We start from the raw sequence: 57,448 nt of genomic DNA on the forward strand, positions 1-57,448 counted from the left end.
GTTCCCCGTCCCGGGCGCATAGCCCGAAGTCCGGGAAACGGGAGCTGTGTTCCCGTTATACTGGTTGGCCTGGGATGCCCGTTCTGACCCCGTTACAGCACGCCGCACGGAACCGGACCCGACCCTACCGGCCCCGGATGAATTCACAAGCCCTAAGCGCCCCACATCTGTTACACCCACCAACTCACGTAATTACCGATAGTTACGTGTGGTTACCCATCAATTCGTAAGCCTCTCGGAGATCACGGCCGGTATAGGCGTGGGATGCGATTTCGCTCACATGGTGGTCGGCGTTCACGGCGACCGAGACCGGCACCACCGTGAACAGTTCGGCGTCCGAGAGGGAATCCCCGTAGGCCACGCAGTGATCCCTGGTCAAGCCGAACTTCGCACAGAGTTCATCGGCGATCCGGACCTTGGCGGCCGGGGTCAGGATCCCCGCCGGATCCACCGGCTCCCGGAACGGCACGGCGGGCCACGTCGAGCCGTACGTGGCGTCCGCGCCCCACTCCAGCAGCCGCGACACGAAGAAGCCCGGCGAGAGCGAAATCACCGCACAGCGCTCGCCCCGCGCCCGGATGTCCGCCCACACCTCACGGATCCCGGCCAGCCACGGCGCCCCCTCGAACGCCGCCGCCACATGCTCCTCCGTCAGCGCCTCCCACAGCGCACAGGCCCGCTCCGCGAACTGGGCCGTCGTCAGCTCCCCGCCCGCGAACTCCCGCTCCAGCGCGGCGATCTCCCGCTCCAGACCGAGCTGCCGGGAGATCTCGATCGCGGCGGCCGAGCCGTGGATGAGCGTCCCGTCCAGATCGAACAGATGCAGTCTGGTCATACGACCCGAGCGTAGATGCGCCCGCCGACCCCCACCGCCCCGGCCCGGCGCCATCGCGCCGGGCCGGACGCCAACGGCCTGGCCGGACCCGTCGCGCCGGCCCGGCCCCGTCGCGCCCGGCCGCCCGCGCCGCCGGGAGTACGCGCGGATACTCCCGGCGTCAGACGCCCCGGGGGCCGCCGCGCCGCCACGGTGGGGGCATGCGGCAACTCACCCGCCCCGTGCGCCGGGGCCTCCTCGTCGTTCACGTCGTCGTCTCGGTCGGATGGCTCGGGCTGACCCTCGGAGTGCTGACCCTGGGGATCACCGGGGCCATGGCCGGTTCGGCCGAAGAGGCCGGGGCGGCGTACCGGTCCATGAATGTGCTGGGCGACTGGCTGCTGATTCCGATCAGCCTGCTGTCGCTGGTCAGCGGGATCGTGCTGGCGCTGGGTACGCCCTGGGGGCTGGCGCGCCACCGGTGGGTGTATGTGAAGTTCTGGCTGACAATGATCACCACCGCCGCCACGGCGTTCGCCCTGCGCGCCCGGATCGACTCGGCGATGGCCGACGTCGTGGCCGGGCGGGCGGTCGGGGCGACCACGGATCTGATCCTGGCGCCCTCGGTGAGCCTGGGCGTCTATACCTTTCTCACCGCCATCTCGGTGATCAAGCCCTGGGGACTGACCGCCCGGGGGCGGCGGCTGCGGGCGACAAAGCGCCGATAATTGCATACGCGGTCTATTTCATCCCTGGACTATCCTGGAATCCGCTCACCCATCTAGGAGGGGTTCCATGCCGGACGAGCCGCACGGCGCCGTCGCCCCACCCGCAGGACAGGCGCTGGCCCAGGGCTGGTGCGCCCTGTCCTCCCTGCACGGCCGGATAGAGACGCACATCGAGCGTGCCCTCCAGGCCGGGCACGATCTGAGCGTCCGCGAATTCTCCGTGCTCAACGTACTCAGCGGGCAGCACGACGGCGACGGCGGACATCTACAGATGAAGCAGCTCGCCGACTCCGTCGTGCTCAGCCAGAGCGCCACGACCCGGCTGGTCACCCGGCTGGAGGACCGCGGTCTGCTCGCCCGCTACATCTGCCCCGGCGACCGCCGCGGCATCTACACCGATGTCAGCGACGAGGGGCTGAAGCTCCTGGAGGAGGCGCGGCCGACGCATGACACCGCGCTGCGCGAGGCCCTCGCCGAGGCCGCCCGGCGGCCGGAACTGGCGCCCCTCGTCGCCGCTGTGGAGGGCTTGACCGGCACCGCGTGCTGATGCCGGGCCCCGGCGTAGGCTCCACCGCATGAGCGACTTCGAGATACGGCGCGCGACCGCCGATGACATCCCGGCGATCGTGGCCATGCTGGCGGACGACGCGCTCGGCGCCCGCCGGGAGTCCCCGGATGACCTGGCCCCGTACCGCGCCGCCTTCGAGCGGCTGGACTCGGATCCCCAGCAGCGGCTGGTCGTCGCGGTCCGGGAGGGCCGCACCGTCGGCACCCTCCAGCTGACCGTGATCCCCGGGCTGTCGCGCCGCGGCGCCACACGCTCGATCATCGAAGGCGTCCGGATCCACTCCGAGGAGCGCGGCGGCGGGCTCGGCACCCAGCTGATCGAATGGGCCGTGGCGGAGTCGCGCCGCGAGGGGTGTGTACTGGTGCAGCTCACCTCGGACGCGACGCGCATCGACGCCCACCGCTTCTACGAGCGGCTCGGCTTCGAGGCCAGCCACATCGGCTTCAAGCTGCCGCTGGCCTGAACTGCCCCGGTCCCACTTCCCCACCAGCGGCCTCATAGCGTCGCGAGGTCGACGGCCTCGGCCATCCGCCGGTAGCCCGCGTCGTTCGGGTGCTTGAAGTCGCCCGAGTCGTACGCCGGGTTCAGCCGCAGCGGATCGGACGGCGCGGCCATGACCTCCGCGAAGTCGACGACCGCGTCGAAGGCGCCCGAGGTACGGATCCAGTGGTTGATCGCGGCGCGCTTCGCCTCGGAGCGCGGGGTGTGGTACTCGGCGCCCTTGAACGGCAGGATCGTCCCGCCGATGACCTTGATCCCGCGGGCATGGGCGAGAGCGATCAGCTCCCGGTAACCGGCGATCACCTCATCGGCCGACACCTGCGGATTGGGCTTGTAGGTGGGCAGTTCGACCTCGCTGAAACCGATGTCGTTGAGCCCCTCGAGCAGGATCACCGACCGTACGCCCGGCTTGTCCAGGACATCGCGCGTGAAGCGGGCACCCGCCCGGTCGCCGTACCAGGCCGAGTCGTGCAGCAGCAGATTGCCGCCGATCCCGGAGTTGAGGACGGGGCGCGGGGTGCCCACGGCCGCGAGGCGCTCGGCCAGCAGATCCGGCCAGCGGTGGTCGGCGTCGTAGGTCGAGCCGAAGCCATCGGTGATCGAATCGCCGAAGGCCACCACAGTGCCCCGCTGCCGGGGACCGCCGGTGACCTCGACATCGGAGAGGTAGTACCAGGAGTTGGTGGTCTCGGTGAAGGCTCCCCCGGCCCGGTCGGCGCGGTGGTCGCCGTCCGCGCGGAAGCTGCGGGCGTAGGCCTGGGCGTGGAAGGTGGCGGGGCCGGTCGGACGGTCGAAGTACAGCGTGACCGTGACCGGCTGACGGGCCGCCACCCGCAGCGGGGCCGCGTCGCTCACCGTCTCCCCGCCCGCCGGGATCTCCGCCGATCGCCGGTGTCCGAAGGTCAGCGCGCGCAGGCTCGCGTTGTGGACGGAGGCGCCGTGCGCGGTACGGGCGATGGTCGCGCCCGCGATCCGCAGCGGCGCGGTGCCGTAACGGTTCGACAGCCTGATCCGGGCCGCCGTGCCGCTGCCGGTGACCCGGACGACCTGACGCAGGGTCTGGGCGGTGCGCTCGGCGAAGCCGCCCTCGGCCCAGTTCTTCTCGAAGCCGGAGCTGGGGCGCTGGACGGGGGCGGCCCATCCGGCCGACCAGACGGTCCCCGGCCGGTCTCGACCTGCTGACGGGCCTCCGAGCCGGGCCGTGGCCGTGGCCGTCCCGGAGGCGGCCATGGACGCGGCCATGACGGTGCTGAGGGCGAGCAGGGAGGCGCTGAGACGAAGCGTGGACGTGCGCACGGCGGGGCTCCTGGGGGAGGGGAGGATGAGTGGGCCGGATCCGGCCCTTGGACCAACCTGCCGCCCCCCGCACCACCGACCCAGCCCCCAGCCGTGCGTACCACCGGCGGGGTCAGGCTACGGCCGCCGGATCCCCGACTACCCGCCGGAACACGGCAGCCCACTCCGGTCCCGCTGCCTCCCCCTCAGAGCGCGCGCCAGCCCTCCGGGTCGACCCCGCCGGGCACCACATCGCCCGGCGCGTAGGGCTCCCGGGTGAATACGAAGCTGCCCAGGTCCAGATGGGCCGGGGCGTCGCCCTCCCCCTCGACCACCCGCAGCGTCTCCCCCGCGTAATAGCCGTCGAGCCCCGTCCAGGTGCCATCCGGCTCGGCCCTGAAGCGGGAGGCCCGGCCTCCTCCGGTGGCCGGGGACAGCTCCAGGCCGCGGTTCGCGCGCAGCCGCAGGTGGTAGGCGCGGGGGCCCCAGTACCAGGGGCCGGTCAGCGCCAGCAGCGCCGGATCGACCTCGGTCAGCGGCCGCCACGGCTCGGGGATACGGGGCTCGCGCTCCGCCACGATCCGTATGAGGTCGGCGGCGATGGCCCCGATCGCGGGCCCCGAGGTGGTGTTGGCCAGCGCGATCCCGGCCAGCCGGTCCTCGGCGCTCACCCATAGCGAGGCCAGGAAGCCGGGCATGGAGCCGGTGTGGCCGTGGAGGAACCGCCCGCCGTGCCGGACGAGCTGTGTCCCCAGGCCATAGCCGCCGTCCCAGTCCCCCTCCTCTGGCGCGACGGCGGGCTCCCGCATCTCGGCGAGCGACTCCGCGCCGAGCACCCGGTCGTCCCCGTCCAACAGGAAGGCGGCGAAGCGGGCCAGATCCCCGGCGGTCGACCAGAGCTGCCCGGCCGGGCCCATCCGCCCGGTGTCCTCGGCCGGTTCGGGCAGCAGGACATCCGCCCAGGGGTGCACGGCCCATCCCCCGGCGTGCGGCGCCCGCGGCTCGAGCGACGTACGCCCCATCCCCAGCGGCTCCAGCACCTCATGCGCGAGCACCTCGCCCCAGGGCGCTCCGCGCAGCCGCTCGACCAGCGCGCCGAGCAGCGCGAAACCAGGGTTGGAGTAGTGGTGACGGCGGCCCGCGGGGTGGACCAGCGGGCGCTCGCCGAAGATATCGGCGGTCTCGGGCCGCAGCGCCCCGGGCGTACGCTCCCACCACGGGCCGCTGGTCTCGGCGGCGAGACCCGAGGTGTGGGAGAGGAGCTGGGCCACGGTCGCGCCCTCGGCCTCCGGCACGTCCAGATGCTTGGCCAGCGGATCGCCGAGGTCCAGCAGCCCCTCGTCGCGCAGCCGCATCACCAGCACCGCCACAAAGGTCTTGGTCAGGGAGCCGATGCGGTACTGGGTGTCGGTGTCAGGTGCGGTTCCGTCCACAGAGCCGCGCGACCCCCTCCACACCAGACGCCCCTCCCGCACCACGGCCCCGACCAGGGACGGGGCACGGCCCTCGGCCTGGCCGCGGGCGAGGCGCCGCAGCAGGGCACGGCGGGTGGCGGGCAGCGGCTCGGCGAACTCATCCACGTCGGCTGTGGTCATATCGGCACTCTACGGCGAGGGTCCGACAACGGTCAGTCATCGGTTGGCGGCCGGGGACCGCCAGCCCCGCAGCACGCTCTGGCCTTTACGCCGGGGTCAAGGTCTACCGTCAAGTCATGCGGATCGGAGAGCTGGCCGAACGGGCGGGTACGACCACCCGCACCCTGCGCTATTACGAGTCGCTCGGGCTGCTGCCCGCGCGCCGCACCGGCAATGGTTACCGGTCGTACGACGAGGAGGACCTGCGGCTGCTCCAGCAGATCCGCACGCTGCGGGACTTCGGCTTCGAGCTGGAGGAGACGCGTCCGTTCGTCGAGTGCCTGCGCTCCGGCCATCCGGCCGGTGACTCCTGCCCCGCCTCGCTGGAGGTCTACCGGCGCAAGCTCGCCGAGCTGGACGAGTGCATCGCCCGGCTGAGCGCGATCCGGGAGCGGGTCGGGACACAGCTCGTCCAGGCGGAGCGGGCCCGCGCGGAGCTGGATGCCGCGGCGACGGCGCCCGACGGGGCCCCGGAGCCGCGCTGCGAGCTGACACCGCCCGGTCCCTGAGCCCGCTCGGCCCCTGAGCCCGCCGTAACCACAACAGCTCCACCCGTATGACAAGGACGCCAAGGGAGATATGACATGTCACTGACACACACCGGGGGAGTGGCCACGGTCACCGACGCCACCTTCGCCGAGGAGGTCCTGGCGGCCGAGCTGCCGGTGCTGGTGAAGTTCACCGCCTCGTGGTGCCCGCCGTGCCGGATGATCGCCCCGGTGCTGGCGGAGATCGCGCAGGAGGAGGGTCACCGGCTGAAGGTGGTGTCCCTGGACGTCGACGAGAACCCGTCCACCACCAACGCGTACGGGGTGCTCTCGATGCCGACTCTGATGCTGTTCCGGGCGGGCGAGCCGGTGCGGTCGCTGGTCGGGGCCCGCAGCAAGCGGCGGCTGCTGGAGGAGCTCGGCGAAGCGCTCTGAGCCTTACCTGACGCGATCTGACGCGCACCGGAGCCGCGGCCGAACCGCCCCTGCTACGTTGGCCCGACATGACCATCAGCGGGGGCGGCCTCAGCGGCCGTGAGCGGCCAGCGGGCAGTCGGCAGTGGGGGCGGAAAAGGTGAGATCAGCGGTGCGCGTCCTGGTGCAGGGGAAACCCGTCGACTCCTATCCGGCGCTGCCTCCCGAGGCCGAGCGCGGTTCACCGCGCCGGATCACCGAGGTGGGCGAGGAGGTGCTGCGCCGCTCCTGCCGCGAGGTGACCGAGTTCGGCACGCCCGAGCTGAGCGCCCTCATCGACGACATGTTCCTCACCATGTACATCGCCGAGGGCGCCGGGCTGGCAGCCAATCAGGTCGACGTCGATCTGCGGCTGTTCGTCTACGACTGCCCGGACGACCACGGCGTACGGCACATCGGCCACATCATCAACCCGGTTCTGGACCAGCCCGACCCGGCCCACCGGCTGCTCATCGAGGAGGCCGAGGGCTGTCTGTCCGTACCGGGCGCGCGGATGGACGTACCGCGCACCGACCGCACCGTGGTCCGCGGCGTCGACAAGGACGGCAATCCGCTGGTGATCGAGGGCACCGGCTACTTCGCCCGGTGTCTCCAGCACGAGGCCGACCACCTCTCGGGGCACCTCTACATCGACCGGCTCTCCAAGCGCGACCGCAAGGACGCGCTGCGGCAGATGGCGGACCGTCATGAGGAGGTCCTCGCCCGCCGCGTGGAGAAGGCGACGGCCCTGGGCCACCAGCTCCAGCCCTGACCGGCCCCGGCCACCGCCTTGGCCCCGGCTGCCCCGGCCACCGCCTTACCGCAGCCGTCGCGCTCGCAGCACGGTGTCATGGGTGTGGTGGGTGCCGGCGGGGGCGGGAGCGGTGCGTCGCCGGGTCTCGTTGACCACAACCGCCCAGTCGTCGTCGAGCACCCCGGCGACGTCGTCGGGCTGGTAGTAGTCCACGGGGTCGAAACCCTGCTCCGGGTGCGGGGTCAGATCGGCGAGGTCATGCGTGGCGAACAGCAGCGTGCCCCCGGGCGCGACGGCAGCCAGCAGGCCACGCAGCGCCCCGTGGTCCGGCTGCCGCTTGAGCGGAAAGTACTGGACCGACACCAGGTCGAACGCCGCGGCCGGGGGCCGCGTACTGGTCAGATCGGCCCGCCTCCACGCCACCCGGCCCTCGAGGTCCGCGGCCGCCGCGGCGGCGCGCTCCAGGGCGACCCGGGAGATGTCCACCGCGGTCACCCGCCACCCCCGCCGAGCCAGCCAGACCGCGTCGCCGCCCTCCCCACACCCCACATCAAGCGCCTGCCCCGGCGGCATCTCGGCGACCTCGCTGACGAGCACCCCGTTGGGCGCCCCGCTGAAGAGCTGATTACGGCTGCCATACATGTCGTCCCAGAACTGTCTGTCCATGCCCACCAACCTGCCCCCGCCCAGAACGAACTGACAAAGTTCTTTGCGGGAACGGCAAAGCACCGCGGACCAGGCAGCGGCCGTCAGGTCTGGGCCATGTCCACGAAGCGGGAGTAGTGGCCCTGGAAGGCGACCGTGATCGTGGCCGTCGGGCCGTTACGGTGCTTGGCCACGATCAGGTCCGCCTCGCCCGCGCGCGGCGACTCCTTCTCGTAGGCGTCCTCGCGGTGGAGCAGGATGACCATGTCGGCGTCCTGCTCGATGGATCCACTCTCCCGGAGGTCCGAGACCATCGGCTTCTTGTCCGTGCGCTGCTCGGGGCCTCGGTTGAGCTGGGAGAGCGCGATGACCGGTACTTCCAGCTCCTTGGCCAGCAGCTTCAGGTTTCGCGACATGTCCGAGACCTCCTGCTGACGGCTCTCGGGGCGGCGGGCGCCGCCGGACTGCATCAGCTGGAGGTAGTCGATGACGACCAGTTGGAGGTCATTGCGCTGCTTGAGGCGGCGGCACTTGGCCCGGATCTCCATCATCGACAGGTTCGGGGAGTCGTCGATGTAGAGCGGGGCCTGGGAGACGTCCGGCATCCGGCGGGCCAGCCGGGTCCAGTCCTCGTCGGTCATGCTGCCCGAGCGCATGTGGTGGAGCGCCACCCGGGCCTCGGCGGAGAGCAGACGCATCGCGATCTCGTTGCGGCCCATCTCCAGGGAGAAGATGACGCTCGGCATGGCGTGCTTGATGGAGCAGGCGCGCGCGAAGTCGAGGGCCAGGGTGGACTTGCCCATCGCGGGGCGGGCGGCGATGACGATCATCTGGCCCGGGTGCAGCCCGTTCGTCAGGGAGTCCAGGTCGGTGAAGCCGGTGGGCACCCCGGACATCTGTCCGCTGCGCGAGCCGATCGCCTCGATCTCGTCGAGCGCGCCCTCCATGATGTCGCCGAGCGGCAGATAGTCCTCACTGGTGCGCTGCTCGGTGACGGCGTAGATCTCCGCCTGGGCGCTGTTGACGATCTCGTCGACGTCCCCGTCCGCCGCGTATCCCATCTGGGTGATGCGGGTACCGGCCTCGACCAAGCGGCGCAGCACGGCGCGCTCGTGGACGATCTCCGCGTAGTACTCGGCGTTGGCGGCCGTGGGGACCGACTGGACGAGGGTGTGGAGATACGAGGCGCCGCCGACCCGGGCGATCTCGCCGCGCTTGGTCAGCTCCGCGGCGACGGTGATCGGGTCGGCCGGCTCACCCTTGGCGTAGAGGTCCAGGATGGCCTGGTAGACGGTCTCATGGGCGGGCCGGTAGAAGTCATTGCCCTTGAGGACCTCCACCACATCGGCGATGGCGTCCTTGGAGAGCAGCATGCCGCCGAGGACGGACTGCTCGGCGTCGAGGTCCTGGGGCGGAACGCGCTCGAAGCCGGAGCCCTCCCAGGGGGAGCCGCCGCTTCCGTCGCGGTCCTGACCGTCGCGGCCCCGGCCGCCGCCCTCACCGCGGCGGAAGCGGGGGGACGGGAACCGGTCGGACGGGCCGGAGTCCGCCCATGGGTCGTCCATGGGCTCGGGCACGCTCACCCCGTCACCTCCTCCCGTCCGCGAAGCGAACCTCGCCGTGCCCGTCCTTCTTACGGCACGGCTATGACACAACTGAGCGGCCGGCTTTCCGGACACGGCGCATCGGAGGCTGGGGCTTCCAGGGCCGGATCGGGTGGCGGGCGCCGGACCACGTTAGGCCCGTCGGGACCGCCAGCCAACTTGGTTATCCACAGGGCATGTGGATGATGGGATCCATCCTGTGGGTAAGTCGCGCGAACCTGTGCACGGGCCGGGGGACAGTGCTGTGGACAAACACACAATCACCCCGAGAGTCCAAGCCTGACCTGCGGTTTCTCTATCCAGTGGCTGTGCAGAAGAAAAACTTCCGCCCCCAGCGCAAGATCACGACAAAGGGCGCAGAGAAGATCGTCCCGTGCGCCGCCTTGTAAGGACCGGCGGCAGCTTGTGTCTCTTACCTGTGGACGATTACATTGCCCTCATGACACAGGCCCCCACGAGCGCGCGGAGCACCCCACGCCACCACGACCGCGAGATCATCGCACTCGCGCTTCCCGCCTTCGGCGCACTCGTGGCGGAACCCCTCTTCGTCATGGTCGACAGTGCCGTCGTCGGCCATCTGGGCACCGCCCAGCTGGCCGGTCTGGGCGTCGCCGCGGCCCTGCTCGCCACCGCCGTCAACATCTTCGTCTTCCTCGCCTACGCCACCACCGCGGCGGTGGCCCGCCGGGTCGGCGCGGGCGACCTCGCCGGGGCGATACGGCAGGGCATGGACGGCATATGGCTGGCCCTGCTGCTCGGGGTCGCCGTCATCGCCGTCGCGCTTCCCACCGCCCCCGCCCTGGTCGACCTCTTCGGCGCCTCGGACACCGCCGCGCCCTACGCGATCACCTATCTGCGGATCAGCACCCTCGGCATCCCCGCGATGCTGGTGGTGCTCGCCGCCACCGGTGTGCTGCGCGGCCTCCAGGACACCCGGACCCCGCTGTATGTCGCCATCGGCGGCTTCGGGGCCAACGCCGCGCTGAACGCCGTCCTGGTCTACGGGGCCGGGCTGGGCATCGCGGGCTCGGCCTGGGGCACGGTGATCGCCCAGAACGCCATGGCCGCTGTCTACCTCACCGTCGTCATCCGGGGCGCACGGCGCCATGGCACATCGCTGCGACCCGATGCCGCGGGCATCAGGGCCTGTGCCCAGGCCGGGGCACCGCTGCTGATCCGTACGCTCTCGCTGCGCGCCGTGATGCTGATCGCGACGGCCGTGGCGGCTCGCCTCGGCGACACCGATATCGCCGCCCATCAGATCGTGCTCACCCTGTGGAGCCTGCTGGCGTTCGCCCTGGACGCCATCGCCATCGCGGGTCAGGCGATCATCGGGCGCTATCTGGGGGCGGGCGATGAGGAGGGGGCACGGGCCGCCTGCCGCCGCATGGTGCGGTGGGGCATCGCCTCGGGCGTGGCGCTGGGCCTGCTGGTGGCGGCTTCCCGGCCGTTGTTCATCCCCCTGTTCACCACCGATTCCGCGGTACGGGACGCCCTGCTGCCCGCCCTGCTGGTCACGGCCCTCATCCAGCCGGTCTCGGGTGTGGTCTTCGTCCTCGACGGCGTGCTGATGGGCGCGGGGGACGGGGCCTATCTGGCCTGGGCGATGATTGCCACGCTGGCCATCTTCGCCCCGGTGGCGCTGCTGGTGCCCTCGCTCGGCGGGGGCCTGACGGCGCTGTGGTGCACCATGGCGCTGATGATGTCGGTCCGGATGGCCACCCTGTGGCTGCGTACCCGCTCCGGCCGCTGGATCGTCACCGGCGCGGTACGAAGCTGAGCCCACGCCCCGCCGGTCAACCCCCGGCCCGGCGAAGGGCCGAACGGCGGAGGGTCAACGCGGCGGAGGGTCGACGCGGCCACGACGGAGAGCCGACGCGGCCACGGCAGAAGACCGACACGGCGGAGGGCCGCACCCACAACAGGGGTGCGGCCCTCCGGTGCACTGTGCACGGTGCCGACGGCGACCGTCACGGCCGTCGTCAGGCGGCGATGACCTCGACGCCGACCTTGGCGGCAACTTCGGCGTGCAGACGGACCGAGATCTGGTGCGCGCCCAGGGTCTTGATCGGGGCCTGCACCTCGATGCGGCGCTTGTCGACCTCCGGGCCACCCGCGTCCTTGATCGCCGAAGCGATGTCGGCCGGGGTCACGGAGCCGAACAGCCGGCCGGCGTCGCCGGCACGGGTCTTCAGCCGCACCTTGACGCCCTCGAGCTGAGCCTTGACCTCATTGGCCTGCTCGATCGTGGCGATCTCGCGGATGCGACGACCGCGGCGGATCTGCTCGACGTCCTTCTCGCCACCCTTGGTCCAGCGGATCGCCAGACCACGCGGAACCAGGTAGTTACGGGCGTAACCGTCCTTGACGTCCACGACGTCACCGGCGGTGCCGAGGCCGGAGACCTCGTGGGTGAGGATGATCTTCATGTGTCAGTCACCCTTCCCTTATCGCGCGGTGGAGGTGTAGGGCAGCAGCGCCATCTCACGGCTGTTCTTCACGGCCGTGGCGACGTCACGCTGGTGCTGGGTGCAGTTGCCGGTGACCCGGCGGGCACGGATCTTGCCGCGGTCGGAGATGAACTTCCGCAGCAGGTTCGTGTCCTTGTAGTCGACGTAGGAGATCTTCTCCTTGCAGAACACGCAAACCTTCTTCTTAGGCTTGCGAGCAGGCGGCTTCGCCATTGTCTCTCTCCAGTGTGATCAAGAAGTGTGTGCTGGTCGCCCTGACCAGACCGCGCGCTGTTTCACGTGAAACAACGCCTCGGGTCTAGAAGGGCGGCTCGTCCGAGTAGCCCCCGGAGTTGCCGGAGCCACCGCCCCAGCCACCACCACCGCCGCCCTGGCCACCGGCCGGAGCGCCGGTCGCCCACGGGTCGTCGGCCGGAGCGCCGCCGCCCTGCTGCTGGCCGCCGCCGCTGGGGCCACCGCCCCAGCCACCGCCGCCCTGGCCGCCACCGCCACCGCCGCCGTAACCACCCTGACCACCGCGACCGGTGGTCTTGGTGACCTTGGCTGTGGCGTTGCGCAGGCTGGCGCCGACCTCGTCGACATCCAGCTCATAGACCGTGCGCTTGATCCCCTCGCGGTCCTCATAGGACCGCTGCTTCAGACGGCCCTGCACGATGACGCGCATGCCGCGCTGAAGGGACTCAGCCACGTTCTCCGCGGCCTGCCGCCACACCGAGCACGTGAGAAAGAGGCTCTCGCCGTCCTTCCACTCGTTGGTCTGCCGGTCGAAGGTACGGGGAGTGGACGCGACGCGGAACTTCGCGACCGCCGCACCGGACGGGGTGAAACGCAGCTCGGGGTCGTCGACGAGATTGCCGACGACCGTGATGACGGTCTCGCCTGCCATTGGGGGAACCTCTCGGCGGGTACTGCTGGGCTGCTTGCTACTCGTTGCGATTCGGCCCCGATGACCGCTGAACGCTTACGCGGTCAGTGGGTCTCGGGACGGAGGACCTTGGTCCGGAGGACCGACTCGTTCAGGTTCAGCTGGCGGTCGAGCTCCTTGACGACCGCGGGCTCGGCCTGTAGGTCGATGACCGAGTAGATGCCCTCGGGCTTCTTCTTGATCTCGTACGAGAGACGACGACGGCCCCAGGTGTCGACCTTCTCGACCTTGCCATCGCCTTCACGGACGACGGAAAGGAAGTTCTCGATCAGCGGGGAGACAGCGCGCTCCTCGAGATCGGGGTCGAGGATGACCATCACCTCGTAGTGACGCATGTGGAACCCACCTCCTTTGGACTCAGCGGCCACGGTCGTTCCGTGGCAGGAGGGTCGTGATGCGTATCCGCTTCGGCGTCAGTGCAGACACCACCGCGGAGGGTACACAGTACCCGGCTCCGGCCGCCCGCTTGAAATCCGGGCGTCTTGGCCCGCAATCTGTACACATCGGGTGTGAGCGGCGTAACAGTTCGCCGCCTTGCTCTATGTGCCTACCTGGAGGTGCCCCATGGCACAGGCAGCACGATCCCACCACGGCTTGCTCACCTTCCTGGACACCGACGGCAAGTCGCATCCCGTAGAGAACACGGTCGCCGTGGCGACCGTGGTGATCGGCGTGATCGCCTTTGTCACGGCTCATTTCCCCCACCTCCACCTGGTCAGCTCATGGGTCGGACTGATCGGGATGATCAGCGGCGCCTGGGGCCAGCTGAGGTCCGTGACCACCGGTGAGCGGTTCCTGCTGATCATCGGGCTCGGTGCCGCCGGGGTCGGCTTCTATCTCGGCATGGCACACGGCGGGCTCTTCGGCGGCGTGCTGGGCTGAGCCCGCCCGGAGCCCGGTTGTCCCCGGGCCCGAACGGGGCGTGTCCCGGTCGCAGTAGGCTTCGGCGCGAGAGCCGGAGCCCCGACCCTGGGGACAAACCTGCCGAGGAGCGCCCCACATGAGCCTGACCCTGAGGACGATCAGCCGAGAGCAGCATCTGGCGTACATCCAGAGCCTGTCGGCGGCAAGCCACATGCAGGTGCCTGCATGGGCTGACGTCAAGTCGGAGTGGCGCTCGGAGAACCTCGGCTGGTTCGACGCCACGGGTCAGCTCGTCGGCGCCGGTCTCGTCCTCTACCGTCAGCTGCCCAAGATCAAGCGCTATCTCGCCTATCTTCCCGAGGGCCCGGTCATCAACTGGTACGCCCCCAACCTGGAGGACTGGCTGCGTCCGATGCTCGCGCATCTGAAGCAGCAGGGCGCCTTCTCCGTGAAGATGGGCCCGCCGGTCATCATCCGCCGCTGGGATTCCGCCGCGATCAAGTCCGGCATCCAGAACCCCGACGTCAAGCGGCTGCGCGATGTCGAGGCCACCTTCATCGAGCCGCGCGCCTTCGAGGTGGCCGATCGGCTGCGGCGCATGGGCTGGCAGCAGGGCGAGGACGGCGGGGCCGGCTTCGGTGACGTCCAGCCGCGGTACGTCTTCCAGGTGCCGCTGGAGAACCGCTCCCTCGAGGATGTCCACAAGGGCTTCAACCAGCTGTGGCGCCGCAACATCAAGAAGGCCGAGAAGGCCGGTGTCGAGGTCGTCCAGGGCGGCTACGAGCATCTGGGCGAGTGGCAGCGGCTCTATGAGATCACCGCGGAGCGCGACCACTTCCGGCCCCGCCCGCTCAGCTACTTCCAGCGCATGTGGACGGCCCTCAACACCGAGGACCCCAACCGGATGCGGCTGTACTTCGCGATGCACGAGAACGAGGCCGTGGCCGCCGCCACGATGCTGATCGTCGGCGGCCATGTCTGGTACTCCTACGGCGCCTCCGCCAACCACAAGCGCGAGGTCCGGCCCTCGAACGCGATGCAGTGGCGGATGCTCCGCGACGCCTACGCACTGGGCGCGACCGTCTATGACCTGCGCGGCATCAGCGACTCCCTCGATGAGACGGATCATCTCTTCGGCCTGATCCAGTTCAAGGTGGGCACCGGTGGGCAGGCTGCCGAATACCTCGGCGAGTGGGACTTCCCGCTCAACAAGCTCCTGCACAAGGCGCTCGACATCTACATGTCGCGCCGCTGACCACGATTCGCTGTCTCCCATACCTCCAATACACCGCGGCTACGAGAAAGGTTCCGGGACCGGTCAATGGCGCTCACCCTCTACGTCGACACCGCTCGCTGGCGGGCGCATCAGCAAACGGTGATCCAGCAGTTCCCGGGGATAGTCCCGGTCTGCAAAGGCAACGGCTACGGCTTCGGTCATGAGCGGCTGGCCGAGGAAGCCGCCCGCTTCGGCAGCGACATCCTCGCGGTCGGAACCACGTACGAGGCCGCCCGGATGAAGGACTTCTTCAGCGGTGACCTGCTCGTGCTCACCCCCTTCCGCCGCGGTGAGGAGCCGGTGCCGCTGCCGGACCGGGTGATCCGTTCGGTCTCGTCGGTCGACGGCGTCTACGGCCTGGTGAACGCGCGCGTGGTCATCGAGGTCATGAGCAGCATGAAGCGGCACGGCGTCACCGAGGAGGACCTGCCCAAGCTGCACGCCGCGATAGAGAACGTCCGGCTGGAGGGGTTCGCCATCCACCTCCCGCTCGACCGCACCGACGGCCTGGATGCGGTCGAGGAGGTCATCGCCTGGATGGACCGGCTGCGGGCGGCGCGGCTGCCGCTGCACACCATGTTCGTCAGCCACCTCAAGGCCGAGGAACTGGCCCGGTTGCAGCAGCAGTTCCCGCAGACCCGCTTCCGGGCCCGCATCGGCACCCGGCTGTGGCTGGGCGACCACGACTCGACGGAGTACCGGGGCTCGGTGCTCGACGTCACCCGGGTCGCGAAGGGCGACCGCTTCGGCTACCGCCAGCAGAAGGCCGCATCCGACGGCCATCTGGTCGTGGTCGCGGGCGGCACCTCCCACGGTGTCGGCCTGGAGGCGCCCAAGGCGCTGCACGGGGTGATGCCCCGCGCCAAGGGGGTGGCCCGCGCCGGTCTGGCGACCGTCAACCGCAACCTCTCGCCGTTCGTGTGGGCGGGCAAGCAGCGGTGGTTCGCCGAGCCGCCGCACATGCAGGTGTCCATCCTGTTCGTGCCCAGCGATGTCCAGGCGCCCCAGGTGGGGGATGAGCTGGTGGCGCATCTGCGGCACACCACAACGCAGTTCGACCGGCTGCTCGACCGCTGAACCCACGCCACCGGGAGGGGCTCCCGTCCGGGGCTCACTCCCGGTGGACGCCCCAGTCCACCAGCGCCGCGCCCTCATAGCGGGAAGCCCGCCGCGCCTCTCCCAGCACGAACGCGTCCGGGGCCCGGTCCAGCACGCCTCCCCCGGGGTCGTCCGACCCGTCCCGGCGCACCGGGTCCCGCTCGGGCACCAGCGCGTCCCGGATGATCAGGGCGCACAGATAGAGCGTCCCCAGCAGATGTACGGCGATCGCCAGCTGATAGCCCTCCGCCGGCAGCCCCCGGTGCTGGTCGCCGCTGCCCGTGTACGCGAGGTACATCCAGATCCCCAGGAAGTACATGACCTCGCACGCCTGCCAGACCAGGAAGTCCCGCCAGCGCGGCCTGGCCAGTGCGGCCAGCGGGATCAGCCACAGCACGTACTGCGGTGAGTAGACCTTGTTGGTGAGCACGAACGCCGCGACGATCAGGAAGGACAGCTGGGCCAGGCGCGGACGGCGCGGGGCGCACAGGGCCAGCACCGCCACTCCGAGGCAGGCCAGGGCCATCAGCACGGTCCCGTAGGTGTTGACGTCCTCCAGGGAGTTCCCGGTGCGCTGGGAGATGATCAGCCACACGGAGCCGAAGTCCACGGGGCGCTCCTGGCTGAAGGTGTAGAACGTCTTCCAGCCGTCGCGGATGTGCAGTCCGCCCTGCGTGCTGATCATTACGGGCAGGTTCACCACGAGCCAGGCGGCGAGGGCCCCGCCCGCGGCAGTCCAGAAGGCCCGCAGCCGCCCCGCCCGCAGACAGAGCACCAGCAGCGGACCGAGCAGCAGTCCGGGGTAGAGCTTGGCGGCCGTCGCGAGCCCCAGCAGCACACCGGCGGCCAGCGGGCGGCTGCGGGACCACATCAGCAGGGCGGCGGCCGTAAGGGCGACGGCGAACAGGTCCCAGTTGATGGTGGCCGTGAGCGCGAAGGCGGGGGCGAGGGCGACCAGCAGCGCGTCCCAGGGGCGGCGCCGGTGCGTACGGGCCACACAGACCGCGATGACCGCGGTGCAGACCATCAGCATGCCCGCGTTGACCATCCAGTAGATCTGCTCCCGGTCCTGGATGGAGCCGCCGTGCGGGGTCATCCAGGAGGCGACCTCCATGAAGAGGCCGGTGAGGACCGGATACTCCAGGTACTGCATCCCGCCCGAGACGTTGTCCGGTATCCGGTCGAAGTACGGAACGAGGTCGATGGCGAAGCCGCGGCCGTTGTAGAGGTGCGGTATGTCGGAGTAGCAGGCGTGGGTGTACTGGGCGGTGGCCCCGTAGAACCAGCCGCCGTCGTAGCACGGCAGCTTCTGCACCATGCCCAGGGCGAACATGCCGATGGCGACGATCGCCACGATCCGCACGGGGGTCCACCAGCTCGTGCCCAGCAGGGCCCGGCGCCCGGTCGGCCCACCGATCAGCTCGCTGCCGGCCGCGGCCACCGGATCCTCGGAGGTCGGCCTGACGGGCTGGGCCTGTGGGTCCTCGCGCACGCTCATGGCCCCCATCCTGCCGTACGAGCTCCTCCGGAGGAGTCAGGACCGCCCCAGCGGCCGCTGAGCGCGCCGCGGACGCCGGGCGGGGCCTCGGTCGGGGAGAGGCGGACCAGAGGCGCAGAGAGCCGTCCAGGGCCCGTAACGGCGTCGGCCGCGCCGGAGCGGGTTCGCTCCGGCGCGGCCGGCGAGAGGTGAACGGTTCGTACGGGACCGCGGGCTATTCCTCCCTGCGGGTCCCGGACGGGCCGCCGAATATGCCACCGGGGCCGCCCGGGTCCTCCGTGGTCGGCGACGTGGACGGACCTCCCGGACCGCCGTTCCCGCCGCCGTTCTGGTTGCCGCCGTTGCCGTTACCGCCGTTGTCCTGGCAGTCCAGGTCGAGCGGGTCACAGGTGTCCGTCGGGGTCGGGCTGCCGGACGGCGACTCCGAGGGGGACTCCGACGGAGATTCCGAAGGCGACTCCGACGGGGACTCGGACGGCTTGTCCGTCGTCGGGGTCGGGCTCGGGCTGGCGTCCTCGCCGAAGACCTTCTGGCCGATCGGAGTGGCCGCGGGGAAGTCCTTGACCGGCACGCCCTTCAGGGCACCGCGCATGTAGTCGGCCCAGATCTCCGCCGGGAACGACGCACCGTGGATCGTCTTCTGGCCGCCCACACCGCGCATGGACAGGAACTTCTGGCTCTTGGCCTGGTCGTCCACCCGCCACATGCCGATCGCCGTGGACAGCTGCGGGGTGTAGCCGGAGAACCAGGCCGACTTGTTCTCGTCGGTGGTTCCGGTCTTGCCCGCGACCGGACGGCCGATCTTGGCGGAGGTGCCGGTGCCGCGCTGGACCACGTTCTCCAGGACATCGGTGACGTTGTTCGCCACGTTCGAGTCGAACGCCCGCTTGACCTCGGCGTCCTGCTTGTGGTCGTAGACGGTGCCGTTCTTGTCCTCGACCCGCTCCACCGAGTACGGCTCGGCCTGCTGACCGCTGGCCGCGAAGGTGGCGTACGCCCCGGCGAGCCGGATGGCGCTGGGCGCGGAGGTGCCGAGCGAGAACGTCGGGGTGATCGAGGACAGTTGCTCCTTGTTGAGGCCCGCGGCCAGGGCCGCGTCCCGCACCTTGTCGGTGCCGACGTCCATGCCCAGCTGGATGAACGGGGTGTTCACCGAGTACTGCATCGCGGTGCGCAGGCTGATCGGGCCCTTGTCCTCGTCACCGTCGTTCCGCTGGTGCCACTCCTTGCCGTCCTTGTCGTGCCAGACGGTTCCGTCGTAGTCCCGCAGGGTCACCTTGTTGTCGCCGTTGTAGACACTGCTCGGCGAGACCAGGGTGCGCTCGGAATCGGGTTGCTCCCGTGGGCCCTTCGGATCGCGGGCGCCATTGGTCATCGCGGCGGCCATCACGAAGGGCTTGAAGGTCGAGCCCACCTGGACACCGGTGTAGTCGGCGTTGTTGCGGTAGTGCTCCAGCGCGTTCTTGCCGCCGTAGATGGCCAGGATCTTGCCCGTCTTGGGCTCCACCGAGGCGCCGCCGAACTGGACGTGCTTGTCCTCGACGCGCTCTTTCGGCTTGAGGTTCTCCTTGGAGACCTTCTCGACCGCCCGGGTCAGCTCACTGATCTTCTTCCGGTCGAAGGTGGTGTGGATCTGATAGCCACCCTTGTCCAGTTGTGACTTGCTGATGCCGGTGTTGGCGATGATGTAGTTGTCGGCGAGGTCGGTGAGATAGCCGATCTGGCCCTGCTTGTTCGTGGCCACCTTCGGGTTCTGCGGCATCGGGAAGCCCTTGTCGATCCACTTCTGGGCCTCGGTCCTGGGCATCCTGTGCACGGCGACCTCACGCCGCAGGGTCCACTCCCAGCGCTGCTTGGCGCGCTTGGTATTGGCCTCCTTGGTGGCGGCGGCGCCATAGCCCCCGTTGGGGTCGTAGAGGTTGGGGCCGTTGAGCGTCGCGGCCAGGAAGGCGCTCTGGCTGGGCGTCAGCTTCGAGCAGTCCCGGTCGAAGTAGGCGCGGGCGGCAGCCTGGCAGCCGTAGGCACCGCGTCCGTAGTACGCGGTGTTCAGATAGCTCCCGAGGATGTAGTCCTTGTCCTTGGTCGCGCCCACCTTTATGGAGATGAACAGCTCCTTGACCTTACGCGTGATCGTCTGCGACTGGTCGAGGTAGGTGTTCTTCACGAACTGCTGGGTGATGGTCGAACCACTCTGGGTCGCTCCACCCTTCGCCATGTTGACGACCGCGCGGGCGATACCCATCGGGTCGACGCCGCTGTCGTCGTAGAAGCTGGCGTTCTCCGCGGAGATCACCGCGTTCTGCATGGACTTGGGGATCTTGCTGAGGGGGACGATCTGACGGTTGAGGTCACCACCGCCGGAGACCACCATCTGCTTGCCGTCCGCCCAGTAGTAGACGTTCTTCTGGGTCTGGGACGCGGCCTGGGCGGTCGGCACCTCAACCAGCCACAGCCCTATGCCGACGGCGCCGAGCAGCACCGCGAAGAAGAAGATGAAGGTTCCCGTCACCAGCCTCCAGGACGGAACCCAGCGCCGGAAACCCGACCGCCCGCCGCGCGGGTAGTCGATGAAGCGCTTCTTGCCGGGGGGTCCATCGCCCCCGGGGCCGCGTCCGCGGCCGCCGCCGGTCCCCCGCCGACCGCCTCCGCGACCGCCGGGGCCCGCGCCGGACGCGCTCGCGTCGGATCCTCGTCTACGGCCACCGCTGCGCTGGGCGGCCCGGCGGGCCGCCGCGCGGCCACCGTAAGGGCGCTCTTCCCCCTGCGGGGTGGCGCCCGACCCGGCTGCGGCGTTGTGCGTCGGTGCTGCGCGGCGGCCGGACGACTGCTGTCCGGCTCGCCGGGCCGCTGCTCGTCCGCCGCCTTGGGGTTGCGGCGGCTTGCGACGGTGCTCGCTCATGGAACGACTTCTCCTCGGGCAGGCGCTATCGCCTGAAAGCGGCAGATGGCTTCCGGTCCCCCCAATGTGCGGTCCGGTCGCACCAGGCAACCGGACGCACTGCATCCGGGACGAGGACGCATCGCGGCGTCACTTGGTTCCCATAGGTCTGCATGGCGAACAGAGTACGCACGGTCAAAACCCGCCCAGCCGCCACCTTCACTCCATAACCGTCAGATTGAGTGTCTCGAATTGGTGATGTGACGGCGTTCACCGTGGTCCCTCTTGTCCCTTCCCGCACACAGTTCTATCGTCTTGATGTATCGAGTCGATACATCAGCTCGACATAGCAGGCCCGTAGGAGAAGGAGAGGCGGGGAATGAGCAGACGCTCTGGCGTCCTGGAGTTCGCCGTTCTCGGCCTGCTGCGCGAGTCACCGATGCACGGATACGAGCTGCGTAAGCGGCTCAACACCTCACTCGGGGTGTTCCGCGCGTTCAGCTACGGCAGCCTCTATCCCTGCCTCAAGACGCTGGTCGGCAACGGCTGGTTGATCGAGGAATCCGGCAGCGCCTCCCCGGACGCTCTCGCGGCGCCCCTCTCCGGCCGCCGGGCGAAGATCGTCTACCGGCTCACAGCGGCGGGGAAGGAGCGGTTCGAGGAACTGCTCTCCCACACCGGGCCGGATGCCTGGGAGGACGAGCACTTCGGCGTCCGGTTCGCCTTCTTCGGCCAGACGTCACGAGACGTTCGGATGCGGGTGCTGGAGGGGCGGCGCAGCCGCCTGGAGGAGCGCCTGGACAAGATGCGCGCCGCCATGGCCCGTACCCGCGAGCGTCTGGACGACTACACCCTCGAGCTACAGCGGCACGGGATGGAGTCGGTGGAGCGCGAGGTGCGCTGGCTCAACGAGCTGATCGAGAGCGAGCGGGCCGGGCGCGATCGGCGCGACGGCACCGTCGGGCAGGTCCGGACGACCGAGCGGGACGAGGACCGGCCGCCACAGCAGGACCAGTCAGAAGATGCGGACGGCCCGCCCCGGCACCGGGGTGGTTCCCGGCCGGATCCGTCCGATGACACCACCAAGTGAGGCCCGGCACCCGCAGGGCCTCGTCCAGTACACACAGGGAGCAACCGGAATGGGTTCGGTTCGTGTAGCCATCGTCGGTGTGGGCAACTGCGCCGCCTCGCTGGTGCAGGGCGTCGAGTACTACAAGGACGCCGACCCGGACACCCGCGTGCCGGGTCTGATGCACGTGCAGTTCGGCGACTACCACGTGAAGGACGTGGAGTTCGTGGCCGCCTTCGACGTGGACGCGAAGAAGGTCGGCCTGGACCTCGCGGACGCCATCGGCGCCAGCGAGAACAACACCATCAAGATCTGCGACGTGCCGACGGCGGGTGTCACGGTCCAGCGCGGCCACACGCTCGACGGACTCGGCAAGTACTACCGCGAGACCATCGACGAGTCCGACGAGGCACCGGTCGACGTCGTCCAGGTGCTCAAGGACAAGCAGGTCGACGTTCTGGTCTGCTACCTCCCGGTCGGCTCCGAGGACGCCGCCAAGTACTACGCCCAGTGCGCCATCGACGCGAAGGTCGCCTTCGTCAACGCGCTCCCGGTCTTCATCGCCGGCACCAAGGAGTGGGCGGACAAGTTCACCGAGGCCGGGGTGCCGATCGTCGGTGACGACATCAAGTCGCAGGTCGGCGCGACCATCACGCACCGCGTGATGGCCAAGCTGTTCGAGGACCGGGGCGTCATCCTGGACCGCACCATGCAGCTGAACGTCGGCGGCAACATGGACTTCAAGAACATGCTCGAGCGGGAGCGCCTGGAGTCCAAGAAGATCTCCAAGACCCAGGCCGTCACCTCCCAGATCCCCGACCGCGACCTGGGTGCCGACAACGTCCACATCGGCCCCTCGGACTTCGTGGCCTGGCTGGACGACCGCAAGTGGGCCTATGTCCGCCTGGAGGGCCGCGCGTTCGGCGATGTCCCGCTGAACCTGGAGTACAAGCTCGAGGTCTGGGACTCCCCGAACTCCGCGGGTGTCATCATCGACGCGCTGCGCGCCGCGAAGATCGCCAAGGACCGCGGCATCGGCGGCCCGATCCTCTCCGCCTCCTCGTACTTCATGAAGTCGCCTCCGGTGCAGTACTTCGACAACGAGGCGCGGGAGAACGTGGAGAAGTTCATCAAGGGCGAGGTCGAGCGCTGAAGCGCCATGCGCTGATTCCCGCCGCGTGATCACGGGCCTCCGGGTAATACACCCGGAGGCCCGTGTGGTGTGTGAGGCTGACGCCATGCCTGTTGTGCGTGATCTCCGCGTACTGCTGCAACTGCGGGACTTCCGCCGCCTCCTGGCCATCCGGCTGCTGTCCCAATCGGCCGATGGCGTCTACCAGGTGGCCCTCGCCACCTATGTGGTCTTCTCCCCGGAGAAGGAGACCTCCGCCGCGGCCATCGCCTCCGCCATGGCCGTCCTGCTGCTCCCCTATTCCCTGCTCGGCCCCTTCGCCGGGGTACTGCTGGACCGCTGGCGCCGGCGACAGGTGCTGCTCTACGGAAATCTGCTGCGCTCGGGGCTGGCCGCCGGAACCGCCGTACTGGTGCTGGGCCAGGTGCCGGAGTGGCTCTTCTATGTCTCGGCCCTTTCGGTGACGGCCGTCAACCGCTTTGTGCTGGCCGGTCTTTCGGCGGCCCTGCCCCGGGTCGTGGACAGCCAGGAGCGCCTGGTCATGGCCAACTCCCTCTCGCCCACGGCCGGAACGCTCGCCGCCACGGCCGGGGGCAGCCTCGCCTTCATCGTCCGGCTGTCGGGCCCAGGAGGCACCTCCTCGGACGCGCTGGTCGTCCTGGTGGGCGCCGCGCTCTATCTCTGCGCCGGGCTCACGGCCCTTCTGATGGCACCGGGTCTGCTGGGGCCGGATCCCGCGGCCCTTCAGCCCCGTCTCTCCGCGGCCCTGATGAGCACCGCGCGGGGTCTGGTCGCGGGCGTACGCCATCTGCTGGAGCGCCGCGATCCCACCGTGGCGCTGACCGCGATGACGCTGATGCGCTTCTGCTACGGCGCGCTCACGGTGACGGTGCTGATGCTCTGCCGCTACGCATGGGCCGAAACCGAGTCCCAGGGGCTCGCGCTTCTGGGGCTGGCCGTCGGCGTTTCGGGCGCGGGCTTCTTCGCGGCGGCGGTGATCACGCCATGGGCGGTGGCCCGGCTCGCCGCCCGTACGCCCTCCTCCCAGCCGGACGGCCGACTCTCCTGGGTAATGGTGTGCGCCGGGAGCGCGGCCCTCCTGGAACCGGGACTCGGACTGCCCTTCGAACCCGCTCCGATGCTGATCGCCGCGTTCGTTCTCGGGCTGATCACCCAGGGGGCGAAGATCGCCACCGACACCGTGGTGCAGTCCGCCATCGCCGATGACTTCCGCGGGCGGATCTTCTCCCTCTATGACGTGCTGTTCAATGTCGCCTTCGTGGGAGCCGCGGCGGTCGCGGCGGTGATACTGCCGCCGGACGGCAGATCGGCGGCACTGCTGATCTGTGTGGCGCTGCTCTACGCGGCCACCGCGATCATGGTGAGGTTTCACGTGAAACATGACCGGCAGAGCGCCAAGCGGGTCGATGTTTCACGTGAAACGTGAGGGACTCAGCCCTCCGGCTGACCTTCCCACCACTCATGGAGCGCGGCGATCGCGGCGTCCCGCTCCATGGGGCCGTGCTCCAGCCGCAGCTCCAGCAGATGCTTGTACGCCTTGCCGACCTGTGGCCCCGGGGGGATGCCGAGGATCTTCATGATCTCGTTGCCATCCAGATCCGGGCGGATCGCATCCAGCTCTTCCTGCTCCTCCAGCCGGGCGATGCGCTCCTCGAGGCCGTCGTACGCACGCGAGAGCGCCGTCGCCTTCCGTCGATTGCGCGTGGTGCAGTCCGAGCGGGTCAGCTTGTGCAGCCGGTCCAGCAGCGGCCCGGCGTCACGGACATAGCGGCGGACCGCGGAGTCGGTCCATTCCCCCGTGCCATAGCCGTGGAAGCGCAGATGCAGCTCGACCAGGCGGGAGACATCCTTGATCAGCTCATTAGAGTACTTGAGCCTCGTCATCCGGTACTTGGTCATCTTGGCCCCCACCACCTCGTGGTGGTGGAAGGAGACCCGGCCGTCCTTCTCGAAGCGGCGCGTCTTGGGCTTGCCGATGTCATGCAGCAGCGCGGCCAGCCGCAGCGTCAGATCGGGGCCCTCGGTCTCCAGCTCGATGGCCTGGTCCAGCACCGTCAGCGAGTGCTCGTAGACATCCTTGTGGCGGTGGTGCTCATCGCGCTCCAGGCGCAGCGCCGGAAGCTCCGGCAGGACGCGGTCGGCGAGCCCGGTCTCCACCAGCAGCCGCAGCCCCTTGCGGGGGTGATCGGCCAGGACGAGCTTGTTGAGCTCATCACGCACCCGCTCCGCCGAGACGATGTCGATGCGCTCGGCCATCGCCGTCATCGCGGCGACGACCTCGGGGGCCACCTCGAAGTCCAGCTGCGCGGCGAAGCGCGCGGCACGCATCATCCGCAGCGGATCGTCGGAGAAGGACTCCTCGGGCGTCCCCGGAGTGCGCAGCACCCGGGCGGCGAGATCCTCCAGACCGTGGTGCGGGTCGATGAACTCCTTCTGCGGAAGGGCCACCGCCATCGCGTTGACCGTGAAATCCCGACGGACCAGGTCCTCCTCGATGGAGTCGCCGTAGGACACCTCGGGCTTCCGAGATGTCCGGTCATAGGCTTCTGACCGATAAGTCGTGATTTCAATCTGGAAGCTCTGGTCCGACCCGCTTCCTGGCGCCATGCCCTTTCGGCAGCCGACCGTACCGAAGGCGATGCCGACGTCCCAGACCGCGTCCGCCCAGGGCCGTACGATCTTCAGTACCTCATCCGGCCGCGCGTCCGTCGTGAAATCCAGATCGTTACCGAGCCGGCCGAGCAGCGCGTCCCGTACCGAGCCGCCGACCAGGGCCAGGTGGAAACCTGCCTGCTGGAATCGACGGGCAAGATCGTCGGCAACGGGAGAGACCCGCAGGAGCTCACCCACGGCGCGGCGCTGCACCTGGCTGAGCTCGTTGGTCGACTGCGGGGATCGGCTGTCATTGTTGGCGTTCGGCACAACAGAACAGGGTACGTGGCCGTGCGCCCCCGAGACTCCACCCCCGACGGGGCCACCACTGCGTAACGATCTTGTGGAGCCGTCCACAGCACTTCGTCACAGCGGGCATCGTTACCATTCCGTGGACGCACATTGCGACGACCACTGACGACCTACTGACGACAAGGGACGGGCGAGCGCGTGGCCGATGCGGCAGACCTCCGGGGGACAACTTCCGCTCGTGCCCGGCGATGGTTGCGGCGCACGGCGGCCCTGCTGGCCGCGGCGCCGATGCTCGCGGGCCTGGCACAGATTCCGGCGGCACCCGCCGCCCACGCCGAGAGCAAGGCCACGGGCTCGCGATCGGTGGACGTCTCCATCACCTCACTGACCCCCACCGCGCCGAAGAAGAGCGACACCCTCACCGTCAGCGGCACCGTCACCAACGACACCAAGGGCACGGTCTCGGACGCCCGGGTGGGCCTCCGCGTCGGCCCGACCATGAACGGCCGCAGCGCGATCGACACCGCGGCCCACCGCACCGGCTATACGGAGGGGCTCGACGGCACCGAGATCGACGGCAAATACGCCAAGAAGATCGGCAAGCTGGCGGCCGGCACCAGCCGTGACTTCTCCCTCTCCATACCGGTGGATCAGTTGCACCTGGGGGAGAACGGCGTCTATCAGCTCGGTGTCTCGCTCACCGGTGACACCTCCCATCAGCCCTGGCCTCAGGTGCTGGGCATCGAGCGGACCTTCCTGCCCTGGCAGTCGGACCCGTCCCAGAAGAAATCCCAGCTCACCTATCTGTGGCCGCTGATCTCCGCCACCCATGTGACCGCCCGCACGGACAACGACGAGGACCGCACCCCGATCTTCCGGGACGACCGCCTGGCCAAGGAGCTGGCCCCGGGCGGCCGGCTCCAGCAGATGGTCGCCCTGGGGAAGAACCTCCCCATCACCTGGGTGGTCGACCCCGACCTGCTCGCCACGGTCGACGCGATGACCAAGAAGTACGAGGTCCAGAACCCCTCGGGCAACGGGACCAGGGCGGGCCACGGCCAGACCGTCGCCAAGCAGTGGCTGGACGCCCTCCAGAAGGCCGTGGATGGCAAGCAGGTGGTCGCGCTGCCGTTCGCCGACCCCGACCTCGCCTCGCTCGCCCACCGCGGTAAGAACGTCACCGGCGCCCTCAGCCACCTCCAGGGCGCCACCGAGCTCGCCTCGACGACCGTGGAGACCATCCTCGGAGCGCGGCCGCGCACGGACTTCGCTTGGCCCGTCGAGGGTGCGGTCGACTCCTCGATCGTGGACGTCGCCACCTCCGCGGGCGCCCACAACGTGATCGCCCGCAGCGACAGCCTGCGCGAGACCGGCGGGCTCTCCTACACCCCCACCGCGGCCCGCCAGATCGGCGGCGGCAATACGGCGGTGGTCGCCGACGCGCGGCTGTCGACGGCCTTCACCGGCGACATGTCCAAGGCGGAGAACTCCACCCTCGCCATCCAGCGGTTCCTGGCCCAGAGCCAGATGATCAATCTCCAGGCGCCGGACAGGCAGCGCAGCATCGTGGTCGCCCCCCAGCGGACGCCCACCACCAGCCAGGCGCAGGCGATGGCGGCGGCCATGGAGGGCCTCTCCGGGCAGTGGACGCAGCCGCTGAGCCTGGGGCAGGCCGCGAAGGCCAAGCCCGACCCGAGCGCCACCCAGCGGGTGCCGAGCACCCGCTCCTACCCCCGGTCGCTGCGCGCGCGGGAGCTGCCCACCGAGGCATTCGACCGGATCCAGGAGACCCAGAAGACCCTGGACAATTTCGAGCCGATCCTGACCGCCAAATACCGGGTGGTCACCCCCTTCGGGAACGCGATCAGGCGCGAGATGTCGACCTCGTGGCGCAGCGAGGCGCAGAACGCGACCGGCTTCCGGCACGATGTGCAGACCTATCTCTCCGGGCTCACCAAGAAGGTGCGCCTGGTCCCCAAGACGGACATGACCCTCTCCGGGCGCAGCGCCACCGTCCCGGTGACCGTCCAGAACAACCTGGTCCAGAGCGTCGAGCTGCGGCTCGTCCTGCGCTCCCAGCAGGGCAACCGGCTGGCGGTCAGCGACCCCCAGCTGGTCAATGTGGAGGGCGGCCACAGCCAGTCCGTGAAGTTCGGGACCACGGCCAACGCGAACGGCCCGGTGTGGGTCTCGGCACAGCTCTACACCCCGGACGGCCAGCCGTACGGCGACGAGATGCTGTTCGAGGTGAATGTCACCGAAATCACGTCGACCGTGATTCTCGTGATCGCCGGCGGTGTGCTGCTGCTGGTCCTCGCCGGTGTCCGGATCTATGTGCAGCGCAAGCGCGCGGCCGCCAGGAGTGGTGAGGACGGCGGGGACGGGGAAGACGCCGAGGAGGCGCACGGGCAGGATGAGGACGACAGCGAGGCCCCGGAGACCGACCGGTGTGACCCCGCACACGCCCTCGTGCCCGAGCAGCCGAGTGACCCGGCGTCGGACACCGGATCGCAAAGCGCTGGCCCGTCCGGCTCGGGTGAGAAAGTGGACCATTGAGCAATGCCGGGGCCGGTGGGCCGCAGTGGACGATGAGGTGGGGTAGCGATGAACGCGCCGTATGACGGTGATGGCCGAGTGCCACCGCCGCCACAGCCGTCCCCTCACGGCCCCCACGACCCTTACGGACAGGAACCGCACCAGCGGGATCCGTATCTGGGCGACGCCCACCAGGCGCCCCCGGCCGATCCGCGCCAGTCGTACGGCCAGCAGTACTACGCACCGGACCCGTACCTGGACGACTCGTACGCGACGGGCAGCTTCACGCCCTATCCGTATCCGACGCAGGATCGGTACGCCCACGATCCGCTGACGGACCCCCGGTACGACCGGCACTCCTCCCACGCACCGCGGCAGGACGGCTACCAGCAGCAGTACTACCAGCAGCCCCCCACGCCGCAGGGCCCCGACCCGCGCGCCTGGTCCCCCGAGGCCGCCACCGGCCACCAGGGCGCCGTACAGCAGCCGTACACCGCCGATCAGGCGGGCCAGGGCTATCCGGGGGCGGACGGCGGCTACGGCGCGGGGGAGCAGCCGCAGCGGGACGCCTTCGCGCACCTCTACCGCGATCAGCAGCCCTATGAGCCCCGGGCCGGCCAGGGCCAGGGCTACCCCCAGGGCGCGGAGAGCTACCCCCAGGGCCAGGCGCCCGCTCAGGGGCAGGCGCCGTTCCCCGGACCGCCCAGATCCGAGCCCGCCGGCGCGGCGGCCGCCGCCCCCACGGTGGCCGCCCCGGTGGTGACCGCCCCCGCGACCGAGCCCGAGCCGAAGGCCTCAGGGGGCCGGGCGGCGGGTCTGCTGCAATCAAGCGCGCTGATGGCCGCGGGCACCTTGGTCTCCCGCCTGACCGGCTTCCTCCGGCAGATGGTGATCGTCGCGGGACTCGGCGCCGCCAGCCTCGGCCAGGCTTACCAGGTCGCCTATCAGCTACCCGCGATGATCTACTTCCTCACGGTCGGCGGCGGTCTGAACTCGGTCTTCGTCCCGCAGCTCGTGCGCGCGATGAAGGAGGACAAGGACGGCGGAGTCGCCTACGCCAACCGTCTGCTCACGCTGACGATGGTCGCGCTCGGCAGCCTCGTCGCGGTTTCGGTGTTCGCGGCCCCGACGCTGATCCGGATGCTCTCCGCGGACATCGCCAGCGATCCCCCCTCCAACGAGGTGGCGGTCACCTTCGCCCGCTACTGCCTGCCCACCATCTTCTTCATGGGCGTGCACGTCGTGGTCGGTCAGATCCTCAACGCCCGGGGCAAGTTCGGCGCGATGATGTGGACCCCAGTTCTCAACAACATTGTCGTCATCGCTACTTTCGGCCTCTTCATCTGGGTGTTCGGCACCTCCAGCAACTCCAACATGGGTGTCACGACCATCACCCCGGAGGGCATCCGGCTGCTCGGCATCGGCACGCTCCTCGGCCTCGCCGTCCAGGCCCTGTCGATGTTCCCCTACCTCCGGGCAGCTGGTTTCCGCTTCCGGCCGCGCTTCGACTGGCGCGGCCACGGCCTCGGCAAGGCCGCCAAACTGGCCAAGTGGACCGTGCTGTTCGTGCTCGCCAATCAGGCGGGCAACATCGTGGTGACCCAGCTCGCCACTGCGGCCGGTACGGAGGCCGACAACGGGGGCCACCCAGGGGCGAGCTACGTCGGTTACACGAGCGCTCAGCTCATCTGGAACATGCCCCAGGCCATCATCACCGTCTCGGTGATGGCGGCTCTGCTGCCCAGGCTCTCCCGCGCGGCCCACGACGGCGACCCCGGTGCGGTCCGCGACGACATCTCGCAGGGCCTGCGCACCTCCGCCGTAGCCATCGTCCCCCTCGCCTTCGGCTTCATCGCGCTCGGTATCCCCCTCTGCACGCTGCTGTTCGGGACCTCGGGCACCGCGACGGCCCAAGCCATGGGCTACATCCTCATGGCGTTCGGCCTCGGGCTCATTCCGTTCTCCGTGCAGTACGTCGTCCTCCGTGGCTTCTACGCCTACGAGGACACCCGCACCCCCTTCTACAACACCGTCATCGTCGCGGCGGTCAACGCCGCCGGATCCGGGCTCGCGTATCTCCTGCTCCCCGCCCGCTGGGCCGTCGCCGGTATGGCGGCCGCCTACGGCCTGGCCTACGCCATCGGCGTGGGCGTGGCCTGGAAGCGGCTGCGCAACCGGCTGGGCGGCGATCTGGACGGCCCCCGCGTCGTGCGCACCTACACCCGCCTCGTCGGCGCCAGCATCCCCGCCGCCCTCCTGGGCGGTGGCTCGGCCTACACCATCATGCAGACCCTCGGAATGGGCGTCGTCGGTTCCGTAGCGGCTTTGCTGGGCGGCGGTCTCGTTCTTATCGCGGTCTTCTACATTGCTGCGAAACGGATGCGCGTTGATGAGCTGACGGCCATGGTCGGTATGGTGCGCGGACGACTCGGACGCTGATCATTGAGCACAACCATCGTCCGCCACCGTGTGTCGTGCATAGCGGCGGACTGTGGGCACAATTGTCTTGGCTCGGAGTAGGCGCAACGGATGGGGAGGCAGGAACGACGGTGGCGGAACGGAGCACGGCTGCCGTCGACGTGGCCGACAGCGGTGGAGAGGAGCCGCTGACCGCCGAGGCGGGTAAGGCCACGGCCGACGGGGCGGGGACGAAACAGAAGGTCGGCAAGGGGACAGAGGCCGCGGGCACCGACGATACGGGCGCCGCGGCCGAAGCGAACCCGCTCGAACTGCACAGCGGTCACAAGCTGGCCAGACGCTACCGTCTGGAGGAGTGCGTCACCCGTCTGGACGGATTCAGCAGTTGGCGTGCCGTGGACGAGAAACTGCGGCGTGCCGTCGGGGTGCATGTCGTGCCCGCGGACCATCCGCGCGCCAGGTCGGTGCTCGCCGCCGCCCGTTCGGCGGCCCTGCTGGGCGATCCCCGCTTCGTCCAGGTCCTCGACGCCGTCGAGGAGAACGATCTCGTCTATGTCGTCCATGAGTGGCTTCCCGACGCCACCGAGCTCACCGCCGTGCTGGCCGCCGGGCCGCTCGAGCCGCACGACGCGTACCAGCTGGTCAGCCAGGTCTCCCAGGCCATGGCCGCCGCCCACCGCGAGGGCCTGGCCCATCTGCGGCTGAACCCCGGCTCCGTGCTGCGCACCGAGTCCGGCCAGTACCGGATCCGCGGACTGGCCGTCATGGCCGCCCTGCGTGGTATCAGCGTCGACCACCCCCAGCGCACCGACACCGAGGCGATCGGCGCGCTGCTGTACGCGGCGCTCACTCAGCGCTGGCCGTACGAGGCCGACGCCTACGGCCTCTCCGGGCTGCCCAAGGGCGTGGGCCTGATCGCCCCCGACCAGGTCCGCGCCGGAGTGCACCGCGGTCTGTCCGAGCTCGCGATGCGCGCGCTGGTCAACGACGGGGCCACCGCCTCCCGTCAGGACCAGCCCTGCACCACCCCCGAGGAGCTGGCCAAGGCCGTCGCGGCGATGCCGCGCATCCGGCCGCCGGAGCCCGCCTTCACCCCCTCCCCGGCGTACCAGCGCACGACGTACCAACAGGGCGTGTACGGCCAGCAGCCGAACCGCGGCGGCACCGCGCACACGGCCCGCACGGCCGCTCCCGTGCCGCCTCCGCCGCCGTTGCAGAGCCGCACGGGCAAGGCCCTCAAGTGGACCGTCTCCGCCCTTCTGATCGCCGCTCTCGGCCTCGGCAGCTGGCAGCTCGCGGACACCCTCCTCAAGGAGGAGAACAAGTCCAGCCCGGGCAAGTCCACCAGTGAGAAGGACGACGGCAAGGGCGCAAAGGTTGGCAGCAAACCGATGAAGATCCAGGGCGCCGCGGAGTACTACCCCGACGGGAATCCCCAGCACACCAATCAGGTGCCCTTGACCTACGACGACGACCCAGACACGGTGTGGCGCAGCAAGAGCTACGACGAAGGCCCCGATCTCAACCCGGCCTTCAAGAAGGGTGTGGGCTTGGTGTACGACCTTGGTGCGGGGCACAAGCCCAAGACGGCCACCCTCGGGCTGAAGTATGGGGGCGATCACACCACGGTGTCGCTGTACGCGGCGGACTCGCTTTCCTCATCCGCACCGTTGAGTTCCATGAGGAAGCTCGCAACAACCACGACCTCGGGCACCACGGCCAAGCTCACCGTGAACCGCCCGGAATCGGCCCGGTATGTCGTCCTGTGGATGACCGCGATGCCCCAAGCGCCCGGTGACACGTACAGCGACCCCGGCTACAAGCAGGCCATCACCGAAGTGAAGTTCACCGGCTGAGCCGGCTGATCGGGCAGGGGGCTCAACGTTGGACGACGCCACCATCGGCGGAGCGAGCGACGGCGAGCTCCTCGCCCGGCACGTCGACGGCGACCCGGACGCCTTCAGCGAAATAGTGCGGCGCCACCGCGACAGACTCTGGGCGGTGGCGCTGCGCACCCTCGGCGACCGTGAGGAAGCGGCCGACGCGGTCCAGGACGCGCTCGTCTCCGCCTATCGCGCCGCCCACACCTTCCGGGGCCAGTCCGCCGTGACCACCTGGCTGCACCGCATCACGGTCAACGCCTGTCTGGACCGGGCCCGCAAGGCCGCCTCCCGTCGTACCTCCCCCGTCGACGACACCGAGCGGCTGGAGCAACTTCTGGAACCCCATGAGTCGGCCGCGGCCCCCGCCGAGCGCGGTGATCTCCACCGCGAACTGCTCCAGGCGCTGCGCACCCTCCCTCCCGAGCAGCGCGCGGCCCTGGTGCTGGTCGATATGCAGGGCTACCCCGTCGCGGAGGCGGCGAAGGTACTGGACGTTCCCACCGGCACCGTCAAGAGCCGCTGCGCCCGGGGCCGCGCACGACTGCTGCCCCTCCTCTCACATCTCCACCCCAGTGGGAGGGGTAGCTCACCCTCGAGCATGGGAAGGAACCGGACGCAGGGGACGTCCGTCCCACCGACGGCAGGACCGAACGACACAGATGCCGTGAAGGGCGGAGGTGGGCGAGCGTGACATCCTCGACGGACACGGAAGAGCACCCTGAAGTCGCGGAGATCTCCGCACTCACCGAGGGTCTGCTCTCTCCGTCCCGCGCCGTCGATGTGCGCACTCACCTCACGAGCTGCGTGCTGTGTGCGGACGTATGGGAGTCTCTGGACGAGATCCGCTCCCTGCTCGGAACGCTCCCGGGACCGGTGCGGATGCCCGCCGATATCGCGGGCCGCATCGACGCGGCGCTGGCGGCCGAAGCACTTCTCGACGCGACCGCCCCCGAGCGCGTGGCCGATGTTTCACGTGAAACTCCGGATCCGGACGCCACGCACACGCCTGTTTCACGTGAAACGGCCGATGGCGCCTCCAGCGACCCCGGCTCCGGGACTGTGGAGCCCACGGCCAAGCCGTCCATCGCGGCGGACCGGCCCGCCGGGCGCCCGCGTGGGGCCACCGGCCCTGGACGGGGAACCGCCGGACCCGGCACCCGCCCCGGCCGCGCCCGCCGCTGGCGCAAGGCCGTCCTCGGCGGCGCATGCGCCGCCGCGGTGATCGGCATCGGGTCCTTCTTCCTCCAGAGCGGCTCCTCCGGCGATCACAGCGACAGCGGCACCCAGACGCACGCCAGCCAGAGCTCCACCGCGAACTCCACCCTCTCCTCGGGCACGCTCAAGGACCGGGTGCACGAGCTGCTCGCCAACCGGAAGTCCACCGCGTCGAACGGCGTCACCGGGCAGGGCAACTCGCCCGATGTCCCGCTGCGAGCCGATGACGACCCTGAGGTGCCCTCCTGCGTACAGAGCGGCACCGGTCGCAAGGAGCCGGCCCTCGCGGCGCAGCAGGACACCTACGACGGCCAGAGCGCCTATATCGTCGTCTTCCCGCACCCCTCCGACAGCTCGCGCGTCGATGCCTTTGTGATCGACGCGTCCTGCGTCTCGGCGTCCCCGACGACTCCCGGGGAGCTCCTGGTGACCCGGACCTACCCGCGCCGCTGAGGCACACCGCACACCGGGGCCCTGCCTGACAGCGCTCGGGAATGCCTGACCCGTAGGATCCGTTGGGTGGGGTGGCAGCGGAATTCCGGGGGACCCGGAGCCGCCCGCCCAGTCAGCAGTCCGGCAGTCGGCAGAGACAAGGAAGACATCCGTGAGCGACGTCCGCAACGTGATCATCATCGGTTCCGGGCCCGCGGGCTATACGGCCGCGCTCTACACCGCCCGCGCTTCCTTGAAGCCGCTGGTCTTCGAAGGTTCCGTGACCGCGGGTGGCGCCCTGATGAACACCACCGATGTGGAGAACTTCCCGGGCTTCCGGGACGGGATCATGGGCCCCGACCTGATGGACAACATGCGGGCCCAGGCCGAGCGCTTCGGCGCCGAGCTCGTTCCGGACGACGTGGCCGCGGTCGACCTCAGCGAGCAGATCAAGACCGTCACCGACTCCGCCGGTACGGTCCACCGTGCCAAGACCGTCATCGTGGCCACCGGCTCTCAGCACCGCAAGCTGGGGCTGCCGCGCGAGGACGAGCTCTCCGGCCGCGGTGTCTCCTGGTGTGCCACCTGTGACGGGTTCTTCTTCAAGGACCAGGACATCGCCGTCATCGGCGGCGGTGACACGGCCCTGGAGGAGGCGACCTTCCTGTCGCGGTTCGCGAAGTCGGTCACGGTGGTCCACCGCCGGGACACTCTGCGCGCCAGCAAGGCGATGCAGGAGCGGGCCTTCGCCGACCCGAAGATCTCGTTCATCTGGGACAGCGTGGTCGAGGAGATCCACGGAGACGGCAAGCTCTCCGGTCTCACGATCCGCGACGTCAAGAAGGACGAGACCTCCGAGCTGCCGGTCACCGGGCTGTTCATCGCGATCGGCCACGACCCGCGCACCGAGCTGTTCAAGGGCCAGCTGGGCCTGGACGACGAGGGGTACCTGAAGGTGGAAGCGCCCACCACCCGGACCAACCTGCCCGGTGTCTTCGCCGCCGGCGATGTCGTGGACCACACCTACCGTCAGGCGATCACCGCGGCCGGCACCGGTTGCTCGGCGGCACTGGACGCCGAGCGGTACCTCGCCTCACTGGGGCAGGGCGACGCCACCGTCTGACTCCGCTTCCCACCTCTGCACCAACTCACTAAGGAGATTGCCATGGCCGGTGCCACGGTCACCGTGACGGACGCCGACTTCGAGGAGAAGGTCCTCAAGAGCGACAAGCCGGTACTCGTCGACTTCTGGGCCGCCTGGTGCGGTCCGTGCCGCCAGATCGCCCCCTCCCTGGAGGCCATCGCGGCCGAGCACCCCGACAAGATCGTCATCGCCAAGCTCAACATCGACGAGAACCCGGCGACGGCCGCCAAGTACGGCGTGATGTCCATCCCGACGCTCAATGTCTACCAGGGCGGCGAGGTCGCCAAGACCATCGTCGGCGCCAAGCCCAAGGCCGCCATCGAGCGCGACCTGGCCGACTTCATCGGCTGAGCACACCACGCGTCGCCCTCATACACGAAGGGGCTGCCCATCGGGGCAGCCCCTTCGTGTTTCACGTGGAACCCAAGCTCCGCCTGTTTCACGTGGAACCCGCTACAGCGGCCGAAGCGCCGGCTCCTTCTGGACGGCGCCGAGCAGCCGGTCCAGCGCCAGCTCGACATCCTCCTTCCAGGAGATCGTCGTCCTCAGCTCCAGCCTCAACCGGGGGTAGCGCGGATGCGGCCGTACGGTCTTGAAGCCCACGGCCAGCAGATGATCGGCGGGCAGCACACACGCCGGTTCCTTCCACGTGGCGTCCCCGAACGCCTCCACCGCTTTGAAGCCCCTGCGGATCAGATCCTTGGCGACGGTCTGCACCATCACCCGGCCCAGCCCCTGCCCCTGGTATCCGGGCATCAGCCATGCCGTCATCAGCTGGACGGCATCCGCCGCGACCGGACTGGTCGGGAAGGCCGTGGAGCGCGGTACATACGCCGGAGGCGCGTACAGCACAAAGCCCACCGGGACCTCATCGACATAGACCACCCGGCCACAGGATCCCCACTCCAGCAGCACGGCGGAGATCCATGCCTCTTTCTCCAGCTCCGGCCGGCCGGCCCTTACGGCTGCTTCGCCGCTGACCGGATCGAGTTCCCAGAAGACACAGGCGCGGCAGCGCTTGGGGATGTCCGGGAGGTTGTCCAGCGTGAGCGGTACGAGCCGACGCCCCATGAAGCCAGTCCTTCACTTCCGTGGCCAGCCGCGCCACGGGCGGCTGACAGCGCACTACGCTCCCTGAGCAGACTGCCGACGAAACCGCCGACAGCTCCCAGGCCCAATCCTGTGGCCAACAGTCCGGTGCGGCTCACCGATCGCATGGCCCTGTCCTCCACATGCGGCGCCTCCACATGGATCCGCCCTATCTGACCGCATCGTATCCGTGCCGAGATTGCACCGATACCGCCCTTGGGCAAACAGCGGGTCGCGTTCCGACCATGTCGGAACGCGACCCGCCCCGCGCCGCCCTTCCGTACGGCATGAACCGCACGGGCAGCGCCTCACTCGTCCTCGTCCGCCGCTCCGTCCTCGGAGGAGAGCGGCTGCTCCAGCACCGGCCCCTCACCGGGGGCCAGCGTGCCGAGGATCCGCTCGAGATCCTCTATTGAGGCGAACTCGACGACGATCTTTCCCTTCTTCTGACCGAGGTCGACCTTCACCCGCGTCTCGAACCGATCGGAGAGACGTGAGGCCAGATCCGTGAGCGCGGGGGACACCCGCGCACCCGCCCTCGGGCTCTTGGGCTTGGTCGTGCCCCCCGAGCGCGAGCCCATCAGGGTGACGATCTCCTCCACCGCACGCACCGAGAGCCCCTCGGCGACGATGCGATGGGCCAGCCGGTCCTGCTCCTCCGGGTCGTCCACGGAGAGCAGTGCCCGGGCATGACCCGCGGAGAGAACCCCGGCGGCCACCCTGCGCTGGACGGACGGGGAGAGCTTCAGCAGCCGCAGCGTATTGGAGACCTGCGGACGCGAGCGCCCGATACGGTCGGCCAGCTCGTCATGCGTGCAGTTGAAGTCCTTCAGCAGCTGGTCGTACGCCGCCGCCTCTTCCAGCGGATTCAGCTGGGCCCGGTGGAGGTTCTCCAGCAGCGCGTCCAGGAGGAGCTTCTCGTCATCGGTGGCCCGGACGATCGCGGGGATCTTCTCCAGACCGGCCTCACGACAGGCCCGCCAGCGGCGCTCGCCCATGATGAGCTCATAGCGCTCCGGCGCCAACTGCCGTACGACGACGGGCTGGAGGAGACCGACCTCCTGGATCGAGGTGACCAGTTCGGCCAGCGCGTCCTCGTCGAAGACCTCACGAGGCTGCCGCGGGTTGGGGGTGATGAAGTCCAGCGGCAGCTCGGCGAAGTGAGCCCCGGCCACCTCCTCCGGCATCGCCTCCGGAACGACGGCCTCGGGCTCCTGCTCCCTCGGCGCGGGCTCGGTTTCCTGTGGAACGGTGTGCGTGGCCAGTCCGGCCACCTTGGCCGCCGCCACTCCGCGCTCCTGGGTGAGCACCGGGACCGCGGTCGGTGAGGTGGTGGCCCCGGTCGTCGTGACCGTCCCCGCCCCCGCCGAGGACGCGGCATTGTCCGCCCCCTTCGGCGCGGGAGGGATCAGGGCACCGAGCCCACGGCCCAGTCCTCTGCGTCGCTCACTCACTGAATCCCCTCCTGCATGCTGCTGTGCTGGTCGTGCTGGCTGAGCTCGGGCAAGGCATGGGCGTGCTGGGCTTCGTAGTGCACGCCAACACCTCTGAGGGCGATCTCGCGGGCCGCCTCCAGATAGGAGAGCGCCCCACTCGACCCCGGGTCATAGGTGAGGACGGTCTGCCCATAACTGGGGGCCTCGGAGATGCGCACCGATCGCGGAATGCTCGTCCGGAGCACCTCACCGCCGAAGTGGCTCCGCACCTCGTCGGCGACCTGGGAGGCCAGCCGGGTGCGACCGTCGTACATGGTGAGAAGGATCGTCGAGACATGGAGCTTGGGGTTGAGATGGCCCCGCACCAGATCCACATTCCGCAGCAGCTGCCCCAGCCCCTCCAGGGCGTAGTACTCGCACTGGATCGGGATCAGCACTTCCGCGCCGGCCACCAGCGCATTGACCGTCAGCAGACCCAGCGAGGGCGGACAGTCGATCAGGATGTAGTCCAGCGGCTGCTCGTACGCCTCGATGGCCCGCTCAAGCCGGCTCTCCCTGGCCACCAGGGAGACCAACTCGATCTCGGCACCGGCGAGATCGATCGTGGCCGGAGCGCAGAAGAGGCCCTCCACATCCGGGACCGGCTGCACCACATCGGACAAGGGCTTGCTGTCGACCAGCACGTCATAGATCGATGGAACCTCGGCATGGTGGTCGATCCCCAGCGCCGTTGACGCATTGCCCTGTGGGTCGAGATCGATCACCAGCACACGGCCACCGTGCAGGGCGAGTGAGGCGGCCAGGTTGACCGTGGTCGTGGTCTTCCCGACCCCGCCCTTCTGGTTGGCGACCACCATCACCCGGGTCTGCTCCGGCCTGGGCAACCCCTCACCGGCGCGGCCCAGGGCTTCGACGGCCAGCTGAGCGGCACGGCCAATAGGGGTGTCGTCCATCGGAGGCGGCGTTTCACGTGAAACATCCTCCCCCGGCGATTCGGTACGGGGGCCGGGGACCGGATCGGTCATCGGCCCCGCGATGTTGGCGTCGGACCGCAAGGATTCACTCTCCTCGACATCAGGCTCGCAATAAGCAGAGCCTGCCATGCTTTTGGGGTCGTGAACCAGCGAGGCCTGTTCTCCTGTGGATGAATCCACGTTCATACGGGGTCGGCGGTCGCGGGGCAAAGCCGCCGCACGACCGCGACTGATGATTCCATGCAGCAGGGAGCGACGTTTCACGTGAAACACGATGCACGGGAGGACTCGTCGATGGGTCGCGACACTCCGGTATGTGTAGTTTTGCCAGCTTGTATGGAGCAATGCCGCTGATTCAGGGCCGACGGCGCGGCGACCGGCGAGCCGCCTTGGCCCGCTTCGCCGCGAAGCGCACACCCCCGGGGCTCTCTCCGACCTCGACCCGCACCACCGTGGACGGCGGGTCCACCACTCCCTCACCGACATGCAACACCGAGGTCCCCACCACGCCCAGCTTGCCCAGCGCGGCCCGGGCCTGCTTCAGCTCCTCCTCGGCGGTATCGCCCTTCAGCAGCAGCATCTCGCCGTACGGGCGCAGCAGCGGAACCCCCCAGCCGGCCAGCCGGTCCAGCGGGGCCACTGCCCGAGCCGTCACCACATGCATCGGGGTCAGCTTCCCGAGGACCTCCTCGGCGCGGCCGCGCACCACCGTCACATGCTCCAGCCCCAGCAGTTCCACCACTTCCCGCAGAAAGTTCGTCCGGCGCAGCAGGGGCTCCAGCAGCGTGATCCGGAGATCGGGGCGGGTCAGGGCGAGCGGGATACCGGGGAGCCCGGCCCCCGAGCCCACATCGCAGACGGTGACGCCCTCGGGCACCACTTCGGAGAGCACGGCGCAGTTCAGCAGATGCCGTTCCCACAGCCGCGGCACCTCCCGCGGGCCGATCAGCCCGCGGGTCACTCCCACATCCGCCAGTAGCTCGCCGTAGCGGACGGCCTCCGGAAAACGGTCACCGAATACGTCCCTTGCCTCGGGGGGCGCCGGGGGGAGCTCCGCTGCTTCCGTCACGGGGACCGTCCTTCCGTACCGAACACTCTGCTGAACGATGATGTAAGGCTGACAAGATTCGGCCCCGTCTGCGTGCAGACGGGGCCGTGTGGATCACGAGGCGGAACCGCTTCAGACCGGAAGCACGACCACGCAGCGCTGGGGCTCCTCACCCTCGGACTCGCTGCGCAGCCCGGCGGCGGCCACGGCGTCGTGCACCACCTTCCGCTCGAAGGGCGTCATCGCCTTGAGCTTCACCGGCTGTCCGGTGCCCTTCGCCTCCTCGGCCGCCTTGGTGCCCAGCTCGGTCAGTTCGGCACGCTTACGGGCCCGGTATCCGGCGATGTCGAGCATCAGCCGGCTGCGGTCCCCGGTCTCCCGGTGCACCGCGAGGCGGGTCAGCTCCTGAAGGGCCTCCAGCACCTCGCCATCGCGGCCGACCAGCTTCTGTAGATCACGGCTGGTCGAGTCGCTGATGATCGACACCGCTGCGCGATCGGCCTCGACGTCCATGTCGATGTCGCCGTCGAGGTCCGCGATATCCAGCAGCCCCTCGAGGTAGTCGGCCGCGATCTCCCCTTCCTGCTCAAGGCGGGTCAGGGTGTCGACACCCTCGGCTGCCGGGGTGGTGCCTTCCGTCACGGATGGACTCCTTCGTTACTTCTTGGACGGGTGCTTGGGGCGCTGCTGGCCCTTGCGCTGGCCGGACTTCGAGCCGCGGGAGGAGCCGGAAGCCGAGCCGCCGCCGGCCGGCTTGCCGCCCTGCGCGCCCTTCTTCTGCCCCGGCCCCGGCTTCGCGGCGGGCTTGTCCTCGGTGGACTTCTCCGTGGAGGCCGAGGAAGCCGGCTGCGAGCTGGCCTTGCTGTGGCCGGTCGTGGAGCGCTGTGCCTTGGTCTGGCGCTTGGGCTGCTGACGGTTGGCGCGCGCCACCTCGGCCGCCTCCTTCGCGGCGACCTCGGCCGGCTCCTCCTTCAGCTTGCCACTGGCCCGCAGCCGCTCCTGGCGGGCCTTGAAGGCCACGCTGCCCGGCGTCGGGTTCCGGCGGATGACGAACATCTGCTGGCCCATGGTCCAGACGTTGGTGGTCAGCCAGTAGACGAGGACACCGACGGGGAAGTTGATGCCGAAGACGGCGAACATGATCGGGAAGACGTACATCAGCATCTTCTGCTGCTGCATGAACGGCGTCTTCACCGTGAGGTCGACGTTCTTGGTCATCAGCTGGCGCTGGGTGAAGAACTGCGAGGCCGACATGAGGACGATCATGGTGATCGTCACGATGCGAACGTCGGTCAGCGAGGCGCCGAGGGATTCGACCTTCGAGGCCGAGTCCATGAACTTCACCGACAGCGGAGCGCCGAAGATGTGAGCGTTACGGGCGCTGTCCAGCAGCGACTGGTCGATGACACCGACCGTCCTGTTGTTCGCGATGTGGTTGAGCACCTGGTACAGCGAGATGAAGAACGGCGACTGCGCGAGAATCGGCAGACAGCTCGAGAGCGGGTTGGTACCCGTCTCCTTGTAGAGCTTCATCATCTCTTCGGACTGGCGCTGCTTGTCGCTCTTGTAGCGCTCCTGGATCGCCTTCATCCTGGGCTGGAGCGCCTGCATGTTCCGCGTCGACTTGATCTGCTTCACGAAGAGCGGGATCAGGCAGATCCGGATCAGCACCACCAGCGAAACGATGGACAGACCCCACGCCCAGCCACTGTCCCGATCGAAGATCAAGCTGTAGAACGAGTGGAACTGGACGATGATCCAGGAAACTACGTCATAAAGAGGACCGAGGATCGTGTCCACGAATCAGGCTCCTTGGGCTTAGGGCTGGGTCTCGGGCTGTGCGGCAGGCTCCACAGCCGGATGCCCGCCGAGGCGGTTCCGCAGCCGCTGGTGCCACACCGGACGCTTCCGGGGCGGGACATGGTCGACGCCACCGAGTGACCATGGGTTGCAGCGCAGGATGCGCCAGGCCGTCAGCGCCGTTCCTTTTACCGCGCCGTGCCGGTTGATGGCCGTATAGCCATAGTGCGAGCACGACGGGTAGTACTTGCAGACCGGTCCCAGCATCGGGCTGATGGTCCACTGGTACAGCTTGATCAACCACAGCAGCGGGTACTTCATCGCGGCACCCCTCCCAGTAGCCGCTGCACTGCCGTGTCGAGATCGCGGGCCAGCTGGTCGTGACCCGCCTCACCCGCGCCGGGCAGCGCCCGTACGACCACAAGGCTACCTGCGGGAAATCGGTCGATGCGGTCCCGCATCAGGTGGCGCAGTCTCCGCTTCACCAGATTGCGGACGACGGCACCGCCGATCGCCTTGCTTACGACGAAACCCGCACGCGCCGGAGGAGCACTCTCCCCGGATGCGTGCGGGTCCGTATCACCGCTGGTGAGGCCGGTACGAAGATGCACGACAAGGAGCGGGCGCCCGGCCCTGCGTCCTCGGCGTACCGCGGCCGCGAAGTCCTCGCGCCGCCTCAGCCGATGTTCGGTAGGCAGCACGGCATGGACCTTGAGTCAGGCTGCTCAGGCCGACAGGCGGGCGCGACCCTTGCTACGGCGGGACGCGAGGATCGCGCGGCCGGCACGGGTGCGCATCCGCAGCCGGAAGCCGTGGGTCTTCGCGCGACGACGGTTGTTCGGCTGGAAGGTGCGCTTGCTCACTCGGGGGCTCCAGAAATGAATCGGATGGTGGCGGTCTATCGCTTGGCTGTCACCGTGCGCCCACGAGTAGCTCGCAATACGCCCGAGTGCACCGCTTCACGACCACGGATCATCAGCCCGTGAATCCTTGCCCATCGGAGGCAGGCGGCAGCAGCCATCGACAACTCGACCTGGTTACGGTACGCGCGGTTACGCCATCCGGTCAAACCGGTGGCCGACACCCTGACAGCGCGCTATCCCCCCACAGCCTAGGGGCAGGGGAACGCCCGGCGACATCGCATGGCACATTTGTACACACCCTGTGGACAACGACTTGAACCCTGTACCCCGGCCTGACTACCGTGGCTGGGCTCCGATTCCTTCACGCCCGTCCCGAGAACCACGCATTCGTGGGACCTGTCGGCGTCCCCCACCCAGCGAGTGAGAGAGCGTGCCCTGTGGCTGACGTACCCGCCGATCTTGCCGCAGTGTGGCCACGTGTGCTGGAGCGGCTGCTGGGAGAGGGCTCCGGGCAGGGCGGACAAGGCGTCGAGGCCAAGGACGAGCACTGGATCAAGCGGTGCCAGCCCCTCGCGCTGGTCGCCGACACCGCGCTGCTCGCGGTCCCCAATGAATTCGCCAAGGGCGTACTGGAGGGCCGGCTGGCCCCCGTCGTCAGCGAAACGCTGAGCCGGGAGTGCGGCCGCCCGATCCGCATCGCGATCACCGTGGACGAGTCCGCCGGCGAACCGATCGTCCCCCCGCAGCCCCAGCGCGAGCAGCGCGAGTCCTACGAGAGCCGCGAGTCCTACGAGAGCTACGACGGCCGGGACGGCTATGGCCGCCAGGCGCCGGACGACCTTCCGTCCGCCCGCCCCGCGTACCCCGGGTATCAGCAGTCGCGCCCCGAGCCGGGCGCCTGGCCACGGGACCGTGACGACTACGGCTGGCAGCAGCCCCGGCTCGGCGGCTTCCCGGAGAGTGATCCGTACGCCTCCCAGCGCGCCTCGTCCGGCTATGACCAGCAGCCCGGCTATGACCAGCAGCCGTACGAGCAGCCGCGCGGCAACTACCGCGGTCCGGGCGCCGAGCGCCCCGGGCCGGGCCACGGCCCCGGCGGCGGTCCAAGCGGCGGCCCCGGCGGCATCCCCGGCCCCGGGGCGAGCCCCGAGCGCCCGCCGTACGAGCAGCGCCACGATCTGCCCGACCCGCTCGAGCGCGCCCGCGGCGGACCGCCCGTGCTGCCCTCGCAGACCGGCGCCCCCGGTCCGCTCGCCGCTCAGCCCGCGCCCGCGTCCGGCCCCGGTGAGCCGACCGCGCGGCTGAACCCCAAGTACCTCTTCGACACCTTCGTCATCGGCGCGTCCAACCGCTTCGCGCACGCCGCGGCGGTCGCCGTCGCCGAGGCGCCGGCCAAGGCCTACAACCCGCTGTTCATCTACGGCGAGTCCGGGCTCGGCAAGACCCATCTGCTGCATGCCATCGGGCACTACGCGCGCAGCCTCTACCCCGGCACCCGGGTGCGCTATGTGAGCTCGGAGGAGTTCACCAACGAGTTCATCAACTCCATCCGCGACGGCAAGGCGGACGCGTTCCGCAAGCGCTACCGCGACATGGACATCCTGCTGGTCGACGACATCCAGTTCCTGGCGAGCAAGGAGTCGACGCAGGAGGAGTTCTTCCACACCTTCAATACGCTCCACAACGCCAACAAACAGATCGTGCTCTCCTCCGACCGGCCGCCCAAGCAGCTGGTCACCCTGGAGGACCGGCTCCGCAACCGCTTCGAGTGGGGGCTGATCACCGATGTGCAGCCGCCGGAGCTGGAGACGCGCATCGCGATCCTCCGTAAGAAGGCGGTGCAGGAGCAGCTGAACGCGCCGCCGGAGGTGCTGGAGTTCATCGCCTCGCGGATCTCCCGCAACATCCGTGAGCTGGAGGGCGCGCTGATCAGAGTGACCGCCTTCGCGAGCCTGAACCGGCAGCCGGTGGACCTCGGGCTCACCGAGATCGTGCTGAAGGATCTGATCCCCGGCGGCGAGGACGCGGCCCCGGAGATCACCGCCACCGCGATCATGGCCGCGACCGCCGACTACTTCGGGCACACGGTCGACGATCTGTGCGGCGCCTCCCGCAGCAGGGTGCTGGTCACCGCGCGGCAGATCGCGATGTACCTCTGCCGGGAGCTGACCGATCTCTCGCTGCCCAAGATCGGCGCGCAGTTCGGCGGCCGCGACCATACGACGGTCATGCACGCCGATCGCAAGATCAGGGCGCTGATGGCCGAGCGGCGCTCCATCTACAACCAGGTGACCGAGCTGACCAACCGCATCAAGAACGGCTGAGAGGGGCCCGCGGGGCCGAGAGGGGCCCACGGGGCCACCGCGAACCGCTGAAGGGCGCTCCGGGACGGACATCTCCCGGGGCGCCCTTCGTCGTCCTGCCTCGTTACACCGCCGTCCCTCGTCGTTCACCGCTACGAGACTGTTCGATTCCCCGCCCGGCCGGCCCGGTTCTCCACAGATCCACAGCTCATCCACCGTCCACACCCTGGGGACATGGGAGTTGTCCCGATCGCGTCCACAGGCCGTCCGGTGGAAAGGGGATCACCCGAGGTCAGCCGGTTGTGGAATTGTGGCTAACGGGAGTCCACAGACTGTGGACGATCGAGCTGCCCACAGGCCGCGCGTCAGCTTGTCCACCGGCAACCCACAGCCGGAGGCCCGTTGCCCACAGCTTCTCCACACCGCTGTCCACTGTTCGGCAACGAAACGGCCACGGTCACCGGGCCGAGTGAAAGGCGTCACACTGAAGAGGCGGGTTGGGCTGTGGGGAAGGTGGGTAAAACTGGGGACGACGCTGGGGAGAACCGGGCCATGTCTGTGCATCGCATGTGCAGAACTCTTCGGCGTCCACAGAAAGCCCTGGTTGTCCACCGCCTCCACCCACAGGCCCGGTGGACAAAAAATCGCCTCTGACCAGGGCAGATCGAGTTTTCCACGGTTTCCACAGGGCCTACTACTACGACCACATAGAGATAGCGAGGAAATCGCTTCGAAGTGGGGCCTGTGCACAACCTCGGGCCGAGCCGCCCGACACCCCGCGCACCGACTTGACCCCGAGCCGCACCGACTGTCGGCGGCGTGCGTCAGACTGGTCTCCGGCGACACAGCCGACGACGAAGGCCAGCAGGGCGAGCCAGCAACAGCAGGAGGCGGCTTACGGTGAAGATCCGGGTGGAGCGCGATGTACTCGCGGAGGCAGTGGCCTGGACGGCCCGCAGCCTCCCGGCCCGACCGCCGGTGCCCGTCCTCGCGGGGATCCTGATGAAGGCGGAGGAAGGGGCGCTCAGCCTCTCCGGCTTCGACTACGAGGTCTCGGCCCGTGTCTCGGTGGAGGCCGACATCGAGGACGACGGCACGGTCCTCGTCTCCGGCCGCCTTCTCGCCGACATCTGCCGAGCCCTTCCCAACCGCCCTGTGGAGATCTCCAGCGACGGTGTGCGGGTGACGGTGGTCTGCGGCTCCTCGCGATTCACACTCCACACCCTGCCTGTGGAGGAGTACCCGGCGCTGCCGCAGATGCCGATCGCGACCGGCACCGTCCCCGGTGAGGTCTTCGCCGCCGCCGCGGCCCAGGTCGCCATCGCCGCCGGCCGTGACGACACCCTGCCGGTGCTCACGGGTGTGCGGATCGAGATCGAGGGCGACACCGTCACGCTGGCCTCCACCGACCGCTACCGCTTCGCGGTCCGCGAGTTCCTGTGGAAGCCCGAGACCCCCGACATCTCCGCCGTCGCGCTGGTGCCCGCCAAGACGCTCCTCGACACCGCCAAGTCGCTGACCAGCGGTGACACCGTCGCGCTCGCGCTCTCCGGCTCGGGTGCGGGCGAGGGCCTGATCGGCTTCGAGGGCGCCGGGCGCCGTACGACCACCCGGCTGCTCGAGGGCGACCTGCCGAAGTACCGCACGCTCTTCCCCACCGAGTTCAACTCGGTCGCGGTGATCGAGACCGCCCCGTTCGTCGAGGCCGTCAAGCGTGTGGCCCTGGTCGCCGAGCGCAACACCCCGGTGCGGCTCACCTTCGAGCAGGGCGTGCTGATCCTGGAGGCCGGTTCCAGCGATGACGCACAGGCTGTGGAAAGGGTGGACGCCCAGCTCGACGGCGACGACATCTCGATCGCCTTCAACCCGACGTTCCTGCTGGACGGCCTCAGCGCGATCGACTCGCCGGTCGCCCAGCTGTCCTTCACCACCTCGACCAAGCCCGCCCTGCTGAGTGGCAAGCCCGCCATGGACGCCGAGGCGGACGAGGCGTACAAGTACCTGATCATGCCGGTCCGACTGAGTGGCTGAAAGCCGAGCGAATGAGCGGGTGTAGCCCACATCTGTGCGGCTACCCGCGGGCGTAGGCTCGGATTCACCGCGAAACGCAACGGACTACGGCACAAAGGATCACTGATGGAGCTCGGTCTCATCGGCCTCGGCAAGATGGGTGGCAACATGCGCGAGCGCATCCGCCGCGCAGGCCACACCGTCATCGGATACGACCGCAACCCGGACGTCGCCGATGTTCACAGCATCGATGAGCTCGTCAACAAGCTCAAGGCCCCGCGAGTGGTGTGGGTCATGGTCCCGGCGGGCGTCCCCACTCAGATCACCATCGATGAGCTGGCCGAGCTGCTGTCGCCCGGCGACGTCGTCGTGGACGGCGGGAACTCCCGCTGGACCGATGACGAGAAGCACGCCGAGCAGCTCAACGCCAAGGGCATAGGTTTCGTCGACTGCGGTGTCTCCGGCGGTGTCTGGGGTCTGGAGAACGGCTACGCGCTGATGTACGGCGGCGCCGCCGACCATGTGGCCCAGGTCCAGCCGATCTTCGACGCGCTCAAGCCCGAGGGCGAGGTCGGCGCCGTCCACGCCGGCAAGGTCGGCGCGGGCCACTTCGCCAAGATGGTCCACAACGGCATCGAGTACGCGATGATGCAGGCGTACGCCGAGGGCTGGGAGCTGTTGGAGAAAGTGGACTCGGTCACCGACGTCCGCGAGGTCTTCCGCTCCTGGCAGGAGGGCACCGTCATCCGCTCCTGGCTGCTGGACCTGGCCGTCCGCGCCCTGGACGAGGACGAGCACCTGGGCAAGTTGCGGGGCTACGCGGAGGACTCCGGTGAGGGCCGCTGGACGGTGGAGGCCGCGATTGACAACGCCGTGCCGCTGCCCGCGATCACCGCGTCGCTCTTCGCCAGGTTCGCCTCCCGCCAGGAGGACTCGCCGCAGATGAAGATGGTCGCCGCGCTGCGCAATCAGTTCGGTGGCCACGCGGTCGAGAGCAACGAGAAGTAACCACCCCTCGGGGTCGGAAGCAAGCAGTACTGCCGGGGGAGGTCGGCGCAGCCCACTATGCACGTCACGCATCTCTCGCTCGCCGACTTCCGCTCGTACGCCCGGGCCGAGGTGGCGCTCGACCCGGGCGTCACAGCCTTCGTCGGGCCCAACGGCCAGGGCAAGACCAATCTCGTCGAGGCCGTCGGCTATCTCGCCACCCTCGGCAGCCACCGGGTCTCCTCCGACACCCCGCTGGTGCGCATGGGCGCGGAGCGGGCCGTGGTCCGGGCCGCGGTCGTCCAGGGGGACCGGCAGCAGCTGATCGAGCTCGAGCTCAACCCGGGCAAGGCCAATCGCGCCCGCATCAATCGATCGTCGCAGGTCAGACCGCGTGACGTGCTGGGGATCCTGCGGTCGGTGCTGTTCGCGCCCGAGGATCTGGCCCTGGTCAAGGGCGATCCGGGCGAGCGCCGTCGGTTCCTGGACGAGCTGATCACCGCGCGGGCGCCCCGGATGGCGGGGGTCCGCTCCGACTACGACCGCGTGCTGAAGCAGCGCAACACCCTGCTGAAGACCGCCGCCCTGGCCCGGCGCCACGGTTCACGCGGCGGGGGCGGCGACACGACCCTGTCCACCCTCGACGTCTGGGACCAGCATCTGGCCCGGGCCGGTGCCGAGTTGCTCGCCCAGCGGCTCGATCTGATCTCCGTGCTCCAGCCGCTCGCCGACAAGGCGTACGAGCAACTCGCCCCGGGCGGGGGCCCCGTGCTGCTGGAGTACCGCGGCTCGGCCGGTGAGGGGCTGGCCGGCGCGGGCAGCCGCGAGGAGCTGTACGAGCTGCTGATGGCCGCCCTGACCGAGGCCCGAAAGCAGGAGATCGAGCGCGGGGTCACACTGGTCGGCCCGCACCGCGACGACCTGGTGCTCAAGCTGGGCAGGCTCCCGGCGAAGGGCTACGCCAGCCATGGCGAGTCCTGGTCGTACGCCCTCGCCCTGCGGCTGGCCTCCTACGATCTGCTGCGCACCGAGGCGGGCGAGCCGGTGCTGGTGCTCGACGACGTCTTCGCGGAGCTGGACGAGCGGCGCCGGGAGCGGCTGGCCGAGCTGGTCGCCCCCGGGGAGCAGGTGCTGGTGACCGCGGCGGTGGAGGACGACGTGCCGCATGTGCTGACCGGTACGCGCTATGCGGTGTCCGAGGGCGAGGTGCGGCGCGTATGACGGACGGGATGGACCAGCCCGCGCGGCCCTCGGCGGCGCCCGGTCCCTCGCCGGTGCCGGAGCCCTCGGGCGTCGATCTCGCGCGGGTGGCGCTGCGCGCCGCCAAGGAGCAGGCGCGCGCCCGGGGGGCCGCGGCCCAGCAGAAGAAGCAGGCGCGCAGAGGGGGCTTGCGCTCCGGCGCGCGCGCCGATGGCCGCGATCCGCTTCCGCTCGGTGCGGCGATCAATCGGCTGATCACCGAGCGTGGCTGGGAGACCCCGGCCGCGGTCGGCGGGGTGATGGGCCGCTGGCCCCAGATGGTGGGCCCCGAGGTGGCCCAGCACTGCGAGCCCCAGCGCTATGACGAGGACGCCCGGGTGCTCACGGTGCGCTGTGACTCCACGGCGTGGGCGACCCAGCTGCGGCTGCTAGCGCCCCAGCTCGTGGCCCGGCTCAACGCGGATCTGGGCCAGGGCACGGTGAAGCTGATCAAGGTTCTGGGTCCGGGCGGCCCGCCCCCGCGCTACGGTCCGCTGCGCTCCCCGGGCTCCACGGGCCCGGGGGACACCTACGGCTGACCGTGGTTCGAGCCCTGTGTTAACCGGGGGTAACAGGGTGACTGCTGAGACCCCGGTCACGGTAGCCGGTGGTTGACAGCCCGAAGCGCTGAGTGGCGGCGTGAGCCTCTTGGAGCCCGTCCCCGCATATGGGGAGTCGGCGGCGGCCGGTTCAGGGCGGCACATGCGGACTCAGGCGGCAGCAAGCCCCCATTCTTGTCGGCGCTACCGGTAGACTGGGGCCGTACACCGTCGCCGCTGGCGCACCGAGCGCTTGCGGACACATGTTGAACGACGCAGCCGCTCCCGCCTGCCCGGAGACGGCTTGTGCTGTGCCAGAAAGGGCGCTTCGTGGCCGATTCCGGCAACCCCATCGAAAACATCCCGTCCATGCCCGACGGCGAGGCACTGGCTCCGCCGTCGTACGACGCCAGTGCGATCACCGTCCTGGAGGGGCTGGAGGCGGTCCGCAAGCGACCCGGTATGTACATCGGTTCCACCGGTGAGCGCGGCCTGCACCACCTCGTCCAGGAGGTCGTCGACAACTCCGTCGACGAGGCCATGGCCGGCCACGCGGACACCATCGAGGTCACGATCCTCGCCGACGGCGGCGTCCGCGTCGTGGACAACGGCCGTGGTATCCCCGTGGGCATCGTCCCCTCGGAGGGGAAGCCGGCCGTGGAGGTCGTGCTGACCGTGCTGCACGCGGGCGGCAAGTTCGGCGGCGGTGGCTACGCCGTCTCCGGCGGTCTGCACGGCGTCGGCGTCTCCGTCGTCAACGCCCTGTCGTCGAAGGTGTCGGTCGAGGTCAGGACGGACGGTTACCGCTGGACCCAGGACTACAAGACGGGAGTGCCGACCGCGCCCCTGGCCCGGAACGAGGCCACGGAGGAGACCGGCACCACGGTCACCTTCTGGGCGGACCCGGAAGTCTTCGAGACCACCGAGTACTCCTTCGAGACGCTGGCCCGGCGCTTCCAGGAGATGGCGTTCCTCAACAAGGGCCTGTCGATCTCGCTGACGGACGAGCGCGCGGCCCATGTGGACGAGGAGGGCAAGCCGCTCTCCGTGAAGTACCACTACGAGGGCGGCATCGTCGACTTCGTCACCTACCTCAACTCCCGCAAGGGCGAGCTGGTCCACCCCACGGTGATCGGCTTCGAGGCCGAGGACAAGGAGCGGATGCTCTCCCTCGAGATCGCGATGCAGTGGAACGCGCAGTACACCGAGGGTGTCTACAGCTTCGCGAACACCATCCACACCCATGAGGGCGGCACCCACGAGGAGGGCTTCCGCGCCGCGCTGACGTACCTGATCAACAAGTACGCGCGCGACAAGAAGCTGCTCCGGGAGCGCGATGACAACCTCACCGGTGAGGACATCCGCGAGGGCCTGACCGCGATCATCTCGGTCAAGCTCGGAGAGCCCCAGTTCGAGGGCCAGACCAAGACCAAGCTGGGCAACACGGAGGCCAAGACCTTCGTCCAGAAGATCGTCAACGAGCATCTCGCCGACTGGCTGGACCGCAACCCCAACGAGGCGGCGGACATCGTCCGCAAGGGGATCCAGGCGGCCACCGCCCGGGTCGCGGCCCGTAAGGCGCGCGATCTGACCCGCCGCAAGGGGCTGCTGGAGACCGCTTCGCTGCCGGGCAAGCTGAGCGACTGCCAGTCCAACGACCCGTCGAAGTGCGAGATCTTCATCGTCGAGGGTGACTCCGCCGGCGGCTCGGCCAAGTCCGGCCGCAATCCGCAGTACCAGGCGATCCTCCCGATCCGAGGCAAGATCCTCAACGTCGAGAAGGCCCGGGTCGACAAGATTTTGCAGAACAACGAGGTCCAGGCGCTGATCTCCGCCTTCGGCACCGGGGTGCACGAGGACTTCGACATCGCCAAGCTCCGCTATCACAAGATCATTCTGATGGCGGACGCCGATGTCGACGGCCAGCACATCAACACCCTGCTGCTGACCTTCCTCTTCCGTTTCATGCGCCCGCTGGTCGAGGCGGGGCATGTCTTCCTGTCCCGTCCGCCCCTCTACAAGATCAAGTGGGGCCGGGACGAGGTCGAGTACGCGTACTCGGACCGGGAGCGGGACGCGCTGATCCAGGCCGGCCGGGAGCAGGGCAAGCGCATCAAGGACGACTCCGTCCAGCGCTTCAAGGGTCTGGGCGAGATGAACGCCGAAGAGCTGCGGGTGACCACGATGGACCAGGACCACCGCGTCCTGGGCCAGGTCACGCTGGACGACGCGGCCCAGGCCGACGACCTGTTCTCGGTCCTCATGGGTGAGGACGTCGAGGCACGGCGCTCGTTCATCCAGCGCAACGCCAAGGATGTCCGCTTCCTCGACATCTGAGTCGGCCCCCAGCCGCAGACGACAGAAGGACTTTGACCAGCAATGGCCGACGAGAACACCCCGAACACGCCCGAAGACCTGACCCCCGACGAGCTCGCCGAGGGCGCCGCCCTCCGCGTCGAGCCGGTCGGCCTCGAGACGGAGATGCAGCGCTCGTACCTCGATTACGCGATGAGCGTGATCGTCAGCCGTGCGCTGCCCGACGTCCGGGACGGCCTCAAGCCGGTGCACCGCCGGGTGCTGTACGCGATGTACGACGGCGGGTACCGCCCCGAGAAGGGCTTCTACAAGTGCGCCCGCGTCGTCGGCGACGTCATGGGCACCTACCACCCGCACGGCGACTCGTCGATCTACGACGCGCTGGTGCGGCTGGCCCAGCCGTGGTCCATGCGGATGCCGCTGGTCGACTCCAACGGCAACTTCGGCTCCCCGGGCAACGACCCCGCGGCGGCCATGCGGTACACCGAGTGCAAGATGGCGCCGCTGTCGATGGAGATGCTCCGGGACATCGACGAGGAGACCGTCGACTTCCAGGACAACTACGACGGCCGTAACCAGGAGCCGACGGTCCTGCCGGCCCGCTTCCCCAACCTGCTGATCAATGGCTCGGCGGGGATCGCGGTCGGCATGGCCACCAACATCCCGCCGCACAATCTGCGCGAGGTGGCCGAGGGCGCCCAGTGGGCCCTGGCCAACCCCGAGGCCACTCAGGAAGAGCTGCTCGACGCCCTGATCGACCGGATCAAGGGCCCGGACTTCCCGACCGGGGCGCTGGTCGTCGGCCGTAAGGGCATCGAGGAGGCGTACCGCACCGGGCGCGGCTCGATCACCATGCGCGCGGTGGTGGAGGTCGAGGAGATCCAGGGCCGGCAGTGCCTGGTGGTCACCGAGCTGCCGTACCAGGTGAACCCGGACAACCTCGCGCAGAAGATCGCCGACCTGGTGAAGGACGGCAGGGTCGGCGGCATCGCCGACGTCCGTGACGAGACCTCCTCGCGCACCGGCCAGCGCCTGGTCATCGTGCTCAAGCGGGACGCGGTCGCCAAGGTCGTCATCAACAACCTCTACAAGCACACCGATCTCCAGACCAACTTCGGCGCCAACATGCTGGCCCTGGTCGACGGTGTGCCGCGCACCCTCTCGCTGGACGCGTTCATCCGCAACTGGGTCACCCACCAGGTCGAGGTCATCGTCCGCCGGACCCGCTTCCGGCTGCGCAAGGCCGAGGAGCGGGCGCACATCCTGCGCGGTCTGCTCAAGGCCCTGGACGCGATCGACGAGGTCATCGCGCTGATCCGGCGCAGCGACACGGTGGAGACCGCGCGCGAGGGCCTGATGGGCCTGCTGGAGATCGACGAGATCCAGGCGAACGCGATCCTCGAGATGCAGCTGCGGCGGCTGGCCGCCCTGGAGCGTCAGAAGATCGTCCAGGAGCATGACGAGCTTCAGGCCAAGATCAACGAGTACAACGCGATCCTGGCCTCGCCCGAGCGGCAGCGGCAGATCATCAGCGAGGAGCTGACCGCGATCGTCGAGAAGTTCGGCGACGACCGGCGCACCAAGCTGGTCCCCTTCGACGGCGACATGTCCATCGAGGACCTGATCGCCGAGGAGGACATCGTCGTCACGATCACGCGTGGCGGCTATGTGAAGCGCACCAAGACCGAGGACTACCGCTCGCAGAAGCGCGGCGGCAAGGGCGTGCGCGGGACGAAGCTGAAGCAGGACGACATCGTCTCCCACTTCTTCGTCTCGACCACCCACCACTGGCTGCTGTTCTTCACCAACAAGGGCCGGGTCTACCGGGCGAAGGCGTACGAACTGCCGGACGCGGGACGGGACGCGCGCGGCCAGCACGTGGCGAATCTGCTGGCCTTCCAGCCCGATGAGAAGATCGCGCGGATTCTCGCCATCCGGGACTACGAGGCGGTGCCGTATCTGGTGCTGGCCACCAAGTCCGGCCTGGTGAAGAAGACCCCGCTGAAGGACTACGACTCGCCCCGCTCCGGCGGTGTGATCGCGATCAACCTCCGGGAGATGGAGGACGGCCGCGAGGACGAGCTGATCGGCGCCGAGCTGGTCTCCTCCGCGGACGATCTGCTGCTGATCAGCAGGAAGGCCCAGTCGATCCGGTTCACGGCGACCGACGACTCGCTCCGGCCGATGGGGCGCGCGACCTCCGGTGTGAAGGGCATGAGCTTCCGCGAGGGTGACGAACTCCTGTCGATGAATGTCGTCCGGCCCGGTACGTTCGTGTTCACCGCCACCGACGGCGGGTACGCGAAGCGGACCAATGTCGATGAGTACCGCGTCCAGGGGCGCGGTGGTCTCGGGATCAAGGCGGCGAAGATCGTCGAGGACCGCGGTTCCCTGGTCGGGGCGCTGGTGGTCGAGGAGACCGATGAGATCCTCGCCATCACGCTCAGCGGTGGCGTGATCCGCACCCGGGTCAATGAGGTCAGGGAGACGGGCCGTGACACCATGGGCGTCCAACTGATCAACCTGGGCAAGCGCGATGCCGTCGTCGGCATCGCCCGGAACGCCGAGGCCGGTCGTGAGGCTGAAGAGGTCGAGGAAGAAACCGCGACCGTGAACGCGCCAGCCGAGGAGGCCGAGTCCGAGGCGGCCGAGGGCACAGCGCCCCCGGCCGACGAGACCGAGGAGTAAGTCGTGAGTGGAGCCACGGGTGCCGCGGGCGGCGGTGCGGACGCCGGAGGGCGTCCGGGATCAGGAGCCCCGACGGGCGGTCACACCGCTGGGGACGGCGCCCGTGGCCCGGCCGGGGACTCCGCCGCGGCGGTGACGGAGACCCGGAAGCTGCGGCCGCAGCGCGATCCGAACCCCAAGCCCCAGTACTCCAGCCCGCTCCCCAACGAGCGTCCGGCCCCCGCCCAGCCCGCGCAGCCGTACCACCCGCCGCAGGCATACGCCCCGCCGCCCGGCGGCGGGGCCGGACGGGGCGGCTCCGCGGTGCCCGGGCAGTCGGCCCAGGCCGCCCAGACGGGGCACCAGCAGGCCGCCACGGCCGTCCGCCGCCCCCGTACGTCCGCGGGGGCCCGTCCGGCGCCGCGGACCCGCAAGGCGCGGCTGCGGGTCGCCAGGGTCGATCCGTGGTCGGTCATGAAGGTCAGCTTCCTGCTGGCGATCGCGCTGGGGATCTGCACCGTGATCGCGGTGGCGGTGCTGTGGATGGTCATGGACGCCATGGGTGTCTTCAGCGCCGTGGGCGGCACCATAAGCGACGCCACGGAGTCGCAGAAGGGCAGCGGGTTCGACCTGGAGTCCTTCCTGTCGCTTCCGCGTGTCCTGGGGTTCACCGGGATCATCGCCGTGATCAATGTGGTGCTGGCGACCGCGCTGGCCACGCTCGGGGCCTTCATCTACAACCTGTCGGCCGGCTTCGTGGGCGGCGTCGAGCTGACCCTGGCCGAGGACGAGTAGCGGGCCGCCCGTTACCGATTTTGGGACAGGGCAGGTGGTGCGCTAATCTTTCGGTGCAGCGCGGGGCTATAGCTCAGACGGTTAGAGCGCTTCCCTGATAAGGAAGAGGCCACAGGTTCAAGTCCTGTTAGCCCCACCGTCGCGGTCAGCCTGGATGGAGATCTTCTTCGTCCAGGCTGATGTCGTATGGGGGCAGGGAGTTGATCCCCGCTTCCTTCCCGGTTTCTCGTCGGCCAATGCCGGTCATAGGTCACCGATCGGTATCGGTCGGTGTGTATCATCGGGCGCCAGAGGTCCCCTACGTCAAGAAAGAGACGAGGTAGCGCGGTGAAGAAGCTGCTCCTGGTCGCACTGGCCGCCATCGGCGGGCTCCTCGTGTACCGCCAGATCCAGGCGGATCGCGCCGAGCAGGATCTGTGGACGGAGGCGACCGACTCCGTACCCGCAGGTTCGGGTGTGTGAGCTCCGACAACAGTCCCGGTACGGGGCCCCGACCGCTGGAGCGGTCGGGGCCCCGTCGGCTTTACTGGCGCCATGGCGGGGAAGCGGCGGGGCCTTCGGGGGATGGCATGACGGGGGTGTCGGGGGGATGGGATGACGGGGGCCTTCGTGTTTCACTCTCGCAAACGAATAGCTTGCACGGGCAAAGTTGAGCGGGCCGGCCGGGTCGGGGCGAACGAGCCCGAACAGGCCGGGGTTGAGCGGGCCGACCGGCCGGTACGACGAGGAGTGACGCGCGATGAAGGACCGCCGCAAGGTCAGGGCCGGTCTCGCCGCGGCGGCGGCGCTGTGCGCGGTGGCCGCGGCACCGGGCACGTCCCTCGCCGACGGCGCCGCCGGGGCCCGGGCGTACGAGACCCGCGGCACCCGGATATCCGGCTCCGGCGGTGAGACGGGCGCCCCTTCCCTGACGGCCGGCCGCACCTATGTCGACAGCGTCGGACCGGGCGAGAAGCGGTACTACGGCGTGACGCTCGACTCGAAGTCAGCCGCCTATGTCTCGGCGGTCGCGGCACCCCGGCCGGGCGCGGAGGTGACCTCGTACCGCGATGGCGTGAAGGTGACCCTGGAGAGCCCGGACGGGGGCATCTGCGGCACCGCCTCCCCGAAGATCGAGACGAGCGGCGTGGCCTATCCCCTGGCCGACTACGCCTCCCGCCAGATCGACTCCGGCCCGGCCTCCTGCCACCAGGCGGGGCGCTATGTGGTGACCGTGGAGCGCCAGGACGGGTCGCCGGACCAGGAACGCTGGCCCGTGGAGCTCCGGTTGATGGTGGAGCCACCGGTGAAGGGCGGGGCCACGGGGGCGGCCCCGGAGGGGAGTTCGAGCTCGCCGTCGCCCGAGCCGCTGGACGGCGCTCCCTTGCCGAGGCGCGGCGGGCGCGGCTTCACCGACGCGCCGACGCTGGGGACCGGGGTGTGGAGGGACGAGATCACGCCGGGGGAGACGCACTTCTACCGGGTGCCCGTGGACTGGGGGCAGCGACTCTCGGCGGTCGCCGAACTGTCCGCCGACGGCAAGGACCAGAGCACCCGTCTGCTCGACCGCGCCGTGGCGCTGCACGCCTACAACCCGGCGCGCGGGCTCGCGAAGCGCGGCACCCCCGCCGCGCAGGACGGCGAGCCGCCCCGCACCCAGGTGGCCACCGCGCCTGTGGCCTACGGAAACCGGTATGCGAACACCGGCTCCACGGTCCGCGCGATGAGCTTCAGCGGTGGGTACTTCCTGGCGGTCACCCTCAACCCGCCGCAGGTGGCACCGCATCTGAACAGCTCGGTGCCGGTCGTGCTGCGGGTACGGGTCGCGGGCGACGCACGCGGCGGACCCACCTACGACAAGGACCCGGTCGAGGCGGGGTTCGGCCTCACGGCGGCCGACCGGCGGGCGGCCAAGCGCCATCCGCTCGCGGCGGACGGCGATCCGATGGCGAATTCCGGCTCCGGCGTCGCCGACTCGAAGGACGCGCTGCGGGTGGTGGGGTACGCGGGGATCGGCACCGGTACGGTGCTGGTGCTCGGGCTCGGGGTGTGGACGCTCACCGCCCGGCGGCGGGCCTCGGCGCGGCAGGGGTACGGGCCGCCGCCTGCTTGGTAGTTGAGGTCTGGGGCCTGCTCGGAGGCGGGTCCGGGGCCTGCTTCGTGGTTGTCGGCCTGG

The 57,448-nt window shown here is 69.4% G+C and carries 51 protein-coding genes and 1 tRNA gene; 31 read left to right on the top strand and 21 right to left on the bottom strand.

The features are described from left to right. Window positions 1–202: 202 nt before the first annotated feature. Window positions 203–835: an HAD family hydrolase gene (locus tag ACJX2R_RS26425; protein ID WP_413102166.1), complete on the bottom strand. Its 633-nt coding sequence runs from the start codon at window positions 833–835 to the stop codon at window positions 203–205. 200 nt (window positions 836–1,035) lie between these two features. On the opposite strand from ACJX2R_RS26425, the gene ACJX2R_RS26430 reads away from it, so the two are divergent. From ACJX2R_RS26430 to ACJX2R_RS26440, 3 genes are all read left to right on the top strand, one after another. Then, a complete protein-coding gene (locus tag ACJX2R_RS26430) occupies window positions 1,036–1,542 on the top strand; it encodes a DUF2269 domain-containing protein (protein WP_262704820.1) in 507 nt (168 codons plus the stop codon). Between the two features lie 67 nt (window positions 1,543–1,609). Continuing rightward, window positions 1,610–2,089 (top strand): MarR family winged helix-turn-helix transcriptional regulator, encoded by a 480-nt coding sequence (locus ACJX2R_RS26435; protein ID WP_413102167.1) that lies wholly within the window; start codon window positions 1,610–1,612, stop codon window positions 2,087–2,089. 28 nt (window positions 2,090–2,117) lie between these two features. Next, entirely contained in the window at window positions 2,118–2,573 is a 456-nt protein-coding gene (locus tag ACJX2R_RS26440) for an N-acetyltransferase family protein (protein ID WP_413102168.1), read from the top strand. A 32-nt stretch (window positions 2,574–2,605) separates the two neighbouring features. On the opposite strand, the gene ACJX2R_RS26445 is transcribed toward ACJX2R_RS26440, so the two are convergent. Then, window positions 2,606–3,907 (bottom strand): SGNH/GDSL hydrolase family protein, encoded by a 1,302-nt coding sequence (locus tag ACJX2R_RS26445; protein ID WP_413102169.1) that lies wholly within the window; start codon window positions 3,905–3,907, stop codon window positions 2,606–2,608. Between the two features lie 185 nt (window positions 3,908–4,092). After that, entirely contained in the window at window positions 4,093–5,481 is a 1,389-nt protein-coding gene (locus ACJX2R_RS26450) for a serine hydrolase domain-containing protein (protein ID WP_413102170.1), read from the bottom strand. 116 nt (window positions 5,482–5,597) lie between these two features. Between ACJX2R_RS26450 and ACJX2R_RS26455 the strand changes: the two genes are divergently transcribed. From ACJX2R_RS26455 to def, 3 genes are all read left to right on the top strand, one after another. Further along, window positions 5,598–6,029, top strand: a complete 432-nt coding sequence (locus ACJX2R_RS26455; protein WP_413102171.1) for a MerR family transcriptional regulator — start codon at window positions 5,598–5,600, stop codon at window positions 6,027–6,029. 75 nt (window positions 6,030–6,104) lie between these two features. Then, window positions 6,105–6,443, top strand: a complete 339-nt coding sequence (trxA, locus tag ACJX2R_RS26460) for a thioredoxin (protein WP_044572667.1) — start codon at window positions 6,105–6,107, stop codon at window positions 6,441–6,443. Between the two features lie 151 nt (window positions 6,444–6,594). Beyond that, window positions 6,595–7,233 (top strand): peptide deformylase, encoded by a 639-nt coding sequence (gene def / locus ACJX2R_RS26465; protein ID WP_413102172.1) that lies wholly within the window; start codon window positions 6,595–6,597, stop codon window positions 7,231–7,233. A gap of 45 nt (window positions 7,234–7,278) precedes the next feature. On the opposite strand, the gene ACJX2R_RS26470 is transcribed toward def, so the two are convergent. Next, entirely contained in the window at window positions 7,279–7,881 is a 603-nt protein-coding gene (locus tag ACJX2R_RS26470; RefSeq protein WP_413102173.1) for a class I SAM-dependent methyltransferase, read from the bottom strand. A gap of 83 nt (window positions 7,882–7,964) precedes the next feature. Then, entirely contained in the window at window positions 7,965–9,443 is a 1,479-nt protein-coding gene (dnaB, locus tag ACJX2R_RS26475; protein ID WP_413102174.1) for a replicative DNA helicase, read from the bottom strand. Window positions 9,444–9,903: 460 nt separating this feature from the next. On the opposite strand from dnaB, the gene ACJX2R_RS26480 reads away from it, so the two are divergent. After that, window positions 9,904–11,244 (top strand): MATE family efflux transporter, encoded by a 1,341-nt coding sequence (locus ACJX2R_RS26480; protein ID WP_413102175.1) that lies wholly within the window; start codon window positions 9,904–9,906, stop codon window positions 11,242–11,244. A 202-nt stretch (window positions 11,245–11,446) separates the two neighbouring features. Here the strand turns inward: ACJX2R_RS26480 and rplI are convergent, their stop codons facing one another. The 4 genes from rplI to rpsF form a co-directional block, all read right to left on the bottom strand. Continuing rightward, window positions 11,447–11,893, bottom strand: coding sequence for a 50S ribosomal protein L9 (gene rplI / locus ACJX2R_RS26485; RefSeq protein WP_413102176.1), 447 nt, complete (start codon window positions 11,891–11,893; stop codon window positions 11,447–11,449). An 18-nt stretch (window positions 11,894–11,911) separates the two neighbouring features. Continuing rightward, on the bottom strand, window positions 11,912–12,148 hold the full coding sequence (gene rpsR, locus ACJX2R_RS26490; protein WP_003978893.1) for a 30S ribosomal protein S18: 237 nt from the start codon (window positions 12,146–12,148) through the stop codon (window positions 11,912–11,914). A gap of 85 nt (window positions 12,149–12,233) precedes the next feature. After that, complete coding sequence (locus tag ACJX2R_RS26495; RefSeq protein ID WP_037954647.1) at window positions 12,234–12,821, bottom strand: single-stranded DNA-binding protein; 588 nt, start codon at window positions 12,819–12,821, stop codon at window positions 12,234–12,236. An 83-nt stretch (window positions 12,822–12,904) separates the two neighbouring features. Continuing rightward, on the bottom strand, window positions 12,905–13,195 hold the full coding sequence (rpsF, locus tag ACJX2R_RS26500; protein ID WP_020869989.1) for a 30S ribosomal protein S6: 291 nt from the start codon (window positions 13,193–13,195) through the stop codon (window positions 12,905–12,907). A 229-nt stretch (window positions 13,196–13,424) separates the two neighbouring features. Between rpsF and ACJX2R_RS26505 the strand changes: the two genes are divergently transcribed. The 3 genes from ACJX2R_RS26505 to ACJX2R_RS26515 all read left to right on the top strand — a co-directional run bounded on the left by ACJX2R_RS26505 (window position 13,425) and on the right by ACJX2R_RS26515 (window position 16,077). Further along, window positions 13,425–13,742: a hypothetical protein gene (locus ACJX2R_RS26505; RefSeq protein WP_262702098.1), complete on the top strand. Its 318-nt coding sequence runs from the start codon at window positions 13,425–13,427 to the stop codon at window positions 13,740–13,742. A 118-nt stretch (window positions 13,743–13,860) separates the two neighbouring features. Continuing rightward, window positions 13,861–14,979, top strand: a complete 1,119-nt coding sequence (locus tag ACJX2R_RS26510) for a lipid II:glycine glycyltransferase FemX (RefSeq protein ID WP_413102177.1) — start codon at window positions 13,861–13,863, stop codon at window positions 14,977–14,979. Between the two features lie 66 nt (window positions 14,980–15,045). After that, the gene (locus tag ACJX2R_RS26515) at window positions 15,046–16,077 is read left to right on the top strand and encodes an alanine racemase (RefSeq protein ID WP_262702096.1); all 1,032 of its coding nucleotides are present in this window, start codon (window positions 15,046–15,048) and stop codon (window positions 16,075–16,077) included. Between the two features lie 34 nt (window positions 16,078–16,111). Here ACJX2R_RS26515 and ACJX2R_RS26520 read toward each other — a convergent pair whose 3' ends face one another. Both ACJX2R_RS26520 and ACJX2R_RS26525 read right to left on the bottom strand, forming a co-directional pair. Beyond that, window positions 16,112–17,596: a glycosyltransferase family 87 protein gene (locus ACJX2R_RS26520; RefSeq protein WP_413102178.1), complete on the bottom strand. Its 1,485-nt coding sequence runs from the start codon at window positions 17,594–17,596 to the stop codon at window positions 16,112–16,114. Window positions 17,597–17,810: 214 nt separating this feature from the next. After that, the gene (locus ACJX2R_RS26525) at window positions 17,811–20,495 is read right to left on the bottom strand and encodes a transglycosylase domain-containing protein (protein WP_413102179.1); all 2,685 of its coding nucleotides are present in this window, start codon (window positions 20,493–20,495) and stop codon (window positions 17,811–17,813) included. Window positions 20,496–20,853: 358 nt separating this feature from the next. Between ACJX2R_RS26525 and ACJX2R_RS26530 the strand changes: the two genes are divergently transcribed. The 3 genes from ACJX2R_RS26530 (at window position 20,854) to ACJX2R_RS26540 (ending at window position 24,122) form a co-directional block, all read left to right on the top strand. Continuing rightward, window positions 20,854–21,564: a helix-turn-helix transcriptional regulator gene (locus tag ACJX2R_RS26530; protein WP_413102180.1), complete on the top strand. Its 711-nt coding sequence runs from the start codon at window positions 20,854–20,856 to the stop codon at window positions 21,562–21,564. A 49-nt stretch (window positions 21,565–21,613) separates the two neighbouring features. Continuing rightward, the gene (locus ACJX2R_RS26535; protein WP_262702092.1) at window positions 21,614–22,696 is read left to right on the top strand and encodes an inositol-3-phosphate synthase; all 1,083 of its coding nucleotides are present in this window, start codon (window positions 21,614–21,616) and stop codon (window positions 22,694–22,696) included. An 85-nt stretch (window positions 22,697–22,781) separates the two neighbouring features. Next, window positions 22,782–24,122, top strand: a complete 1,341-nt coding sequence (locus ACJX2R_RS26540; RefSeq protein ID WP_413102181.1) for an MFS transporter — start codon at window positions 22,782–22,784, stop codon at window positions 24,120–24,122. A gap of 5 nt (window positions 24,123–24,127) precedes the next feature. On the opposite strand, the gene ACJX2R_RS26545 is transcribed toward ACJX2R_RS26540, so the two are convergent. Further along, window positions 24,128–25,618 carry a CCA tRNA nucleotidyltransferase gene (locus ACJX2R_RS26545; RefSeq protein ID WP_413102182.1) on the bottom strand — a complete coding sequence of 497 codons (1,491 nt, stop codon included), beginning with the start codon at window positions 25,616–25,618 and terminating at the stop codon, window positions 24,128–24,130. A 180-nt stretch (window positions 25,619–25,798) separates the two neighbouring features. Here ACJX2R_RS26545 and ACJX2R_RS26550 point away from each other — a divergent pair, with 180 nt between their 5' ends. The 7 genes from ACJX2R_RS26550 to trxA (ACJX2R_RS26580) all read left to right on the top strand — a co-directional run bounded on the left by ACJX2R_RS26550 (window position 25,799) and on the right by trxA (ACJX2R_RS26580) (window position 35,578). Next, on the top strand, window positions 25,799–28,156 hold the full coding sequence (locus tag ACJX2R_RS26550) for a DUF6049 family protein (protein ID WP_413102183.1): 2,358 nt from the start codon (window positions 25,799–25,801) through the stop codon (window positions 28,154–28,156). Window positions 28,157–28,204: 48 nt separating this feature from the next. Beyond that, window positions 28,205–30,574 carry a murein biosynthesis integral membrane protein MurJ gene (murJ, locus tag ACJX2R_RS26555; protein ID WP_413102184.1) on the top strand — a complete coding sequence of 790 codons (2,370 nt, stop codon included), beginning with the start codon at window positions 28,205–28,207 and terminating at the stop codon, window positions 30,572–30,574. A 110-nt stretch (window positions 30,575–30,684) separates the two neighbouring features. After that, window positions 30,685–32,409 carry a protein kinase family protein gene (locus ACJX2R_RS26560; RefSeq protein WP_413102185.1) on the top strand — a complete coding sequence of 575 codons (1,725 nt, stop codon included), beginning with the start codon at window positions 30,685–30,687 and terminating at the stop codon, window positions 32,407–32,409. A 28-nt stretch (window positions 32,410–32,437) separates the two neighbouring features. Then, a complete protein-coding gene (gene sigM, locus ACJX2R_RS26565; RefSeq protein WP_020869976.1) occupies window positions 32,438–33,127 on the top strand; it encodes an RNA polymerase sigma factor SigM in 690 nt (229 codons plus the stop codon). Then, the gene (locus ACJX2R_RS26570) at window positions 33,124–34,104 is read left to right on the top strand and encodes a hypothetical protein (RefSeq protein WP_413102186.1); all 981 of its coding nucleotides are present in this window, start codon (window positions 33,124–33,126) and stop codon (window positions 34,102–34,104) included. The genes sigM and ACJX2R_RS26570 overlap by 4 nt, the downstream gene beginning before the upstream one ends. Window positions 34,105–34,255: 151 nt before the next feature. Beyond that, window positions 34,256–35,206, top strand: a complete 951-nt coding sequence (gene trxB, locus ACJX2R_RS26575; protein ID WP_413102187.1) for a thioredoxin-disulfide reductase — start codon at window positions 34,256–34,258, stop codon at window positions 35,204–35,206. Between the two features lie 42 nt (window positions 35,207–35,248). Beyond that, a complete protein-coding gene (gene trxA, locus ACJX2R_RS26580; RefSeq protein ID WP_014061966.1) occupies window positions 35,249–35,578 on the top strand; it encodes a thioredoxin in 330 nt (109 codons plus the stop codon). 102 nt (window positions 35,579–35,680) lie between these two features. Here the strand turns inward: trxA (ACJX2R_RS26580) and ACJX2R_RS26585 are convergent, their stop codons facing one another. From ACJX2R_RS26585 to rpmH, 9 genes are all read right to left on the bottom strand, one after another. Further along, a complete protein-coding gene (locus ACJX2R_RS26585; protein ID WP_037954609.1) occupies window positions 35,681–36,298 on the bottom strand; it encodes a GNAT family N-acetyltransferase in 618 nt (205 codons plus the stop codon). A gap of 326 nt (window positions 36,299–36,624) precedes the next feature. Beyond that, window positions 36,625–37,770, bottom strand: coding sequence for a ParB/RepB/Spo0J family partition protein (locus ACJX2R_RS26590; protein WP_262702083.1), 1,146 nt, complete (start codon window positions 37,768–37,770; stop codon window positions 36,625–36,627). After that, window positions 37,767–38,855 carry a ParA family protein gene (locus ACJX2R_RS26595; RefSeq protein ID WP_078956777.1) on the bottom strand — a complete coding sequence of 363 codons (1,089 nt, stop codon included), beginning with the start codon at window positions 38,853–38,855 and terminating at the stop codon, window positions 37,767–37,769. The genes ACJX2R_RS26590 and ACJX2R_RS26595 overlap by 4 nt, the downstream gene beginning before the upstream one ends. Before the next feature lie 226 nt (window positions 38,856–39,081). Continuing rightward, window positions 39,082–39,795, bottom strand: a complete 714-nt coding sequence (rsmG, locus tag ACJX2R_RS26600; RefSeq protein WP_037954600.1) for a 16S rRNA (guanine(527)-N(7))-methyltransferase RsmG — start codon at window positions 39,793–39,795, stop codon at window positions 39,082–39,084. 111 nt (window positions 39,796–39,906) lie between these two features. Next, a complete protein-coding gene (locus ACJX2R_RS26605) occupies window positions 39,907–40,416 on the bottom strand; it encodes a protein jag (protein ID WP_020869968.1) in 510 nt (169 codons plus the stop codon). 15 nt (window positions 40,417–40,431) lie between these two features. Then, window positions 40,432–41,574, bottom strand: a complete 1,143-nt coding sequence (gene yidC, locus ACJX2R_RS26610; protein WP_262702081.1) for a membrane protein insertase YidC — start codon at window positions 41,572–41,574, stop codon at window positions 40,432–40,434. Between the two features lie 18 nt (window positions 41,575–41,592). Continuing rightward, a complete protein-coding gene (gene yidD, locus ACJX2R_RS26615; protein ID WP_262702080.1) occupies window positions 41,593–41,895 on the bottom strand; it encodes a membrane protein insertion efficiency factor YidD in 303 nt (100 codons plus the stop codon). Then, on the bottom strand, window positions 41,892–42,275 hold the full coding sequence (gene rnpA / locus ACJX2R_RS26620; RefSeq protein ID WP_037954594.1) for a ribonuclease P protein component: 384 nt from the start codon (window positions 42,273–42,275) through the stop codon (window positions 41,892–41,894). Before rnpA ends, yidD begins: the two co-directional genes overlap by 4 nt. 24 nt (window positions 42,276–42,299) lie before the next feature. Next, a complete protein-coding gene (gene rpmH / locus ACJX2R_RS26625) occupies window positions 42,300–42,437 on the bottom strand; it encodes a 50S ribosomal protein L34 (protein WP_003956500.1) in 138 nt (45 codons plus the stop codon). A gap of 437 nt (window positions 42,438–42,874) precedes the next feature. Here rpmH and dnaA point away from each other — a divergent pair, with 437 nt between their 5' ends. From dnaA to ACJX2R_RS26680, 11 genes are all read left to right on the top strand, one after another. Further along, entirely contained in the window at window positions 42,875–44,761 is a 1,887-nt protein-coding gene (gene dnaA / locus ACJX2R_RS26630) for a chromosomal replication initiator protein DnaA (RefSeq protein ID WP_413102188.1), read from the top strand. 879 nt (window positions 44,762–45,640) lie between these two features. Continuing rightward, window positions 45,641–46,771 (top strand): DNA polymerase III subunit beta, encoded by a 1,131-nt coding sequence (gene dnaN / locus ACJX2R_RS26635; protein ID WP_413102189.1) that lies wholly within the window; start codon window positions 45,641–45,643, stop codon window positions 46,769–46,771. Window positions 46,772–46,876: 105 nt separating this feature from the next. Continuing rightward, window positions 46,877–47,758 (top strand): phosphogluconate dehydrogenase (NAD(+)-dependent, decarboxylating), encoded by an 882-nt coding sequence (gnd, locus tag ACJX2R_RS26640; RefSeq protein ID WP_413102190.1) that lies wholly within the window; start codon window positions 46,877–46,879, stop codon window positions 47,756–47,758. Between the two features lie 57 nt (window positions 47,759–47,815). Next, window positions 47,816–48,958 (top strand): DNA replication/repair protein RecF, encoded by a 1,143-nt coding sequence (gene recF, locus ACJX2R_RS26645; protein WP_262702076.1) that lies wholly within the window; start codon window positions 47,816–47,818, stop codon window positions 48,956–48,958. Beyond that, on the top strand, window positions 48,955–49,515 hold the full coding sequence (locus ACJX2R_RS26650) for a DUF721 domain-containing protein (RefSeq protein WP_413102191.1): 561 nt from the start codon (window positions 48,955–48,957) through the stop codon (window positions 49,513–49,515). Before recF ends, ACJX2R_RS26650 begins: the two co-directional genes overlap by 4 nt. Window positions 49,516–49,821: 306 nt before the next feature. Further along, a complete protein-coding gene (gyrB, locus tag ACJX2R_RS26655; RefSeq protein ID WP_413102192.1) occupies window positions 49,822–51,852 on the top strand; it encodes a DNA topoisomerase (ATP-hydrolyzing) subunit B in 2,031 nt (676 codons plus the stop codon). A 42-nt stretch (window positions 51,853–51,894) separates the two neighbouring features. Next, window positions 51,895–54,519 (top strand): DNA gyrase subunit A, encoded by a 2,625-nt coding sequence (gene gyrA / locus ACJX2R_RS26660; RefSeq protein WP_262702074.1) that lies wholly within the window; start codon window positions 51,895–51,897, stop codon window positions 54,517–54,519. Between the two features lie 3 nt (window positions 54,520–54,522). After that, window positions 54,523–55,293 (top strand): DUF3566 domain-containing protein, encoded by a 771-nt coding sequence (locus ACJX2R_RS26665; RefSeq protein WP_413102193.1) that lies wholly within the window; start codon window positions 54,523–54,525, stop codon window positions 55,291–55,293. Window positions 55,294–55,355: 62 nt separating this feature from the next. After that, a tRNA-Ile gene (locus tag ACJX2R_RS26670) sits at window positions 55,356–55,429 on the top strand. A gap of 191 nt (window positions 55,430–55,620) precedes the next feature. Beyond that, a complete protein-coding gene (locus tag ACJX2R_RS26675) occupies window positions 55,621–55,755 on the top strand; it encodes a DLW-39 family protein (RefSeq protein ID WP_003958712.1) in 135 nt (44 codons plus the stop codon). A 277-nt stretch (window positions 55,756–56,032) separates the two neighbouring features. Beyond that, a complete protein-coding gene (locus ACJX2R_RS26680; RefSeq protein ID WP_413102194.1) occupies window positions 56,033–57,388 on the top strand; it encodes a hypothetical protein in 1,356 nt (451 codons plus the stop codon). The last annotated feature ends 60 nt before the right edge of the window (window positions 57,389–57,448 follow it).

The organism is Streptomyces sp. Inha503, from assembly GCF_047215865.1.
In the GTDB taxonomy this organism is placed as follows: Bacteria; Actinomycetota; Actinomycetes; order Streptomycetales; family Streptomycetaceae; genus Streptomyces; species Streptomyces lycopersici.

What these genes read in the sequence shown, in the direction of transcription:
- rpsF (WP_020869989.1), bottom strand. Translation starts at nt 13,195, where the DNA reads ATGCGTCACTACGAGGTGATGGTCATCCTCGACCCCGATCTCGAGGAG.
- ACJX2R_RS26450 (WP_413102170.1), bottom strand. Translation starts at nt 5,481, where the DNA reads ATGACCACAGCCGACGTGGATGAGTTCGCCGAGCCGCTGCCCGCCACC.
- gyrA (WP_262702074.1), top strand. Translation starts at nt 51,895, where the DNA reads ATGGCCGACGAGAACACCCCGAACACGCCCGAAGACCTGACCCCCGAC.
- ACJX2R_RS26520 (WP_413102178.1), bottom strand. Translation starts at nt 17,596, where the DNA reads ATGAGCGTGCGCGAGGACCCACAGGCCCAGCCCGTCAGGCCGACCTCC.
- ACJX2R_RS26440 (WP_413102168.1), top strand. Translation starts at nt 2,118, where the DNA reads ATGAGCGACTTCGAGATACGGCGCGCGACCGCCGATGACATCCCGGCG.
- ACJX2R_RS26525 (WP_413102179.1), bottom strand. Translation starts at nt 20,495, where the DNA reads ATGAGCGAGCACCGTCGCAAGCCGCCGCAACCCCAAGGCGGCGGACGA.
- ACJX2R_RS26515 (WP_262702096.1), top strand. Translation starts at nt 15,046, where the DNA reads ATGGCGCTCACCCTCTACGTCGACACCGCTCGCTGGCGGGCGCATCAG.
- murJ (WP_413102184.1), top strand. Translation starts at nt 28,205, where the DNA reads ATGAACGCGCCGTATGACGGTGATGGCCGAGTGCCACCGCCGCCACAG.
- ACJX2R_RS26480 (WP_413102175.1), top strand. Translation starts at nt 9,904, where the DNA reads ATGACACAGGCCCCCACGAGCGCGCGGAGCACCCCACGCCACCACGAC.
- trxA (WP_014061966.1), top strand. Translation starts at nt 35,249, where the DNA reads ATGGCCGGTGCCACGGTCACCGTGACGGACGCCGACTTCGAGGAGAAG.
- recF (WP_262702076.1), top strand. Translation starts at nt 47,816, where the DNA reads ATGCACGTCACGCATCTCTCGCTCGCCGACTTCCGCTCGTACGCCCGG.
- gnd (WP_413102190.1), top strand. Translation starts at nt 46,877, where the DNA reads ATGGAGCTCGGTCTCATCGGCCTCGGCAAGATGGGTGGCAACATGCGC.
- ACJX2R_RS26595 (WP_078956777.1), bottom strand. Translation starts at nt 38,855, where the DNA reads ATGGCAGGCTCTGCTTATTGCGAGCCTGATGTCGAGGAGAGTGAATCC.
- yidD (WP_262702080.1), bottom strand. Translation starts at nt 41,895, where the DNA reads ATGAAGTACCCGCTGCTGTGGTTGATCAAGCTGTACCAGTGGACCATC.
- rplI (WP_413102176.1), bottom strand. Translation starts at nt 11,893, where the DNA reads ATGAAGATCATCCTCACCCACGAGGTCTCCGGCCTCGGCACCGCCGGT.
- ACJX2R_RS26495 (WP_037954647.1), bottom strand. Translation starts at nt 12,821, where the DNA reads ATGGCAGGCGAGACCGTCATCACGGTCGTCGGCAATCTCGTCGACGAC.
- ACJX2R_RS26530 (WP_413102180.1), top strand. Translation starts at nt 20,854, where the DNA reads ATGAGCAGACGCTCTGGCGTCCTGGAGTTCGCCGTTCTCGGCCTGCTG.
- ACJX2R_RS26425 (WP_413102166.1), bottom strand. Translation starts at nt 835, where the DNA reads ATGACCAGACTGCATCTGTTCGATCTGGACGGGACGCTCATCCACGGC.
- ACJX2R_RS26585 (WP_037954609.1), bottom strand. Translation starts at nt 36,298, where the DNA reads ATGGGGCGTCGGCTCGTACCGCTCACGCTGGACAACCTCCCGGACATC.
- rpsR (WP_003978893.1), bottom strand. Translation starts at nt 12,148, where the DNA reads ATGGCGAAGCCGCCTGCTCGCAAGCCTAAGAAGAAGGTTTGCGTGTTC.
- ACJX2R_RS26680 (WP_413102194.1), top strand. Translation starts at nt 56,033, where the DNA reads ATGAAGGACCGCCGCAAGGTCAGGGCCGGTCTCGCCGCGGCGGCGGCG.
- ACJX2R_RS26435 (WP_413102167.1), top strand. Translation starts at nt 1,610, where the DNA reads ATGCCGGACGAGCCGCACGGCGCCGTCGCCCCACCCGCAGGACAGGCG.
- ACJX2R_RS26470 (WP_413102173.1), bottom strand. Translation starts at nt 7,881, where the DNA reads ATGGACAGACAGTTCTGGGACGACATGTATGGCAGCCGTAATCAGCTC.
- ACJX2R_RS26540 (WP_413102181.1), top strand. Translation starts at nt 22,782, where the DNA reads ATGCCTGTTGTGCGTGATCTCCGCGTACTGCTGCAACTGCGGGACTTC.
- ACJX2R_RS26510 (WP_413102177.1), top strand. Translation starts at nt 13,861, where the DNA reads ATGAGCCTGACCCTGAGGACGATCAGCCGAGAGCAGCATCTGGCGTAC.
- ACJX2R_RS26430 (WP_262704820.1), top strand. Translation starts at nt 1,036, where the DNA reads ATGCGGCAACTCACCCGCCCCGTGCGCCGGGGCCTCCTCGTCGTTCAC.
- ACJX2R_RS26455 (WP_413102171.1), top strand. Translation starts at nt 5,598, where the DNA reads ATGCGGATCGGAGAGCTGGCCGAACGGGCGGGTACGACCACCCGCACC.
- ACJX2R_RS26650 (WP_413102191.1), top strand. Translation starts at nt 48,955, where the DNA reads ATGACGGACGGGATGGACCAGCCCGCGCGGCCCTCGGCGGCGCCCGGT.
- ACJX2R_RS26535 (WP_262702092.1), top strand. Translation starts at nt 21,614, where the DNA reads ATGGGTTCGGTTCGTGTAGCCATCGTCGGTGTGGGCAACTGCGCCGCC.
- ACJX2R_RS26505 (WP_262702098.1), top strand. Translation starts at nt 13,425, where the DNA reads ATGGCACAGGCAGCACGATCCCACCACGGCTTGCTCACCTTCCTGGAC.
- trxA (WP_044572667.1), top strand. Translation starts at nt 6,105, where the DNA reads ATGTCACTGACACACACCGGGGGAGTGGCCACGGTCACCGACGCCACC.